Below are 57,438 nucleotides of genomic sequence, written 5' to 3'. Positions count from 1 at the left end.
GAGGTCGGCAGCCTGCCAGCCAAGGTGTCCGATGGCCCGCAGGAATGCAGGCCCGATGCGTTGGAAGCCTTCACCGGCAAGACCGCCGACGAAGCGACGATCAAGAAGCTGGTGGCAGACAGTGGCGCGCGCAACGCACGCGTGGTCAAACCGGGCATGGCGGTCACCATGGACTTCCGCCAGGACCGCGTGACCGTGCAGGTGGACGCGCAGAACCGCATCGAGCGCGCCAGCTGCGGTTGATCAACCGGGGTAGTGCCGGCCGCTGGCCGGCACCCCCACACTGCCGGCCAGCGGCCGGTACTACCGGTTCAGAGCCGCTCGGCCTTGCCGCTTTCCAGCGCACGCGCGATTACCTGCTCTGCCTGCTTCGCGGCCTGCACCTGCAGGCGTGCCTGACGCTCGCCCAGTGCCGCCTGCTTGCTGCCCAGCACGGCCTGCTGGCTTCCCAGCGCAGCCTGCTGACTGGCGAGACGGCTCATTTCGCGGCTGCGCTCGGACTGCAGCGCCTGGTTGCGGGCAACCTGTGACGCCCGCTGTGCTTCAACCGCGGCCTGCCGTGCAATCGCTGCATCATCCGCCGCGCCACGGGTGGCCCGCGCCGCTTCGGCTGCCGCTTCGCGGTTGATGTCGCGATCGTTGATCGCACTGCGTGCAGCCCGTGCGGCGGCAAGGGCGATCTCACGTGCCTCTTCACCCTGCAGCCTGCCCAGTTCACCCTGCTCGCGGCCGAGCTGGCCCTGCTGACGACCCAACGCACTCTGCTGGCGCCCCAGTTCGCTCTGCTGGCGGCCCAGATCGGCGGCGCCGGCATAGGCACGCTGCAATGACTGGATCAGCATCGGATCACGTACCACGTAGCGCTTGTCGCCTTGACGGAACCACAGTGCCGGGCCGTCACCAATCCGGCTGCGCGCCTGCATCACATCGTCCATGCCGGCATTGGCGAACGCCTGGCCATGATCGACCAGCACGAAGGCCTGCTGCGGTGGCGTGCCGAGATCGAGCTGGCCATGGGTGACGATGGTGGTTCCGGTGTGCGAATGGGTGCTCGTGTCCTGCTCCTCGTACTCGTCAGCATCGGCCGGTTCTTCCGGCTCAGCCGGCTCAGCCCAGTCGGCAGGCTCTGCAGGCACGGCGGCCGCTGGCGGTGCTGCGGGGGCCGCGGGGGCGGCAGGCGCGGCTGGCGGCGGCGGCGCAGGCACAGCGCGCGGCGGTGCCGGCGGCGCAGGCGGAACCGGCGCGGCCACGAGGCGCATCGGCGCCACACCCACGGCCAACACGACCAGGGTCAAGCCGACGGCCAGCAGGCGCGGGCACGCCCGGTGCGACTGCAGCGAGAGCAGGCGGCGCTTGAGGCTGGTGGTGCTGGGCGCTGCGCTGGCCACGCCGAGGTGCGGCTGCGGCGCCACACCCAGCTGCAGCAACAGGCGGCCATAGGCATGGCGGCTGGCGCCATGTTGGCCGACCACGGCCGCATCCACCGCTTCCTCGCGGGCCTGGGCGTATTCGCGCACGGCCAGTCGCAGCAGAGGATTGAAGAAGAACAGGTGCTGGGCCAGGGCCGGCAGCAGTCCCCATTGCAGGTCACGGCGCTGCAGGTGCTGCAGTTCGTGGGTCAGTGCCAGATCCAGCGCATCGCCCTGCAGTGCGTTCATTCCCGCCGGTAGCAGCAGCACCGGACGGAACGGCCCGACCAGCTGCGGCGCATCAACCTGGTCGCTCATCCAAAGGCGTGGTGCGCGGCGCAGGCCGTGCGCATCCGCGGCCAGCTGCAGCGCCTGCACCAGCGCCTGGTCCTCGCACGGATACGACGCAGCCAGCAGCGCGCGGCAACGGCGCCATTCGCCGAAGGTCCGCAACGCCATCAGCAGTACGCCGGACATCCACAGCGCGGCCAGTGCCAATGCCCACCAGGCCACCGGCGTGCTGCCGACATCGCCCATCGGCGTGTTCGCCAGCAGGTGCGCCGATGCCTCCGGTGCCATCGTATACATCGCGTCCGCGGCAAGATCCACGGTCGTCATTGCCACCGCATCGGATGCGGGCAGCCAGGCCAGCTGCAGCGGTTGGCTCCACAACAGGCCGACCACGGCCTGCAGCGAAACCAGCCACCACAAGCGGCAACGGGTGGCCGCCGACAGTGTCGGCAGCGCGCGGCACAGCAGGTACACCAGCGCCACCAGCAGCACGGTCTGCAGGCTCGTCCAGCCCAGCCGCTCCAGCATCGGAATCAACATCGAGGTATCCATGGCTCAGTCCTCCTGGCGACGCGATTGCAGTTCGGCCACCAGCGCTTCCAGTTCGGCCAGTTCGTTGTCGCTGACCTTCTGCCGCTGCGACAGGTACGCCACGAACGGCGACACCGAGCCCTGCAGGGTGTTGTCGACGAACTGGGCGACGGCACCCTGCAGCACGCTCTCCGGGCCGCGGGTGGGCTGGTAACGGTAGACGCCCTGCTGCTGCCGACGCTGCAGGTAACCCTTGGCGCGCAGGCGCTCCATCATCGTCAACACGGTGGACCGGGCCAGCCCGCGCGGTTCGCCATAGCCGCTGGCGACCTCGCCGACGCTGGCCGGCGCCTGCTCATCCACATACTGCAGCAGGGCCAGTTCCTGGTCCCCGATGGTCTTGCCACGCATGACAACACTCCCTTGACTACACGTGTCGCCACTGTTGCCGTGACGACACCTGTAGTCAACCCCCCGGAAGTCATGGGCCGACGAACGGTAGGGGACGCGGCCGGAGGCGAATCAGGGGTCAGATCCCTTTCGCATGCAGAAGGGATCTGACCCCGTCCTGCCCCGGTGCAGCTGCCGGCCAGCGGCCGGCACTACCACAGCGTCAGCCGCGCGGCCCACCCATCACCGGCAGGATCACCCCGCTGATGTAGCTGGCACACGCCGGTGAGGCCAGGAACACATACGCTGGCGACAGCTCTTCCGGCTGTGCCGGCCGGCCCATGTCGCTGTCCTTGCCGAACTCGGCCACGTCCTTCGCCTGCTTGTCGGCCGGATTCAACGGCGTCCACACCGGGCCCGGCGCCACGCAGTTGACCCGGATGCCGCGCGGCAGCAGCTGGCTGGCCAGCGCCTTGGTGAACGCATGGATCGCGCCCTTGGTGGCCGAGTAGTCGATCAGTGCCTTGCTGCCAAACAGGCCGGTTTCCGAACCGGTGTTGATGATGCTGGCGCCCTCGCCCAGATGCGGCAGCACCGCACGCGCCATCTGGATGTAGCCGCCGATGTTGGTCTGCAGGGTTTCCTGCAGGTGCGCGTCTTCCAGGTCTTCCAAGCGCTCGCAGTGCAGCTGGAACGCCGCGTTGTTGACCAGGATGTCGATGCCACCGAAGGCCTTGGCCACCTGTTTCACGGCCTTGTTGCAGAAGCGCGGATCGCGCACGTCGCCGGCGATCACCACGCAGCGGCCGCCCTCCTTCTCCACATGCTGGCGGGTCAGCTCGGCGTCCTTGGTTTCGTCCAGATGCAGTACGGCAACGTCGGCGCCTTCGCGGGCAAACAGCACCGCCACCGCGCGGCCGATGCCGGAATCGCCACCGGTGACGATCGCGCGCATGCCCTGCAGCTTGCCGCTGCCGACGTAGTCCGGTGCAAGGAAGCGCGGTGCCAGTTCCAGTGCATGCTCATGGCCGGGCTTGGCCAGATGCTGCGCCGGCATCGTCTCCGGCTGCCGGCGCGGGCCGGCTTGGGTAGCGGTCTTCTTTGTCGCCTTTTTCGTCGCCTTCTTCGCTACGCGTACATCCTTCGCCTTTTCCTGGTCCTGCAGACGCCGTTGCCGCGCGGCCACACGCGCCGCGCGCGGATCGGAAGCGGCGGCCTTGCGGGTCGCGGTCTTCACCACGCGTGGGCGCTCGGACGTGGTGGCTTCGGCGGCGGCTGGCGCGGTCTGTGTACCTTTGCGCACCTTCGGCGATGCCTTGCGGCGGGCGGGGGTCTTCCTGGTGGTGGCCATGCAGGTCTCCTCGGGGGATGGGGGTTGCCGGCCAGCGGCCGGCACTACCGGGGCGCGTGCGCCGCAGTACCGGGGGCGGCGTGCGCCGCTCGTGCAGTGTCTCCACGCAGGCTGTTGGCGGCAGTGAGCGCACCGTGTCCATCGCGTGCACGGCATTCATTCCGCCACCACGCCTGTCGTCGCACCCTGCAGGCCACAACACGAGGAACGTCCCCCATGAAACATGCCATTGCCACCGCCGCCGTCTGCTTCGCTCTCGCCGCCTGCAGCAGCAGCCCCGTCGCCCAGATCCAGCCGATCGATGGGGTGATTTCCGGCCAGTGCCATTCGGACATGGTGCGCGGTGCGGTCGGCCTGGCAGCATCGGATGCCACCGTTGAGCGCGCCCGCGTCGACAGCGACAGCCTGCACGTGCAGGTGCTGCGTCACGACGGTCCGCGCGTGCCGCCCGCCAGCGAAGGCGGTGAGCGCCTGACCATCGAAAAGGGCCGCACCAACAACATTACTGCCATCTACTGCGGCTGATCGTTACGACGCGCCGCCGCGCTTGGCCAGGCGGCGCGCCCGACGCAGCACTTTCAGCGTCGCCTGTTCCCACTGCCGCGGGCCGCGCAGGCCCGCCAGTGCAGTCAGCTCGCCGCGTTCCCACCCGGCGAACACGCACGGGTCGATATAGGCCTTGCGGCATACCGCAGGGGTATTGCCCAGCCGTGCCGCCACCTGGCACACCACTTCGCGCTGCGCCTTGGCCAGCGCGCGTTGGCTGGCCGGTTCGGGCAGCTCGGTGGCGGCGAAGGTCTGCACGGCGGCCAGAGTTCCGCCCCAGGTACGGAAGTCCTTGGCGGTGAAGTCTTCGCCCATCACTTCGCGCAGGTAGTCGTTCACCGCGCCTGAATCCACCGGCTGCACCTCGCCCGCGTCGTCACGATACTGGAACAGGGCCTGCCCCGGCAGTTGCTGCACGCTGCGCACCAGCGCGCCCAGCCGACGGTCGCCCACCGTCACCTCATGCAACTGGCCGGACTTGCCGCGGAAGCGCATGCGCACGCGGCCCCCCCGAAGCAGGTCCAGGTGACGGTTGCGCAGCGTTGTCAGGCCGTACGACTTGTTCTCCTGCGCATAGGTCTCGTTGCCCACGCGCACCAGCGTGTCTGCCAGCAGCGCCACCACCACCGCCAGCACCTTCTCACGGGGGAAGCCGCTGCGCTTGAGGTCGCGGCCGAGCCGCCGTCGCAGCGCCGGCAACGCTTGGCCGAAGGCGATGATGCGGTCGAACTTGCCGGCATCACGCACCGCCGCCCAATCGGCGTGGTAGCGGTACTGCTTGCGCCCGCGCGCGTCGCGGCCGGTGGCCTGCAGATGGCCGTTGGCATGGGCGCAGATCCACACCGCGGTGTAGGCCGGGGGCACGGCCAGCGAGCGGATGCGCTGCAGCGTGGCGGCATCGCGTATGGCATGACCGTCGGCATCGCGATAGGAGAAGCCTTTGCCAGCGCGGACGCGGCTGAAACCGGGCTGTGTGTCATCGACGTAGCGCAGGCCGGCGGCGCGCGCGGCCTGGCGTTCGGGTGTAGGGGGGGTGGGCATGCCGTCAGTCTGCCGAGCGGCGCGGCGTGGCCACGTCAATAACGCAAGACAAACACGTGAGGGTGGGTTCGCCGCTATGCTCGGCCTTTCACCGTCCCTTCCATTCCGGAGTCATGATGTCGTTCCCGATCCGCGCCCGTTCCCTCTCCGCCCTGCTGCTGCCGGCCGTGCTGGCCCTGACCGCCTGCCAGGCGCCGTCGCTGGATGAGCAGGACTCGGCCACCGCCCACGCACAGCAGGCCGCCGAGGCTGCCAAGGCGCCGGCCGACGAAGCCGGCAAGGCCACCGAAGCACCACCGGTCGGCAACTGCGACGCCAGCCAGGTGCAGAGCCTGGTCGGCCAGGCCTATACCGAAGCACTGGGCAAGCAGGCCCAGGAAGATGCAGCGGCCAAGCAGATCCGCGTACTGCACCCCAATGACGTCACCACGATGGAGTTCGTGGGCGACCGCCTGAACATCGAGGTGGACGCAAAGGACGTGGTCAGCGGCGTCCGCTGCGGCTGACCCATCCCGCGCCGGCAAGCGTTTGCCGGCGCTTTGGTTGCGGCTGCAACCGTGTATTGCGGCGTTGCAGCAACCTGTGATCTAGTCGAGGCATCCGGTGGCCTCACGATGCGCTCCAGGGATTGAGCGGGCAGGAGTGTCCCCGTTCATTTCAATCTGCATCGAGGTAGAGATGGCCCCCCGCAACCGCCAAGGGCTTTACGACCCGCGCTCCGAGCGCGATGCCTGTGGATTTGGCATGGTCGCCCAGCTCGACGACCAGCCTTCGCGCCTGCTGGTCGATACCGCCATCGCCGCGCTTTCGCGCATGACCCACCGGGGTGGTGTCGCCGCCGACGGCCTCACCGGTGATGGCTGCGGCCTGCTGCTGCGCCGCCCCGATGCCTTCCTGAAACTGCTGGCCAGTGAAGCGGGCATTGCCGTCGGCGCGCGCTTCACTGCCGGCCTGGTGTTCCTGCCGCACGATGCCGACGCCGCACAAGCCTGCCGCACACAGCTGCAGCAGCAGATCGAGGCGGTGGGTTGCAAGGTGGCCGGCTGGCGCGAGGTGCCGACCGACGACAGCGTCTGTGGGCAACTGGCGCGCGATACCCTGCCGCGCATCGAACAGGTGTTCGTCGATGCCGGCGTCGGCCAGGATGACGCCGGTTTCGGCCTGGCCCTGTTCCTGGCCCGTCGCCGCAGCGAGCAGCTGCTGCGCACGCATGCCGACTACTACGTCACCACGCTCAGCCCCAATGCCATCAGCTACAAGGGCATGGTGCTGCCGGACAAGCTCAGCCGCTTCTTCCCGGACCTGCAGCGCCGCGAACTGGCCTCCAGCGCCATCGTGTTCCACCAGCGCTTCTCCACCAATACGCTGCCGCGCTGGCCACTGGCACACCCCTTCCGGATGCTCGCCCACAACGGCGAGATCAACACCATCGAGGGCAACCGGCGCTGGGCGCAGGCGCGCAGCAAGGTGTGGAAGACGCCACGCTTCGACATCGGCGAATTCGACCCGGTCATCTCCATGCATGGCTCGGATTCGCAGAGCCTGGACAACATGCTGGAACTGATGGTGTCCGCTGGCATGGAGCTGATCCAGGCCCTGCGCATCCTGGTGCCGCCGGCCACGCAGTCGCTGGAATTCAAGGACCCGGACCTGGCTGCGTTCTACGAGTTCCACGGCCTCAACAGCGAGCCGTGGGACGGCCCGGCCGGCATCGTCGCCTGCGACAGCCGCTACGCAGTGTGCACCCTCGACCGCAACGGCCTGCGCCCGGCGCGCTGGATGCTGACCGCCGATCGCCACTTCCTGGTCGCCTCCGAAGCAGGTGTGTGGGAAGTGCCGACCGAGCGCGTGGTGCGCAAGGGCAAGCTCGGCCCGGGCGAGATGATCGCCATCGACCTCAAGCGCGGTGACCTGCTCGATTCGGAGGCCATCGATCGCATCAACCGCGGCCGTGCACCGTACAAGCAGTGGCTGCAGCAGGGCGTCACCTACCTGCAGACCGAACTGATCGACCCCTCGCTGGTGGAAGAGCCCTTCGACGAAAGCACCCTGCGCAGTTACCACAAGCTGTATCAGCTCAGCAGCGAGGAAGTGGAGCAGGTGCTGCGGCCGCTGGCCGAGACCGAACAGGAAGCCACCGGCTCGATGGGCGATGACACGCCGATGGCCGTGCTCAGCCAGCGCAGCCGTCCGCTGTACGACTACTTCCGCCAGGCCTTCGCGCAGGTCACCAACCCGCCGATCGACCCGCTGCGCGAAGACTGCGCGATGTCCCTGTCCACCCAGCTCGGCAAGGAGACCAACATCTTCCATGCCGGCCCGGAGACGGTGAACCACGTCATCCTCAATTCGCCGGTGCTGAGCCAGCGCAAGCTGCGGCAGCTGCTGAAGATGGACCAGTACGTGCAGGCCAACCGCCTGCTCGACCTGTCCTACAGCGAAGAGGAAGGCCTGCGTGCGGGCATCGAACGCATCTGCGCCGAAGCCGAACAGGCCGCGCGCGATGGCATGGTGATGCTGCTGCTGTCCGACCGCTACCCGGTGGCCGGGCGGCCGATGGTGCATGCGTTGCTGGCCACCAGTGCGGTCCACCACCACCTGTCGCGCCTCGGCCTGCGCTGCGACGTCAACCTGATCGTCGAGACCGGCAGCGCGCGCGATGCGCACCACATGGCCTGCCTGCTCGGCTTCGGTGCCACGGCGGTATACCCGTACCTGGCCTACCAGACCCTGTTCGACCTGGGTCGTCGCGGCATCCTCAAGCTCAGCAAGGGCGGCGAGCAGTCGCAGATCGGCCGCCGCTACCGCAAGGGCATCTACAAGGGCCTGTCGAAGATCATCTCGAAGATGGGCATCTGCACCGTGGCCAGCTATCGCGGTGCGCAGCTGTTCGAAATCATCGGGCTGGAACCGGAGGTCGTGGACCTGTGCTTCCCCGATACCGCCTCGCGCATCGGTGGCGCCGGTTTCGCACGCCTGGATGCCGATGCACGTGAACTGTGCGCGCAGGCCTGGGATGCACAGCAGGGCGTGGATGTCGGCGGCCTGCTGAAGTATGTGCACGGCGGCGAATACCACATGTACAACCCGGACGTGGTGACCACCCTGCAGCGCGCGGCGCGCAGCGGAGACCCGCGTGCGTGGCAACAGTACTGCGATGCCGTGCATGCGCGCCCGCCCTCGGCGTTGCGCGACCTGCTGCAGCTGGTGCCGGCGGCGACGCCGACGCCATTGGACGACGTCGCACCGGCCAGCGAGCTGTTCCCGCGCTTCGATACCGCGGCGATCAGTCTCGGCGCGCTCTCGCCCGAGGCGCATGAAGCGCTGGCGATTGCGATGAACCGCCTCGGCGGCCGCAGCAATTCCGGCGAAGGTGGCGAAGACCCGGCGCGCTATGGCACCGACAAGCGCAGCAAGATCAAGCAGGTGGCGTCCGGCCGCTTCGGCGTCACTGCCGAATACCTGGTCAATGCCGAAGTGCTGCAGATCAAGGTCGCCCAGGGCGCCAAGCCCGGCGAAGGCGGTCAGCTGCCCGGGCACAAGGTCAATGAACTGATCGCGCGGCTGCGCTATGCCAAGCCCGGCATCGGCCTGATCTCGCCGCCGCCACACCACGACATCTACTCCATCGAAGATCTGGCGCAGCTGATCTACGACCTCAAGCAGGTCAACCCGACCGCACTGGTGTCGGTGAAGCTGGTCAGCCATGCCGGTGTAGGCACGATCGCTGCCGGCGTGGTCAAGGCCGGTGCCGACCTCATCACCATTTCCGGCCACGACGGCGGCACCGGTGCTTCGCCGGTCAGCTCGATCCGCTATGCCGGCGTGCCGTGGGAACTGGGCATCGCCGAGGCGCACCAGGCATTGGTGGCCAACGACCTGCGTGGGCGCACCCTGCTGCAGACCGACGGCGGCCTGAAGACCGGCCTGGATGTGGTCAAAGCCGCGCTGCTGGGTGCGGACAGCTTCGGCTTCGGCACCGCGCCGATGATCGTGCTGGGCTGCAAGTACCTGCGCATCTGCCACCTCAACAACTGCGCCACCGGCGTGGCCACCCAGGACGAACGCCTGCGCGAGAACCACTTCACCGGCCAACCCGAGCGCGTGGAGAACTTCTTCCGCCTGCTGGCCGAGGAAGTGCGCGGCTGGCTGTCGGTGCTGGGCGCACGCTCGCTGCAGGAGATCGTCGGCCGTACCGACCTGCTGCGCCAGCTTGAGGTCTCGCCACGCGAGGACGTGCGCGTGGATCTCTCGCGGCTGCTGGCCGACGCCAGTTACCCGGGCAGCCACTGCGCCGCACAGCGCCTGTACGAATCGCCGGACAGCCTGGCCACGCAGATGGACGGCCTGCTGGCTGAGGCCATCGAGCACAAGCGCGGCGGCGAACATCGCTTCCTGATCCATAACACCGACCGCAGCATCGGCACCCGCTTGGCCGGCGCCGTCGCGCGCGCGCACGGCAACCAGGGCATGGCCGAATCGCCGCTGGAGCTGCGCTTCCGTGGCAGCGCCGGGCAGAGCTTCGGTGCTTTCAACGTCGGCGGCCTGCACCTGGAAGTGGAAGGTGAAGCCAATGACTACGTCGGCAAGGGCATGGCCGGTGGCCGCCTGGTAGTGCGTCCGCCGCGTGGCGCACGCTTCGAGGCACGCAGCACCGCGATCATCGGCAACACCTGCCTGTACGGCGCCACCGGTGGCGAGCTGTTCGCCGCCGGCCGTGCCGGTGAACGTTTCGCCGTGCGCAACTCCGGCGCACTGGCGGTGGTGGAAGGCGCAGGCGATCACTGCTGCGAGTACATGACCGACGGCGTGGTGCTGGTGCTGGGCAAGGTCGGCCTCAACTTCGGTGCCGGTTTCACCGGCGGCCTGGCGTACGTGCTGGACGTGGACCGCGATTTCGTCGACCGCTACAACCACGAGCTGATCGACATCCATCGCGTGTCCGCCGAAGGTTTCGAGAACTACCGCCAGCATCTGCACCGTCTGATCGGTCGTCATCGCGAGCTGACCGGCAGCATCTGGGCGCAGCAGATCATGGATGAGTTCCGCGATTACATCGGCAAGTTCTGGCTGGTCAAACCCAAGGCCGCCAGCATCGAGTCGCTGACCGAAACCCTGCGCCGCGCTGCATAACGGTAGTGCCGGTCGCTGGCCGGCAACCCAGGATCACGTAGTGCCGGCCGCTGGCCGGCATCCGGAAAACACCACAGAGCCCGCCATGAGCCGCAAGCACGCCTTCCAGTTCCTCGATCTGCCCCGGACCATGCCGCAGCGCATCCCGGTCGAACTGCGCACCTCCGGCGACTGGGGTGAGCTGTACGGAAAGTTCGGCAAGGAAGACGCGCAGTACCAGGCCGGACGTTGCCTGGACTGCGGCAACCCGTACTGCAGCTGGAAGTGCCCGGTGCACAACGCCATTCCGCAATGGCTGCAGCTGGTGCAGGAAAACCGCATCCATGAAGCGGCCACGCTGTGCCACAGCACCAACCCGCTGCCGGAAGTGTGCGGCCGGGTGTGTCCGCAGGACCGTCTGTGCGAAGGCAGCTGCACGCTGGAGGAATTTGGCGCGGTCACCATCGGCGCGGTGGAGAAGTACATCGTCGACACGGCACTGGCCACCGGCTGGCGGCCGGATATGACCGCGGTGCAGCCCACCGGCCACACGGTGGCCGTGATCGGTGCCGGCCCCGCAGGCCTGGCCTGTGCCGACCGCCTGGCGCATGCCGGCATCACCGCGGTGGTCTACGACCGCTACGAGCAGGCCGGTGGCCTGCTGCAGTTCGGCATCCCCAGCTTCAAGCTGGACAAGGACGTGATCCGCCGCCGCCGCGACGTGCTCGAAGGCATGGGCGTGCAGTTCCGCCTCGGTGTGGAGATCGGCCGCGACATCAGCCTGCAGCAACTGCTGGACACCCACGATGCAGTGTTCGTCGGTACCGGCGCCTACCGCTACACCGATGGTGGCCTCGACGGCCAGGACCTGAAGGGCGTGCTGCCGGCACTGCCGTTCCTGGTGCAGAACAGCCGCATCGTCGGCGGCGATGATCCGCAGGGCCGGCCGATCGCCGGCTGGGAAGACCAGATCGCCCTGCCCGACCTCAATGGGAAGCGCGTGGTGGTCCTCGGCGGTGGCGACACCGGCATGGACTGCGTGCGCAGTGCGGTGCGACTGGGTGCCGCCAAGGTCACCTGCGCCTACCGCCGCGACGAAGCCAACATGCCGGGCAGCGCGCGCGAAGTGGCCAATGCACGCGAGGAAGGCGTGCGCTTCCTGTTCAACCGCCAGCCGCTGTCGATCGAGGCCGGCGCCGACGATGAAGTGATCGGGGTGACGGTCATCGAGACGCGTCTGGGCGAACCCGATGCCAACGGCCGCCAGAACGCGGTGCAGATCGAGGGCAGCGAGTCGCTGCTGGAAGCGGACGTGGTGATCATCGCGTTCGGTTTCTCGCCCAGCGTGCCGTCGTGGCTGGCCGAGCATGGCGTGGAGGGCCAGGCCAATGGCCGCATCCTCGCCGGAGGCAAGGGCAAACTACCCTTCCAGACCGCCCATCCGCGCCTGTTCGCCGGTGGCGACGCGGTGCGCGGTGCCGACCTGGTGGTGACCGCGGTGGCCGAAGGTCGCGACGCCGCTGCCAGCATCGCGCGGCTACTGGCGCACTGACAGACCGAGCGGCATCAGCGCTGCGGCCAGGATGGCATGCAGTGCCTGGCGCTCAACCGGCTTGGCGATGAAACGATCGATGCCAGCGTCGAGGCAGGCCTGACGGGTACTGTCGAGCACGCTGGCGGTCAACGCGATGATCGGCACCCTTGCCGCATCGGCACGCGGATCGGCGCGGATCGCGCGGGCCAGGGCAAAGCCATCCATGCCCGGCATGTGGCAATCGGTGATGACCAGCGCGAACGGTTGCGTCTGCCACGCCTGCCAGGCCTGCTCGCCACTGGCGGTTGCATGCACCTGCAGGCCCAGCTCCCGCAGGCGCTGGACCAGCAGCTGCAGGTTGGTGGGATGGTCTTCGGCAACCAGTACCCGCACCGGCGGCAACGCTGGCAGGCCAGCCGCATCATCACGATGCTCCACCGACGGCGCCTCACAGGCCGGCAGGTACAGGTCCAGCCACACCGTGGTGCCCGCGCCCGGCGTGCTGCACAGGTGCAGCTGCCCGCCCATCGACGCCGCAAGCTCCCGGCATATCGCCAGGCCCAGGCCGCTGCCGCCGAAGCGCCGGGTGGTGGAGGCATCGGCCTGGGTAAACGCTGCGAACACCGCCCGCTGGCGCTCGCGGCTGATGCCCACGCCGGTGTCGGTCACCTGCAGCCGCAGCTGCTGGCCATGCTCACGCTGCTGCAGCACCCGCACCTGCAGGTCCACCCCGCCCTGCAGGGTGAATTTCAGCGCATTGCCCGCCAGGTTGAACAGGATCTGGCGCAGGCGCAGCGCATCGGCCAACGATCCCCGCTGCAGCGCGGGATCCACCTCGCAGCGCAGATGCAGCCCCTTGCTCGCCGCCACCGGTACCAGCAGACGCTGCACCGCCCGCAGCAGCTCGGCCAGGTCAGTGGGCAGGCACTGCGGTGGCTGTGGGCCGGACTGCAGGCGTTGGCTGTGCAGCACGTCATCGAGGATCTGTCGCAGCATCTGCGCGGCATCATCGATGGTCGCCAGTACCTGGCGCTGGCGCGCATCCAGTGCGCCGCTGCCGAAGCGCTCCAGCATTCCCAGCAGGGTGCTCATCGGCGTGCGGATCTCGTGGCTCATGGTGGCCAGGAAATGGGTCTTCGCGGCGGCATCCTGCTCCGCGTCACGCCGGGCATCGTTCAACGCCTGCGTACGTGCGCGCGCCTCGGTGACATCCATCCAGTACCCGCTCCATTCCACGCCTCTGTCGCTGCAGGCAATCGGTCGCCCGTGCGAACGTACCCAGCGCCAGCCGTTGGGGCCGCGCGTGCGGAAAGTGATGTCGATGGGCCCGCGCACCAGTGCGGCGGCGTCGACGCAGGCCAGCACCGAGCGGCGGTCCTGCGGATGGACTGCGGCCAGCAGACTGCCATGGTCGACCCGCGCGGTATCCACGCTGATCCCGAACAACGCGTGCACGTCGCCGGCAATGTGGGGAACGCTGTACTCGCCGGTGCTGCTGCGCCGCGCCCGGTACACCACCGCCGGCAGGTTGGCGGTGACGTCCTGCAGGCGCTGTTCCAGCGCCTGCCTGCGCAGGCCTTCGCGGTGCAGCCGCCAGTAGCCGAACGCATACACCAGGCTCATTGTCAGCAGCACCAGCAGCACAGCGATCGACCCGCGCAGGGGTGACACCGGCGCGTGGCCGCGACGAGGGGACGTCACGATCCAGTGTGCCCGCAATGCCTCGCGCTGCTCCTGTGTCATGCCTGCCTGCAGCTGGTTGAAGCGGGCTACCAGATGCGCGCACGCCGGCAGCGTGGCCAATACCAGTGCGTCGCTGAAGCCGGCCGGCGCTGCCACGTCCAGCGCGTCGCCCGGCTGATTGCGCAGCGTGGCTTCCACGTCCACCAGGTTGCCCACCACCGCATCGACCTGGCCGCTGATCAGCAGCCGCAGTGCCGTGTCCAGTGTCGCCACCTGCAGCAGCGGCACGGCCGCACCCGACTCCTCCAGCATCCTGGCAAGCGGCACGATGTCGAGGCTGGCCACGCCGCGGCCGTGCAATCCGTCGAGGCCGATGATCGGCGGCGCGTCGGGGCGTCGCACGATCACCTGCGGCACCTGCAGGTAGGGCACGCTGGCCATCCAGCCTTTCGGCTTCTGCGCACGCGGCCAGCCGAGCACGGCCTGGGTTCCGGCAGGCAGCGCGCCGGCGGCCAGCGCCGTCGCCGCGACCGGTGTGGCGCGCAGCGTGGGGTACTGCTCCTGCAGCAGCGCCAGGTAGACCGCCACCAGGCCCTGTGGCGTGTCGTCCAGACTGGATGACAACGGTGCACGGTCAGCGGGGTAGGCAAGCAGGATGGGGCCTTCGCACTGTCCGGCCCAGGCCTGTGCTGACAACAGCGACAGGGCGACGATGCGGGCCAACGGGCCAGCGACATTCACGGTGGACATCCTCATGTCGCAGGCAGGGGCATGGCCGCATCGCGGTACGACCTCCCATCACGCTAGCGACGCGCTTCCCAGCAACAATGAGGAAATGTGTAAAACCCTCCGAAACCGTCAATAGCGACATACACTGCCGCTTCTACCGATCCCGGAGCTTTCGATGCGCATCGGCCTGGCCGCCAACCGTCTCCATCACAACGACGCGCGCGCGGCACTGTTCCGCTGGCTGCGCGCCAGCGAACCCGGGCTGCGCGAACTGGGCGTGACGCTGTGTGCGGTCGGACGTACCCACGATGCGATCCAGCGCAACGGTTTCCTTGCCGGTTACGACGGCCTGCAGCGCTATCCGTACGGTCGCGAAGGCGGGTTGATGAAGCTGGTGGCCGAAGTGGTGGGCATGGGCGCCGAGCGTACGCTGGACGGTGCGGTCTATCTGATGGATCCGGTGGATCCTTCCTCGGTGTTCCCCGAGGCGACCGCGCTCAAGCGCCAGTGTGTAATCCACGGCAAGCCTTTCATTTCCACCGTGGCCACCGCCCGCGACTGGATCGAGGTGGAACGCATCCATGCTGGCCTGGCCGCCGATGCCGGCGCCGACGAGCTGCATGCGTTCGAAGGGCAGACGCTGGCGTTGATCGCGCACGATGCGATGAAGCCGGCGATGCTGGCGTTCGCCGACGAACACTTCGACGTACTGGCGCGCTTCGGCGAACGCGTAGCCACCGGTACCACCGGCCAGCGCTTGAACGAGCTGGCCTGGAGCCGCGGCTGGCCCGCGGATACGGCGTGGGTGACGCGTTACCAGAGCGGCCCGATGGGAGGCGATGCGCAGATTGCCGACCGCGTGCTGGAAGGTCGTTGCCAGCGCGCGATCTTCTTCGAGGATCCGCATGTGGCGCGCCAGCATGAAGCGGACATCCAGCTGCTGGAGCGGGCGGTGACCACGGTGACCGATCAGGCGGTGTGCATCACCGCTCCGCGGGTGGCGGCGCGATGGGCGGAGGCGGCCGCCAAGCGCGCGGGTCGATGAGGTTATCGGCCAACGGCTGAGCCCCTCGTGGTGGCCGTTCAAATCAAAAGCTGTGCTTGGCCGGACGGGTGGGCCATGCAGGGGACGCTGCAAGTACATCCATGTAAGCTCGATGGCGCCATCCATGGCGCCAACGCCCCTGCATGACCCACCCGCCCGACCTCAGACAGTTTCCGTGCCACCACGGAAGAGAAGAAGAGCAGGAGCAAAGCGGGTCGCGCGTTGTGCGCGCTTCTGTAGAGCCGAAGGTAGCGGCAGGAGCCGCTGCCAACGTCGCTTGCGACGGCCCGGAGGGTGCCGGTCAGGACGACCGGCATAGCCATGCTCGGCTGCTCTTGGTCGCGGTGGCTGAACATCCGCGCCGCGCGCGATAGCCGAGCATGGCTCGGCTCTACAAAATCACAGTGCTACAGCAGCTGCCGAAGCATTGCTTTCAATCTGCGCCCTTCCAGCTGGAAGTAGTCGCGCTGCGCTCGCCAGTCGGGGAAGCGTTGTTCTACTTCGTGCCAGAACGCCGGCGAGTGGTTGGCCTGGATCAGGTGGCAGAGTTCGTGCACCAGCACGTATTCGAATGCGGCGGGGCTGCCCAGTACCAGTGCCAGGTCCAACGCCATGCTGCCGTCGGGGGCCAGCGAGCCCCATTGCGAGGACATCACCTTCAAGCGCAGGCGGCTGGGCGCGCGTGGCAGGCCGGGCAGGTACTTCGGCAGCCAGCGGCCGACATCGGCGCGGGTCTGTGCTTCGTAGAACTCGCGCAGCAGGCGGCGCAGGGTCGCGTCGCCGCCACGGCTCGGCCATTGCACGCAGGCACCGTGTTCGTCGATTTCCAGTCGTGCGTAGCGGCCTTCCTGCCAGCGCAGCGGCAACAGTTCGCCGCGCAGCGGCAGCACACCGTCGACGCCAGGCTGCAACGCGGCGGGCAGTCCATGCCCCTGGTAAAGGCGCAGCTGCAGGCCCAGCCAGTCACGATGCTGTTCGAGGAAGCGCTCGCCCATCACCAGGCTGGCGCGCGGCGGCAACGTCAGTCGTGCACCGCGCTCATCGACGCTGAGCTTGATCCGGCGCGCGCGCGGATCACGCACGCGCAGTACCTCGATCTCGACATCCTCCAGCCGCAGGCGAACGGTGTCGCGCTGTACGGTGGCGGCAGGGACCGGCGAGATCAGGCGGCGCAGCAGACGGCTCATGGTCCCAGCATAGCGCCGTGCGGGGCCGCCGGATGACCGGCGGCCGACGGCCTGCCTGTTCAGTCAGCCTTGCTGAGCTTGAAGGCTTCTTCAAGCAGCAGGAACAGGCGACGGATCTCCGCGCTCTGCAGGGCGAAGCGGGCGTCGAACTCGGCGCGGCGGCCGTCTTCGTCAGCGTGCTCCAGCTGGTCCAGTGCGCCGTCCAGGAACTTCAGCTTGCGCACGATCAGGTCGTCGCCCAGCACGAAGGACAGGTTGTCCTCGAACACCAGGGCCAGCTTGGTCACCTGCTTGCCGGCGTCCAGGTGCTTGTCGATCTCGTCGCAGCGCAGTTCCTGGTGCTGGCACTTGACCACCGCGCCGCCTTCCACCGGGTCCTTCATCTCGCACTCCTCACCCAGGCTGAAGCCGGTGGGCAGGGGCTCGCCGGCGATCCAGCCGGTCAGGATCGAACGCGGCGCGACCTCAGCATTCAGCGGCATCGCCGGGAAGCTGCCGAGCAGGCCACGGATGTCGGACATGAAGTATTCGCCGGTCTTGCGGCTGGAGGTGTCCACCACCACGTAGCCGTGCAGCTGGTCGATGAAGGCATCGTTGCGCGAGGACTTCACAAAGGCGCGCGGCAGCAGTTCATGCAGCAGGTCGTCCTTCATGCGCTTGCGCTCGCGGCCACCGGGGCGGCGGCCTTCCTTCTCTTCGATCTCTTCCAGCTTGCGCTCGAGCAGGTCGTTGACCACCGCGCCGGGCAGGATCTTGTCCTCGCCACCGACGGTCAGCCACAGGTGTTCGGCAATGCGGTGCGAGAGAGCTTCCTTCTCTTCGCGGCCGAACGGCGAGATGAAACCACGCGAGTTCATTTCCAGCGCGCCGACCGGCTTGAGCAGGGCGTGCGGCAGCAGGGTGTCGACTTCGGAAAAATCAGTGGAGGTCGGGAAGCGGAAGAACGTCAGGTTGCGAAAGAACATGGAATTCCGGTGTCTGAAGAAGAAGGGCGCCCGACCTTAAGCGGCAGGCGTCTCGGGAACTGCGTCGGCCAGCCAGGCATCGGCATGCGCCGCATCGCCACGGCGGCCCAGGGCCATGAAATCGAACAGGGCGGCATCAGCCAGCTGCGCAGGTCGCACGTCGGCCATCGCACGTGCGATCTGTTCGATGCGCCCGGGATGGTCCTGGTCCCACTGCTTGAGCATCAGGCCGACCTGCCGACGCTGCAGGTTTTCCTGGCTGCCGCACAGGGTGCAGGGAATGATCGGGAAGCGGCGGGCCTGCGCGTACTGCGCGATGTCGTGCTCGCGCACGTACGCCAGCGGGCGGATCACCACGTGCTGTCCATCGTCGCTGAGCAGCTTCGGTGGCATGGCGGCCAGCTTGGCATGGTGGAACAGGTTCAGGAAAAACGTAGCCACCACGTCATCGCAATGATGGCCCAGGGCGATCTTGCTGAAGCCGTGCACCTTGGCGTGGTTGTACAGCGCGCCACGGCGCAGGCGCGAGCACAGCGAACACATCGTCCGGCCTTCCGGGATGACCCGGCTGACCACCGAATACGTGTCCTGTTCGATGATCTGGTACGGCACGCCCAGCCCGGCCAGGTACTCCGGCAGGACGTGCTCGGGGAAACCGGGCTGTTTCTGGTCCAGGTTCACCGCCACCAGCTCGAACGGCACCGGCGCCTTTTTCTGCAGCTGCAGCAGCAGGTCCAGCAGGGTGTAGCTGTCCTTGCCGCCGGACAGGCAGACCATGACCTTGTCGCCCGCTTCGATCATGCCGAAGTCGGCGATTGCCTGGCCGACCTGGCGGCGCAGGCGCTTGCCCAGCTTGTCCGCCCCGTGCCCGGCCACGCGCGGGTCGCGCGAAATGCGCTGCGGGGGATCGGGCAGGGAGATCACGGCGGACATGGCGCCATTCTACCGGCTTGCGGCAGCCTGGACCCGGGGTGGGGATTCCCCTCTCCCGGCAGTCATCGTCGCTGTGTATGCTCGGAGACCGTGGACACCTACAACCCCGCCGAAATCGTCGAACACCTCGTCGCCCTGCGTGCCGAGCACCGGTCGCTGGATGAACAGATCGCGCGCATGGCCGCCAACGGCGAAGATGAGCTGGAGTTCAAACGCCTGAAGCGGCGCAAGCTGCAGTTGAAGGACTGCATCACCAAGCTGGAAAGCCTGCAGATTCCGGACGAACCAGCATAACCGGTGGCCCATCCACGCATGGCGTGGATCTACTGCAACCCCACGCCCGCCCCGAAGTCCGGTAACGACCCGGCAACATATGGTTCCACGCCATGCCGGGATGTCCCAGTAGATCCACGCCATGCGTGGATGGGGCCCTGCATCAACGCGGCAGCACCAGCTCCGCACTCCAGGCCGCCTCGCCGTCCACGGTCAGGTCGCAGCGGCGCACGTTATCGGCACCGGTGCAGCGCAGCCCCAGCGGATGGCCGTACCAGTCACCGGCAAGGCCCTGCCGAGCGGCGGGTTCATCACCGCTGATACGCACCTCGCCAGCCAGCCACAGACGGTACCGCGCCGGTTGCCCGGCCTTTGCCTCGATACACAGGCGCACCGGCGCATCGGCCAGGCGCCCCGGCAGGGTATCGTCCACGCAGGCCTCTGCAGCCTGCACCGAAGCCGCCGCAAGGCCTCCGACCGCGATCAACGCGGCCAGGCCCGACAGGCGCCGCAGGTTCAATCCTGCGGTGCCGGTTCGTCCGGGCGCGCTGCTTCCGGGCTGACCCGTTCGATGGTGTGGCGCAGCTCGCGGCCGAGGATGAACTTGGCATCCTTGGCCCAGGCATCCAGGCGCTCGTCGAACAGCAGCTTGCTGTTCTCGTCCGGCCACACCAGGCGCAGCTCGCGCAGCTTCTGGATGAAGCCGCGGAACAGCGACTTGTCGAAGAACTCCGGCGCGGCCGGCGCATAGAGCAGGCTCAGGCGCTGCGCGGCCTGCTGACACAGGCTTTCCAGTTCGGCGGCACCGAGCGTACCCGGGCCGTTTTTCACCAGTACCGAAATGGCGATGTAATACCGCTCGAACGCCTGCTGCAGCGAATGCCCGATCGCCCGCAGGCGGAACACTTCGTCGGTCTGCCCGGTGTTGCGCGCCAGGATGCCGCCGTCGTCTTCGTTGACGTTCTGCAGCAGGCCCTCACGCACGAACACGTCGATGGTCTGGTCGATGCGCTGGGCGAACTCGTCCTCGGTCCACGGCAGGAACAGTTCGGCCTGCAGGAACGGGTACACCGTGCGGCCCAGCTGGACCAGGCCGGTGCGGCTCATGCGGCGGTTGTTCTGGAAGCAGCAGGCCACCCACGACGACGCGGTGAACAGGTGCACCACGTTGTTGCGGAAGTAGCTCAGCAGCACTGCGGTATCGCCGCTGACGCTGAGCACGTCGCCCAGCGGGTGCTTGATGCGGGTAAGGACGTTGATCTCTTCGGCGTGGGCGATGATCCGCTCCGGCGAGTGCGGGGTCACCGTCACCCGGCCCGAATACGGCATCTCCACCAGCAGGGTCTTGCACAGCTCGATCTGCGCGATCAGGTCGGCCTCGCCCATCGCATGCTTGGGCGTGGACAGCAGGGCCAGCGCCAGCAGGTTGATCGGATTGACGTCGGCCGCGCCGTTGATGCGCACCTGGATGCGCTCGGCCAGGGTGTCGACGGTGGTCGACAGCCACGAGGGCTTCTCGTCCTCGGACACCGCCTCGCCACCCCACTCCGGGGCCTTCTCGGCCAATACATCGTTCAGCGCGATCGGCTCACCGAAGTTCACCACCACCTGGCCGTAGTTCTGCTTGAGCACCTTGGGGATGCCCCACAGCAGCTGCCAGATCGATTCCTTTTCCTTCGGCCGCCCGGACAGTTCATCCAGGTAGCTGCCGCCCTCCATCAGCTTCTCGTAGCCGATGTAGATGGGCTGGAACAGCACCGGTTTGCGTGGCTGGCGCAGGAACGCGCGCAGGGTCATCGAGATCATGCCGCCCTTGGGCTGCAGCAGGCGACCGGTACGCGAGCGCCCACCCTCGACGAAGTACTCGATGGAGTAGCCGCCTGCGACCAGCTGCGCGACGTATTCGCTGAGCACCGCCGAGTACAGCGCGTTGCCGCGGATCGAGCGGCGGATGAAGAACGCACCGCCCTTGCGCAGCAGGGTGCCGACCACCGGCAGGTTCAGGTTGATGCCGGCCACGATGTGCGGCGGCACGATACCGCGGTCGTACAGCAGGTAGGACAGCAGCAGGTAGTCCATGTGGCTGCGGTGGCTGGGCACGTAGACCACTTCGTGGCCCGGTGCAGCAGCCTTGAACTTGTCCAGGTGGTGCACCAGCACGCCGGCGTAGATGCGGTTCCACACGTGACTGAGCATGAAGCTGGCCGAGCGCACCACCGGGCTGGAATAGTCCGCGGCGATTTCCCAGGCGTAGGCGTGCGCCTTCTTCCAGGCATCGCTGGTTTTGCTGTTGTCGCGCTTGGCCTGGGAGGCGATCGCCTCACGCACCGTCTCGGCAGCCAGCACCTGGTCCACCAGCAGGCGCCGGGTCGACAGGTCAGGACCGATCACCGACTCGCGGATGCGGCGGAAATGGGTACGCAGCACGCGCTGCAGCTTGCGCACCGTACGCTCGGGCTCCAGGCCCTCGTCGATGGTCGAGCGCAGCGAGATCGGCGGTGCGAAGCGGACGATGGTGTTGCGGCCGTTCAGCAGCAGGCCGAGCAGGCGGCGGAAACGGCCGACCAGCGCCCAGTTTTCCGAGAACAGCACGGCGAACCAGCCGCTCTGCTTGTCCGGGGCGCGGCCGACGAAGATCGATACCGGCACCAGGTGCACATCCAGGTCGTCGCGCACGCGATGGGCCTGCAGGACCTTGGCCAGCGAATCGGAATGGGTCTTGGCACCGCGCTGCTCGGGAATCAGCGAGTTGCTGGAGCTGCGGCGCGACAGGGCCAGGTAGGCGCGCTTGCGGCCGGTGGGGTCACCGGCCAGCGGCACCAGCGGCGACGGCAGGCCGGCCTGGCGGCAGGCCTTGTCCAGGATCAGCGCGTTGGACAGGCCGTAGTCTTCCAGCACGTACATGACCGGGCGGCCATCGTTGTACTGGCCCGGGTCTTCCGGCTCGATCTTCAGCGACAGCCAGGGTTCCACCAGGCGCCCGAGCAGACGCGCCCACAGCGGGCGGCGGCCAGCAGGACGCGCGTGCACGGGCGTCGCCGCCGGCGGCGTGCCAGCGTCGGTCGAGGGGGACGCCGGCGCCGTGTCGGCGGGCGTCGGCTGGGATTCTTCGCCGGGGAACGGCAGCGGGTTCTGTTTCGACATCGACGTCATTATGGCTTAGCCGATGGCGTTGCCGCTTCCCCATCGGTTGCGGGGGCGGGTGCAGGCTCTGGCGCGGCGGCGGCGCGGGCGGCATCGGCCTGGCGCAACAGGGCGTCGGTATCGGCCAGGGTGCGGGTCAGGTACCAATGGCCCTCGCGCCGGCTCAGCGGTACCTGCACGGTCATCGCGCGGCCGGCAAGCTCGTACTGCAGGCGCACCAGGGCGTTGTCGCCCTCCACCGACAGCAGCTCACCACGCACGCTGCGCAGCGCCTCGTCCACGCCCAGGCCATAGCTGGCCAGCACGGCCTTGACGGTGTGGATGAACGGCGCCAGCTGCTGCAGGCTGCCTTCCATGCCCGCGGCCTGCAGGCCGGCGTCGTCCTGGAAACCGACCTTGGCTGCGGCACCGACGAGGGCGGCGATGCTGCTGCGGGCCCTGGCGCGGTCGCTGATGGGCGCGTCCTGGGCCCAGGCCGCCAGGGTCTGCACCAGCTGGATGTAATGCGCCTGCTGGCCAGGCGTGTAGCCCTTCTGGTGCCGCAGGTACTGCACGCCGAAGTTGCCCATCGACTGCGCCGCCTGGCGTACGGCGCGGGCCTGTCCGGCCAGCTGACGGTCGAAACTGCGCTGCAGTTGCGTGCTGGCGCCGGGCTCACGCAGCGCCGCCAGCATCGGCAGCAACTGGTCGCCGAGCGGCAGTCCCGTCAGCGGCCACTGGCTGTGGCCATCGGCCCAGGCCTGCTGCAGGCGCTGATACTGGCTGGGCGGCACCGACAGCTTTGCGTAGCCGATCAGATCGTCCTCGGCCAGCCGTTGCGCCATCGCCTGTACCGCGGCGACAGGTTCGGCCGGCGCGGCGGCCGGATCGCTGCCGGATTCACGGCACGCGGCGATGGCCAGCAGCAGCATGGCCGCCAGCCCCCATCCCCGCGCAGACCTTCCTCGCACTACAACGCTCATGCAATCGGACTCCCCGGACCGGTCCGCATCTTGCGGCCTGCGACGTGACAGCGGCAAGCCGGGGCGTCACGGTTTCCGCCATGGCACGTACTGCATGGTGGCTCCATGCCGCGAGCCGACGGGCCTCCCCGCACCGGGCAGACAAAAAAAAGAGCCCGGATCACAGGGATCGCAGACTCTTCAAACCGGCGCAAGGCCGGTGGACAGTGTTGTGGCGCATGTCCGGCCCGAAGACCGGATGGCGGCGATCCTACGCTGCCCGCAAAGTTAATGCAACACATGACAAAATATCATTCAACTCATTGATTTTATTGAATCAATCGCGTTGCCAGACCGCTTCTATGAAATCTACGGCATGTTTTTCGGCGATTCGGGCATAAACGCCGGGGTAGCCGGCCAGCGCGCAGCCTTCGCCCCAGCTGACGACACCGAACTGGGTCCAGCCCTCGCGCAGGCGCAGCAGCAGCGGACCACCGGAATCGCCCTGGCAGCTGTCGATCCCCTCGCGGCCGGCGCAGATGACCTTGCCGCGTGCCAGCTCACCCGCGTACGCCTGCTGGCACTCGGCGAAGGGCACGAACGGGGTCTGCACCGTCTGCAGCTGGGTGGGATAGAGGCGCCCTTCGCCGATGTCGGCATCGCCCCAGCCGATCACCGTGAACTGCCTGCCTGGCTTGAGATAGCTGGCATCGGGCCGCAACCGCAGCGCCACCGGCTGCGCATCGGCCAACGGCGCACTCAGGTGGATCAAGGCGACGTCATGCTCCAGCGAATTGCCGCTGTTGAACGCCGGATGCACGTGGATGGCCTTGACGTTGGATGCGCGTGCCGATGGCTCGGTGGACAACGCGGTGACGCCGCCCAGCACGGCCAGATCACCGGGGCGATCGCCCTCCACGCAGTGCGAGGCCGTCAGCACCCATGAGGGGGAAATCAGTGTGGCACCACACCATTGGCGACCATGGTCACTGTCGCCGTACGACAGGCGCTGGATGCTGACCATGAACGGGTAGTCACCGGGCCTGGCGGCCTCGCCGCCGATGATGCGCGGCGCTTCGCGGGGCTGGGGTGCCGCCGCAGCGGGAAAGACGATGGCGGCGGCCAACAGGCTGCCGAACAGCAAAGAGGTGCTGCGATACATATCCGTGTATTCCTCTATCGATGGTTGGAACCGGCACGGCCGCGGTCCGTGCTGGTGCATCGATTGATAGAGGTCGCTCCACCCGCGCAGCGCGATGTGGCGCACAGTTTCCCGGGCTGGGGTCGGGTGCGTCAGGGCAACAGACACAAATGCGAACGCCACCCCGCATTCGGCGGGATGGCGTTCGTGGTGCCGGCGTGACCGCCGTCGGAGCGGGGCTCAGCGCGCGGCCAGAGCCGTCGCGATTTCCTGCTGGATCGCCCGTGCTGCGGCCTGCGGATCAGATGCCAGGCGGATCGGACGGCCGACCACGATGGCATCGGCGCCATCGGCAAAGGCCTGCGCCACGCCCACAGTGCGCTTCTGGTCATCGCCGACCGGGCCACCGGGGCGGATGCCCGGGCAGACGATCGAGAAACCGGCCCCGGTCGCGGCACGGATCGGACCCGCTTCCTGACCGGAGGCGATCACGCCGTCGATGCCAGCAGCCTGTGCGGCCAGCGCGCGTTCGACCACGACCTCCACCGGCTCGCGGTCGATGCCCATCTGCGCCAGATCCGCGCGGCCCATCGAGGTCAGCACGGTCACTGCCAGCAGGCGCATGTCGCCGCTGTTGGCGGCCGCACAGGCCTCCATCATCGCCGGGTGCCAGCCGTGGATGGTGGCGTAGCTGACCGGCCACTGCGCCAGGCGCTTGATCACCGCGGCGGCGGTGGCCGGGATATCGAAGAACTTCAGATCGACGAACACCCGCTTGTCGCGACGTGCCAGTTCGTCCAGCACCTGGAAGTACTCGCCGGAGGCGAGCAGTTCCATGCCGATCTTGTAGAACGCCACGCTGTCGCCAAGGCGGTCGACCCACTCCAGCGCCTGCACGCGGTCAGGCACGTCCAGCGCGAAAATCAGACGCTCGTCGTCACGCAGCGGCAGCGGGGCGCGGCTCACGGCGCGTAGTCCAGCGCGGCACGCTTGGCGTCATGGCGGGCCTGGCGCGACTGCGAGTAATCGTTGTTGAACTGCGCCGGCTCGAAGCCGCCGTAGGTCGGGTTCGGCAGCATCCACCAGCGCTCGCCGAACCAGTCGTGGTACTGCTGCAGCAGCGCGTCGCGGCCATCATTGGTGTTGGCGGTCACTTCCACGAAGTCACCCAGCTGGTCGCCGAACTGCATCAGCACGCGGTACTTCTGGCCGGCCAGGCGGCGGCGGCAGTTCTTCTCGCTGCCGGCCTGCTCGCAGCCTTCGACCACGGTGCCCAGACCGAGGAACACGCTGTCATCGGCCACCGGCAGGCCCTGCTCGCGCAGGTTGGCCAGGGTCGCGTCCTTCAGGTGCACGGCGCGGTTGGAGATGTACAGCAGGGTGACGCCCTTGGCGTTGGCGGCCTTGGCGAAGTCGACCACGCCGGGAATGGCCTTGGCCTTCTTTTCGGCGACCCACTGGTCCCAGCTGAGTTCGTCGTATTCCTTGCCGTCACGCACCAGGCGCGCCTGGTAGGGCGAGTTGTCCAGCACGGTCTCATCCACGTCCAGCACCACGGCCGGCTTCAGGCCCTTGGCCTCGTTGCCGCGCTCTTCCGGCACCAGCGCATCCCAGTGGGCTTCCTTCAGCGCGACGTCCAGGTGGTCGGCGGCGGCACGGTAGGTCTGCTCGGTGATCGCCTTGTATTCCTGAGCGCGCTGCATCCACAGCACGGCATTGAGGTTGTCGTTGGCGGTCGCGTCGAGCGCACCGTCTGCCTTGGCGGCAGCGGCCGGCGCTTGCGGGGTGGCGGCTTCGGCAGGCGCTTCCACGCGCTTGCAGGCGGACAGGCCCAGCGCCGCGGTGGCGAGCAGGGTCAAAGACAGGGACACAGGACGACGCATGGATTCACCGGCAATCAGATATACCGGCCCATTTTACCGGCAAAGGCGCCGCCGGGACGGCTATGCTTGGTGGTTGACCTGTTGTCTTCCGGAAGCCGCCATGACCGATCCTGCCCAGACCCCCGACGTTCCGCTGCTGGATGCCGTACAGGCCCGCCTGCTGGGCTGCCTGGTGGAGAAGGAAGCCACCACCCCGGACACCTACCCACTGACGGTCAACGCCGCGCAATCGGCCGCCAACCAGAAGACCGCCCGCGAGCCGGTGATGAACGTGAGCGCCGGCAGCGTGGAGCATGCGCTGCGCCAGCTGGAGACCCTGGGCCTGGCCCGCCAGCATTTCTCCTCGCGCGCCGACCGCTACGAGCACCGCCTGCAGAGCGCGCTGGACCTGACCCGGCAGCAGACCGTGCTGCTGGCCCTGCTGCTGCTGCGCGGGCCGCAGACGCTTGGCGAACTGGTCACCCGTGCCGAGCGCCTGCACCGCTTCGCGGATGCCGACGAAGCCCGCCACGCCATCGAGCGCCTGCAGCAGCGTGCCCTGCTGGTAGTGCTGCCGCGCGCCAGCGGCCAGCGCGAAGACCGCTACATGCACCTGCTGTGCGGTGAAGTGGACGGCGCGGCGTTGGCAGCGAAGTACGCCAGCAGTGGCGGCGGTGCCGAGTCGGCCGACCCCGGCCTGGCGGAGCGCGTGGCCCAGCTGGAAGCGGCCGTGGCCGAGTTGCAGGCACAGCTGGCGGAGCTGCGCGGCGGCTGAGGCGGTGGGTGCCGACCAACGGTCGGCACCCACCACGATCAAACCTCGGCCGCGCCGAGCGTGGCGTATAGGCGGCTGGGGCTGTCGATACCCGGCAGCTGAATGACCCCGCGCTCGTGCATGCCCAGACCCAGCAGGATCTTTCCGGACACCACGTGGTCCAGATCGGTGATGCCGTAGAGATCCTGCAGGCCCAGCACCGTGCGTGCGTGATTGAACACCGCCCGCGCCGCCTCGCCGGCATAGCCCTGCCCGGCGAATTCCGACAGCACCGCATAACCGACGTCCGGTCCCGGCAACCCCTCACGGCGCACCAGCCCGGCGTTGCCCAGCCACGCGCCATCGGACAGCCGCTCGATCGCATACATGCCGAAGCCATTCAACGCATAGCTGTGCAGCACCCGCAGGGCGATGTACTCGCGCGCCTGTTCCTCATCGCGCACGTTGCGATCACCGATGAAACGCACGAAACCCGGATCGTTGAGCAGCGCCAGCATCGGCACCGCATCGCGGTCCGGTTCAATGGCCCGCAGCCGCAGGCGTTCGCTTTCAATGGGATGCACGCGCAGACCTCCAGCCGAAACCCCGATTCTGCCTCAACGCCCGGCTGTTGATTTTGATTTTCTTTGCATTGCCGTGACAGGACGCGCCCGGAATCTGTCAGAGGCCGGTCGGGGTGGGTTCGCGGGGGTATCCGCGCCATGGATGGCGCGGCTAAGCCCCCAGGGACGGGTTCACGGCGTCCCCCGCGGCCCCACCCCGACCGGCCACACCGCGGAGCCAGCGCGCGCTCCACCACGGAGGGGCGGCGCCGTTGGAGCGCCTTAGTCGAACAACGCCTCGATCGCCGCCAACCCCGCTGTCGCCCTTTCCTTCTTCCGCGCCGCATCCGCCACCGGATCAGCGCCATCGCGCTGGATCTCCTCGGCCGGAATCTCCTCGAAGAAACGGCTCGGCTTCAACCGCACGTGCTCACCGAACTTGCGGGTCAGCTTGCTGTAGCTCATCCACAGCTGGATCTTGGCGCGGGTGATGCCCACGTACAGCAGGCGCCGCTCTTCCTGCAGGTTGCCCTCGTCAAGGCTGACCTGGTGCGGCAGCACGCCATCCTCGCAGCCGACGATGAACACGTAGGGGAATTCCAGACCCTTGGAACCATGCATGGTCATCATCCGCACCTGGTTGCCGCCCTCATCCTTGTCGCTGCGCGACAGCAGCGCCAGCTGGCCAGCGAGATCGGCAGCGGTAGCGCCGCGCGGGCCGCCCTCGAACCACTGCGCCAGTTCTTCGATGTTGTTGGCGCGACGCTGGTAGCTGGCTTCTTCCTTGGCTTGCTGCCGCAGTTCGCTGAGCAGGCCCGATTCCTTGGCGACCTTGCGGATCATGTCGCCGGAGCTGATCTGCCGCGTCTGCGCGCGCAGGTCACGCAGGATGTCGGTGAAGCGCGCCAGGCTGTTGGCCGCGCGCGGTGGCAACTGCTGCAGCGCGCCGATCGCCTCGGCGGCCTGTGCCATCGGCATGTCTTTTTCCGAGGCCAGTTCAGCCAGTTTGGCGAGGGTGCCGGCACCGACTTCACGCTTGGGCGATTGCACCGCACGCAGGAACGCGGTGTCGTCGTCCGGGTTCACCAGCAACCGCAGCCACGCCAGCGTGTCCTTCACTTCCTGGCGCTCCAGGAACATGGTGCCGCCGCTCAGGTGGTAGGGAATGCGCAGCAGCTGCATCGCCTTTTCCAGCGGGCGCGATTGGAAATTGCCACGGAACAGGATGCAGAAATCGCTCCACGGTACGTTGCGGGTCTGCGCCACGAACGCGATCTCGGCGGCGACCTTCTCGGCCTCGTGCTCGCTGTTGCGGCACTCCCACACGCGGATACGCTCGCCGTCAGCCTGGTCGCTCCACAGCTTCTTCAGATGCTCATGCGGGTTGTTGGCGATCAACGCGTTGGCTGCGCGCAGCACGCGGTTGGAACACCGGTAGTTCTGCTCCAGCTTGATGATTTCCAGCGCCGGGTAATCGCGCCCCATCTGCTGCAGGTTTTCCGGGTTGGCGCCACGCCAGGCGTAGATCGACTGGTCGTCATCACCCACGCAGGTGAAGTTGCCCTTGTCACCGGCCAGCTGCTTGAGCAGGCGGTACTGTGCATCGTTGGTGTCCTGGCATTCGTCGACCAGCAGATAGCCGATGCGCTCGCGCCAGGCCAGCGCGATGTCCGGGTTCTCTTCCAGGATCTGCACCGGCAGCCGGATCAGGTCGTCGAAGTCCACTGCGTTGAACGCGCTCAGGCGCAGCTGGTAACGCTCGTAGATGCCGGCCGCTTCCTTTTCACGGTTGCTGCGCGCAGCGGCCATCGCCTGCTCCGGCGACAGGCCGGCGTTCTTGGCGCGCGACACCAGGTTCTTCATGTCCTCGATGTCGTCTGGCTTGGCGCCGTACATCAGGTCCTTGATCTGCGCGGCCGCGTCATCGGCATCGAAGATCGAGAAACCGCGCTTGAGCCCGACCGCGGCATGCTCGATCTGCAGGAACTTCAGGCCCAGCGCATGGAAGGTGCAGATGGTCACTTCATCGGCATCCTGCTCGCGCAGGCGTTTGGCCACGCGCTCGCGCATTTCCTTGGCCGACTTGTTGGTGAAGGTGATCGCGGCGATGCGCTTGGCCGGGTAGCGGCCACAGCCGATCAGGTGGGCGATCTTTTCCACGATCACACGCGTCTTGCCACTGCCGGCGCCGGCGAGCACCAGCAGCGGTCCTTCGATGTGGAGGACGGCGGCAGCTTGGGGGGGATTGAGACCGTGCATTGGGGTGGGATTGTAGCGGGCGTTGGTGGCGGCCACAGCCGCCGGCCGGTGGGCTTGCTGAACAGCTTCGGCCGGTGCCGGGTGGCGTCGTACAATCGGCCGATGGCCAAGCTCTATTTCTACTATTCGGCGATGAACGCCGGCAAGACCACCACCCTGCTGCAGAGCGCGCACAACTACCGCGAGCGCGGCATGCGCGTGGCGATCCTGACCCCGCGCCTGGACGACCGTGCCGGCGCGGGCGTGGTCGCCTCGCGGATCGGCCTGCGCGCCGACGGCATGGCCTTCGAACGCGACACCGACCTGCAGCAGTGGGTCACGCAGGATCTGCAGGCCAACGGGCCGCTGGGTTGCGTGCTGGTGGACGAGGCGCAGTTCCTCAGCCGCAGCCAGGTCTGGCAGCTCAGCGAGGTGGTCGACCAGTTGCGCATCCCGGTGCTGTGCTATGGCCTGCGCACCGATTTCCGCGGCGAGTTGTTCGAGGGCAGCCAATACCTGCTGGCCTGGGCCGACGAGATGCAGGAGATCAAGACGATCTGCCACAGCGGCAAGAAGGCGACCATGACCGTGCGCGTGGACGAACACGGCCATGCCGTGCAGGACGGCCCGCAGGTGGAGATCGGCGGCAACGAGCGCTATGTGTCGGTCAGCCGCGCCGAGTTCAAGAAGATCACTCGTGGCGAGGGTCGGATCGATCCGGCGCAGGCACCGCTGCCGTTGTAAGGGTTTTTCGGCAGGGCTGCGCCCTGCACCTGCCGACGCGGTAGTGCCGGCCGCTGGCCGGCAACCTCAGAAGCAACAGCAACAGCAACAGCTGGCATTCGGTGGGATGGCGGGGCGGTGTCGGATAGCGGGGACGCCGCAAGTACGTCCCTGTAGGCTTGGCAGCCGCATCCATGCGGCTGACACCCCGCAATCCGACACCGCCCCACCTCTGACAGTTTCCCGGTGTCTGGTAGATCCACGCCATGCGTGGATGAATCTCCATCGAAATCGAATATTTCGAATATTTCGAATTGGGATCGAAGAGCATCCACGCATGGCGTGGATCTACGTGTCGACCAAGGTCGACACCCACCAACAGCAGCGTGGTCGACACCCACCAAGAGCAGGCCATGCCATCCCGACAGATCGCGGAAATCTGTCGAAGGCGGGGTGGGTCCGGTTGCGGGGGTGTCCGCGGCATGGGCCCGAGGCATGCCTCGGGCGGGTTGGGCAGGATGCCCAACCCCGGTCTTGCCGTGTGCGCAGGACAGCGCACACGTGCAAGCCGCGGCCAAGCCCCCAGGGATGGGTTCACGGCGTCCCCCGCAACCGGACCCACCCCGCCATCCCACCGAATGCCAGCTGTTGCTGTTGCTGTTGCTGTTGCTTCTGAGGTTGCCGGCCAGCGGCCGGCACTACAGCGGGTGCAGGGCGCAGCCCTGCCGATAGACCCGTCAGTACAGCGTGCGCTCCGGCGCACCGGCCGGTGGCGGGGTGTACTGGTACAGCCAGGTTTCGGTGAGGGTCTTGCCGCCACTGCGCAGGTACAGGCGGATGTCGATCTGCTCGGTGCTGCCCTCCGGCGGCACCAGGTCGAACATCGCACGGTAGCCCTTGATCTCGCGCAACGGCCGCGCCGAGACGATCTCCACCCGGCCACGGCTGGTTTCGACAACCGCTTCGACGTCGGCCTTGTCGATCAGGCTGGCCAGTTCGCCGCCTTCGAAGTCCACCGCGAAACGCCACGAGAAATACTCCCGCTTCTTGCCGATCACCCCACCCAGGCCGGTGCGGCTGGCCACGCAGTGGGCCAGCGGCGTATGCGCCGGCGGCTGTGCGCCCCAGTACAGCCGGTAGCCGACCAGCAGTTCCTGGCCCGGCTGCGGCTTTTCCTTCGGGTTCCAGAAGGCCACGATGTTGTCGAAGGTTTCATCGACGGTGGGAATCTCCACCAGCTGCACCGAGCCCTCGCCCCAGTCACCCTTCGGCTCCACCCACAGGCACGGGCGCTTCTCGTAGAACACGCCGTCGTCCTGGTAGTGATCGAAGTTGCGGTCACGCTGCAGCAGGCCGAAGCCACGCGGATTGCGGTCGACGAACATGTTGAAGCGCAGGTTGCGCGGGTTCAGCAGCGGCCGCCAGATCCATTCGCCAGCGCCGGTCCACAGCGACAGGCCGTCGGTATCGTGGATCTCCGGCCGCCAGTCCCAGCCCATGCGGCGGTCGTTCTCGCCCACCTGGTACATGCTGGTGCAGGGCGCGATGCCCAGCCGCTCGATGGTCTTGCGCGGGTACAGCGCGCTGTCGATGTCCATCAGCAGCACATCGCCGTTGGTGACGGCGAAACGGTAGGCACCGGCCACGCTGGGCGAATCCAGCAGCGCGTAGACGATGATCGTGTCCGAGTCGGCCGCAGGCTGTTCCAGGTAATAGGCGATGAAGTCCGGGAATTCCTCGGGCTTGCCCATGCCGGTGTCGATGGCCAGGCCACGCGCGGACTGGCCGTACTGGCCTTCCTTGCCCACTGCGCGGAAGTAGCTGGCCCCCAGGAACGCGGCGAAATCGCGGTCGGTGTCCTTGCGCGTGTTCAACCGGAACCCGGCAAAGCCGAGGTCGGCCGGCAGCTCACCGTTCTTCAACCCGCTCTTGCCGTAGTTGAACGCGGCGCCGTCATAGGCCAGTTCCTGCGCCTTGCCGTCGACCACGTCGTACATGCGCACGGGCGAATGGAAGTACAGGCCCAGATGGAAGAACTTGGCCTGGAATTTTCCCGGCTGGTCGGCCCACAAAGCATGGTCCTGGCGGTAGCCGATCGACTGGTACTGATCCCAGTCCAGCGCTTCCAGCTTGCCCGGCAGTACCCGCTTGTGGCTCTGGTACGGCGCCTGTGCCAGCGCGCGCGCCTGACCCTTCAGAGTGGCGAAATCGAACGGCTGCGGCTGGCCAAGCCGGCGCAGCCCGAGCTGGCCACTCTTGCTGGCCGCACAGGCCGGCAGTGACGGCAGGCCGAAGGCGGCCAGGGCCAGGGAGGCATTGCGGATGAAGTCGCGTCGTTGCATGCAGGCGCGGGAGCAAAGGGAAGGTCGGCCATCATAGGCAGACAAACGTTAACGGGCAGCGGTGGAATCGATGCGCTGTTCAGCCTGCGCCAATGCCGCGATGCGTGCGTCGAGCTCCTGCAGGGCCGGCGCCTGTGGCCCGCGCTGGGCCAGCAGCAGCTGTCGTGCCTCGGCCAGCACGCTGCGGGCCTGCGCGGTCTGGCCGGCCTCCTGCAGGGCCTGCCCCTGTGCCAGCAGCGCCTGCGGCAGCAATGCGATGTGATCGGGCTGGCGCCAGATCGCCACCGCACGGGCATAGTGCGCCGCCGCTGCCGAGGGGTCGTCGCTGGCGCTGGCCCATTTCCCCAGGGCGAACTCGCCGTAGCCGATCTCACGATGATCCGGGCCCAGCGCGCCGAGCAGCTGTGCCTGCACCTGCCGCAGTTCCTGGCCGGCCGATGCGTGCTGGCCACGCTGCAGGGCCAGCAGCGCGCGTGCGCGGCGTACCACCAGCGCCTCCGGGTGGCGAGGGCCCCATGCATCCTGCGCGGCCTGCCAGGCCTGCTCCAGCTCGGCCGCTGCCGCCTTCGTGTCGCCCTGGCGGGCCAGCACATCGCCCAGTTGCCGATGCAGGCTGATCACCTGCGGGCTGCTGGCATCGGCGCGCTGGCCGAGCAGGGCCAGCGCCTGCCGGTAGCCGGCCAGCGCGGCCGGCAGGCGTCCGGCGGTGGCGTCCAGCGCAGCGAGGTCGGCCAGTGATTCAGCACGCCCGAAGCGCTCGACGAGCCCTTGGTGGCGCAGCGCCAGCGCCTGCTGGAACGACCGGCGCGCCGCATCGGTGTCACCCAGCTGGGCCTGGCACCGTCCGAGCTGGCTGTGGAATTCGGCTACGGCCGCCGGCAGGGCCGCCGCCTCGCTGGCCGCCAGCGGTTGCAGCGGCTGCAGGTGCGCCAGGCACTCGCGCCCGCGGCCGAGCATGCGCAACGCGCGCCCGCGCTGGGTCACTGCCTCGATCTGCAGCGCCGGCGGCACCTCACCCACCTCCTGCAGCAGGCGGCGCTGCTGGTCCAGGGTCTGCAGCGCCAGCTGGTAGTCGCCCAGGCCGATGCGCAGGCGGCCGATCACCCCTTGCAGCTCGGCCAGCGCCAGCGGCTGGTCAGCCAGTTCGGCTTCGCCCCGTTGCTGACCGGTGGCCAGCAGCTGTGGCACGTCGAAATGGCCGTGGCGCTGGCTGGCCGCCTTGTCGAACAGGCCAACGGTGAAATCCTGCATGGCCTGCGCACGCGCCATTTCCACCCGCGCCTGGCGCGCCTGCCACAGGGCGATGGACGTGGTCAGCAGCAGCGCCAGCACCGACAGCGTCGCCAAGGCCACGCCCCAGCGATGGCGGCCAATGTACTTGCGCACCCGGTAACCCACGCCCGGTGGTCGCGCCTGGATCGGCTGCCCCTGCAGGTAGCGGCGCAGGTCGCCGGCCAGCGCCTCGGCCGAGCTGTAGCGCTGCTGCGGGTCCTTCTGCAGGGCTTTTTCCAACAGTACGTCCAGATCGCCACGCAATCGCCTCGCCTGCCGCTGCAGGGCCCGTTTCGGCGCTCCGGGCTCGGCGGCCAACCGTTGCAGCAGCGCCGACGCGCGCGGTGCCTGCACCTCCAGGATCGAGCGCTCCCATTCCGCGTCGCTGTGCCGGCGCAGGCGATAGGGCTTGTGCCCGGTGACCACCTCGAACAGCACCACGCCCAGCGAATAGACGTCGGTCAAGGTCGTCACCGCCTCGCCACGCACCTGCTCCGGCGCGGCGTAGTGCAGGGTGAAAGCGCGGATTTCGGTGGCCGGATGGGCAGCGTTCGGATCGTCGTGGTCGAGCAGCTTGGCGATGCCGAAGTCGAGCAGTTTCACCGTGCCATCGGCGCGTACCAGGATGTTGGAGGGCTTCAGGTCGCGGTGCACCACCAGGTTGGCATGCGCATGGCTGACCACCGCGCAGACCTGCAGCATCAGCTGCAGACGCGTTTCCAGCGGCGGTTGCAGGCGCCGGCAGTAGTCGCTGATCGGCTCGCCTTCCACGTAATCCAGCGCCAGGTAAGGCTGCCCGTGCTGGTCCACCCCGGCGTCCAGCAGTTGCGCCAGATGCGGGTGCTGCAGGCGGGCCAGGATCTGCCGCTCGCGGCCGAAGCGCTGGCGCAGGCCGGGATCGGCGACGCCGCTGCGCAGCAGCTTCAGTGCGACCTGACGCTGGTACAGGCCATCGCAGCGCTCGGCCAACCAGACCTCGCCCATGCCACCTTCGCCGAGCGGGTGCAGCAACCTGTAGGGACCGACCTCGCTGCCGGCCCGGCCCGGCGGTGTGGCGGTCCACAGCGGCTGTGCCATGAACTCGTGGCTGTCGGCCTCCTGCTGCAGCAGGTGTTCCAGCTCGCGTCCCAGCGTCGGGTCCTGCGCGCTCAAGCGCTGCAGGCGCAGCTGGCGGGCGGCGGGTGCCAGCTCCAGCAGCTGGTCCAGCCAGGACGACAATTGCTGCCAGCGGGCGGTATCCATGATGTGGGTCGCGGCGACTCAGTCGCTGCGCATCGCGGCCAGCAGGAACAGCCGCGCTTTCTGCCAGTCGCGGCGGATGCTGCGTTCCGAGCGCTGGCTCAGCTCGGCGATCTCCAGCTCGGACAGGCCCGCGAAGTAGCGCAGCTCCACGACCTTGGCCAGATGCGCATCGACGGCCTGCAGGCGTTCCAACGCAACATCGAGGGCCAGCAGGTCCTCGTCCAGGCGCACGCCGCTGCTGCTGTTCTCGGGAATCTCGGCCACCCGCTTGAGGTCGCCACCGCGCTTGCGCGCCAAGCGGTTGCGCGCGTAGTCGACAACCACGCTGCGCATCGCCGAGGCTGCATAGGCGAAGAAGTGCGCACGGTCCTCGAAGCGCGCCGCACCGCGGCTGCCCAGCAGCTTCAGGTAGGACTCGTGGACCAGCGAGGTGGCATCCAGGGTGCGCCCCTGCTGCCCGGCCAGCTGCCGCCGGGCCATGCTGTGCAGCTCCTGGTACAGGGTGGTCAGCACGCGGTCGAGCGCGGCGCGATCGCCGCCGCGCGCAGCATCCAGCCAGACGGTGATATCCGGTCCTTCATCCATCGCCAACGCCCCCGCAGCGGATGCTGGCTGGACTATAGCGCTGCGCGTGTGCAGCGCATGAAGACGTTCAGCGCTGGCAGCGGCTGCACCACACGCTGGCCCGCTGGCCGATCATCGCGTGCTTGAGTGGGCGGCCGCAGCTGGGGCACGGCAGGCCATCGCGGCCGTACACCAGCAGCTCCTGCTCGAAGTAGCCCGGCGCGCCGTCGGGGCTGATGAAATCACGCAGGGTGGTGCCACCACGGGTGATCGCGTAGTCCAGCGTTTCCTTCACTGCCGTGGCCAGCCGCCGGTAGCGCTCGCGGGTGACCTTGCCAGCTTCGCGCAGCGGGCTGATGCCGGCCTTGAACAGGCTTTCGGCCGCGTAGATGTTGCCCACGCCGACCACTACCGCCTGGTCCATCAGGAAGGTCTTCACTGGCGCGCTGCGGCCCCGGCTGCGGGCGAACAGGTAGTCGCCGTCGAAGGCTTCATCCAGCGGTTCCGGGCCCAGCCCCTGCAGCAACGGATGGATCTCGCCGGCGGGCTGCCAGAGCAGGCTGCCGAAGCGGCGCGGGTCGTTGAAACGCAGCAGGCGACCGTTGTCCAGGCTGATGTCCACATGGTCGTGGGCGCGCAGCGGGGTGTCGCCGGGCAGCACGCGCAGGCTGCCGGACATGCCCAGGTGCAGTACGGCACTGCCGATGGCGGTATCCAGCAGCAGGTACTTGGCGCGGCGGCGCACGTCTTCGATGCGCTGGCCGGGCAGCAGCTCGGCCACTTCCGGCGGGATCGGCCAACGCAGGTCGGCACGGCGCAGGATCACCCCATGCACGCGGCGGCCCTGCAGGTGCGGCGCCAGGCCGCGGCGGGTGGTTTCTACTTCGGGCAGTTCGGGCATGGGACGATTCTATGCCCGCTCAGCGTGGTGGTGCAGCCAGTTCCCGCGCATCCAGGAACCCATCACCGTTGGCGTCCTGTTTGTGGAAGCGCTGCACGATCGTCTGCCGCTGCTGTTCGCGGCTGATGGCCCTGCCCTTGCCGCCGGGCAGCTCATCGGCGGTCAGCACGCCATCGCCGTTGCGGTCCATGCGATCGAACGCGTACAGCATCCACTGCAGGTACTCGGCTTCACTGACCTTGCCGTCGCCGTCGCTGTCCATGCGCTGCAGGTAGCTGGCGGTGTCGCTGACCTGGGCCTGCACGGCAGGCGCCCACACTGCGACCAGCAACAACACCGTCAGCGCAGCCTTCATCCGCCCACCAGGGTGTAACCCTTCAGTCGCGCGGCATAGGCCTGCAGCGCGGCAATGCCGCTTTCCTCGGCCTCGCGGCACCAGGCCTGCAGTTGACGCAGGCGCTCGGCGGCATCGTGACCACGCGCTTCCAGCAGCGTTGCCAGGCGCGCGCGATATTCCACCAGGGTACGGATGCGCGGGCGCTGGGCGACCCATTCGCTGAGCTGCGCGCGGCTGTCCGGCTTCAACCAGCGGCCGTCGTTGACCAGGCCACGACGCAGCCTGCGCGGCAGCAACCGCCGCAGCTTGGCACCGGCGTGTCGTGCTTCCTCGCGCAATGCCGGCATGAACACGTTGCGCTGGTAGTCGGTCATCGCCTGGAAGCGATGCGACAACAGGGCTTTCAGGGTGTCGGCGTCGGGCACGGCGATGTTCGGGCGCACGTCCATGGCCGGCGCCACCCGCAATACCTTGGCCAGGCGCAGGGCCTGCAGCAGGCGGATCGCGCTCCAGCCGATGTCGAACTCCCAGCGCCGCATCGCAAAGCGCGCCGAGCTGGGGAACGCATGGTGGTTGTTGTGCAGTTCCTCGCCACCAATCCAGAACGCCCACGGCGTCAGGTTGGTGGAGGTGTCGGCCGACTCGTAGTTGCGGTAGCCCCACCAGTGGCCCAGGCCATTGACCACGCCGGCGGCCCAGAACGGAATCCACGCCATCTGGATCGCCCACAGGGCGATGCCCGGCAGGCCGAACAGCACCGTGTTGATCGCAAACAGCAGCACCGGGCCGAAGGTGGCATAGGGGGTGTACAGGCGGCGCTCGATGGCGTCGTCCGGCGTGCCGCGACCGTACTGTTCGATGTCCGCGCGCATGCCGCGTGCTTCGCGGTAGAGCTCCACGCCGCGCCAGAACACCTGGCCGATGCCACGGGTGACCGGGCTGTGCGGGTCGTCCTCGGTTTCCACCTTGGCGTGGTGCTTGCGATGGATCGCCACCCATTCCTTGGTGATCATCGAGGTGGTCAGCCAGGTCCAGAAGCGGAAGAAGTGCGCGACCACCGGGTGGACGTCCACGCCCCTGTGCGCCTGGCTGCGGTGCAGGTAGAGGGTGACCGAGAAGATCGTGAGCTGGGTGAAGACCAGCAGCACCAGGGCCAGCTGCCACCAGCCCAGGCCCAGCACGCCACCGGTCAGCAGGGACATCAGGGCATCAGGCATGGCGGCTCTCCAGAGCGACACAGGTATGGAAGACATCATGGGCGCTTGCGTTGCAAACTGCACCTTGCACCGCTGGATTGGCAGCGCCATTCCGTGGCTTCGTTCACAGTTGGGGACCCGTGTTGTCGAGCCTTGATCCGCGCATCCGCGCCGTAGACCCTGCCCCATCCGCCGGGGACCTGCCGCCCTTGATCGAACTGGACCGCGCCAGCGTGATGCGCGGCCAGGTGAAGGTCCTGCACGGGCTGAGCCTGCGCATCGCGCAGGGCCAGCACACCGCCCTGCTCGGCCCCAATGGCTGTGGCAAGTCCACCTTCATCAAGCTGATCACCCGCGAGCTGTACCCGCTGGCGCAGGCCGACGGCACGGTGGCGGTGAAGGTGCTGGGGCAGAACCGCTGGCAGGTCGACCGGCTGCGCTCGCAGCTGGGCATCGTCACCGGCGACCTCAGCAGCAACCTGGCCGACATGCCGGGGCTGACGGTGGAGCAGGCAGTGCTGTCGGGGTTCTTCGCCAGTTACATGGTGCCGGCGTTCCGCGAGGTCACCGCCGACATGCGCGTGCGGGTGGGCGAGACCCTGGCGATGACCGGCGCATCGGGCCTGCGTGAGCGTGCCTACGCCGAACTGTCGGCCGGCGAGACCCGCCGCGTGCTGATCGCCCGTGCGCTGGTCAACCGGCCGCAGGCGCTGCTGCTGGATGAACCCTCCACCGGGCTGGACCTGGTGGCCCGCCAGCAGTTGATCGCCACCATGCGCGTGCTCGCCCAGCAGGGCATCACCCTGGTGCTGGTCACCCACCACATCGAGGAAGTGATTCCCGAGATCGAGCGGGTGGTGCTGCTGCGCGACGGCCGCGTGCTGGCCGATGGCGCGCGCGCCGAGCTGCTGCGCGACGAACCGCTGTCGGCCGTGTTCGGCGGTGCGATCACGGTGGTGGAACAGGAAGGACGGCTGACCGCCTACGCGGGGTGATCGACATGCCACTGTAGAGCCGAGCCTATGCTCGGCTGCTCTTGGCCGCGGGAACGGCAGCCGAGCATAGGCTCGGCTCTACAGAAGACGGTGCAGCGGGCCGGACATCCGGCCCGCCACGCCTTGCTTCAGAACCGCAACGCCAGCGCGCGCGACTCGATCGGTGCCATCCGGCTCTGGTCCTGCAGCTGCAGGTCGCGCAGTTCATAGGGCGCACCGAAGCCGGCAGGCAACGCGGCCTGGTCGAAGGGCAGCACCAGCGCGCCGCGGCCCGGGCCATCGAACCACGCTGCCGCATGGGCCTGCGCCACAGGCTGCAGCTGGCCGTTGGCTGCGGTGGCATACAGCGTGCCGCGCGCCTCGTAGCGGCCAGCGGCGGCCACCTGCAGCGGCAGGCTGACCTGGCGGCTGCCCGGATCGGGCATGGCCTGGCCGACGAAGCGGGCGGTCGGCCTGGCCACCGCGAAGGCAACCTTGCCATCGCGCAGCACGCCGTCGGCCTGGGCAAACACCTGCAGCTCCCACAGGCCCTGTGCGTTGCTGGCCTCGGCCGGAATCCTCACCTGTGCCCGCAGGCTGCCATCGGTGGTGCGCAGCAGCCGCTGCGGCCAGCTGCGGCCATCGGGTGCAACCAGCAGCGCTTCACCGCCAAGGCTGCCGCGCCGTGTGCGCAACGTCGCCGCGCTGGCCCCGTCTTCCAGCAGACGCGCCTGCAGCTGCACGTTGCCACCGGCCAGCACCTGCGCCTGGCTGGCCTGCACTTCCAACCGCAGCGGGCTGTTGGGCTCCAGCACCTGCACCACGTAGCGGCCCTGCGCCTGCGCGCTCTGCAGCCGGTAAGCGCCAGCTGCGCTGGTGGTACGGGTGCGCAGCATGCTGCTGCCATCGCTGACCGGCATGCCCGCATCCTGCAGCTGGCGTGCATCGACACTGCGCGCAACGCTGCTGCGCCCCGCCGGATCACGCACCTGCAGCGCGCTGGCCGGCAGCGCGCGGGCACCCGGCGCCGGGCTGAGCTGGATCACCGCATCGGGTGCGCTCAGTGGCAGTTCCAGGCCGCGCTGCAGCTCGGCACCGTCGACCTGCTGCCAGTAGCTGCGGCTGATCGCGGCCTGGGGGCCGGGGGCCTGCAGTGGTTGCGCCGGGTCCAGTGCCCAGGCGAACGCCAGCGGCGCGTGCTCGCTTTCATCGGCCGGCAGCGGCGCGGCTACGAGGCCAGCGGGAATCTGGTCGCCAGCAGCGACGCGCAGCGGCTGCGCGGCCTGCGCCGATGCGGTGGAAAGGACCGCAAACACGGCGGTAGCCAGCAAGGTGGAATGGATCGTCATGGTCATCTCCCTCACTGGGTCAGGTCGTTGCGCAGGATGCCGCCGAGGCCGAAGCACTCGCGGCGGCTCTGGTTGTGGCTGAGCGGCTCGGCGCCTTGGGTGCGCGCCTTGTCGGTGAACCACAGGGTGCCGGCCGCCTTCTGGCTGCTGCATTCCAGGAAACCGTCCGAGCACGACGACAGCCAGTTCTGGGTGAACTCCAGGCCGACGTTGGCGGCATAGCCACCGCAGTAGCTGTTGCTGTCCCACACCGCCGATTCGACATCGCTGCCGACCACGGCGCGGAATGGCTTGGGCAGGGCCGGGCGGCCGGCGGTGCCGTACAGGTTCTGCGCGTTGTAGGTGGCCATGTGTCCCACCTGCTGCATGCGCACGGCATCGCTCTTGTAGCCCAGCAGCCAACCCAGCGAGGTTTCGAAGGTATTGCCGTTGAGCACGGCGTCGGCCAGCGGCGTACCTGCCGACGAGGGCGCCAGCGCAGTGACCTTGCGCACCCGGTTGATGATCTTCGGGTAGCGGCTGTCGTAGGTGGGGTTGGACAGGATCCAGCGCATCACGTTGCCGCCGTTGGAGTGGGTGATCACCACCAGCTGGGTGATGCCACGGCTGTCGATGAAGCCGGTGAGCTGGTTGGCCAGGCAGCCGGCCGCTTCCGGCTTCCACATGTACTGGGTGAAGTCGCAGTTGATGACCACGTAATTGCTGCTGTTCGGCAGGCCCTGGCGGACGGTGTCGATGATCGCCGGCTGCCAGTAGTCCTGCGTGGCATTGGTCTGCGCGCCGGTGCCATGCACGAAGGCCACGCCGTAGACGTCGGCGGCCTGCGCCGGGGCGGCGGCCAACCCCAGGACCAGGGCCAGAACGGTACTTCCTGTTGCGGTGCTGCGCATCGCTTCTCTCCCTTTCAGCGGATCCCCCCGGCCCGGCTGTGACCTGATGCTCATGGCGGCAGCGCGTGAAAGTCCGTGCGCTGCGCCCGGATTCAGGAGATTGCCGACAATTGATGACTGTTTTCATCGCCCAGCGTCTGACCATGCCGGGTCTGGCCGTATGACTGATGGACGCTGCGGCCGGCAATCGAGGCTGCGATCATGGCCAGCGAGTTCCCAGCCCGAGTCTGCCCATGTCGTCGATCCTCCCCCCTGCCCGTCCGTTGCTCGGCCTGGCCATCGCGCTGTCGCTGGCCGGCTGTGCCGCCACCGCCAGCAAGCCGACCGCGGTCGAAGCCAACATCACCACCAAGGCCGTGGGCTACCTGGACAAGACCGCAGTGCCGGCCAGCATCGATCTGGTGCCTGCGCCACCGGCCGCCGGCTCGGCCGCCTTCGCGCTGGATGAGCAGGTCAGCCGCGAGGCACGTGCGCTGCGCGGCAGCCCGCGTTTCGCCCAGGCAAGTGTCGATGCCGAATTGGGCTTCCCGGAAGGCGCCAACCACTTTTCCTGCGCCGCCGACATCGACGTCGATGCAGTGAAGACCCCGGCCCTGTACCGCCTGCTGGAGCGCAGCCGCATCGACGCCAGTGCTGCCACCAAGGCCGCCAAGAACAAGTACCAGCGCCCGCGTCCGTTCATGGTCAACGGCGAGCCGACCTGCTCGCCGAAGGATGAGGAGGGTCTGCGCAGCAACGGTTCCTACCCGTCCGGCCACACCTCGATCGGCTGGGCATGGGCATTGATCCTGTCGGAGATCGCACCGGACCGCGCCGATGCCATCCAGGCACGTGGCCGCAACTACGGCGAGAGCCGCCTGGTGTGCAACGTGCACTGGCAGAGCGACATCCTCGAAGGCCGCTTCATGGGCGCAACCGCTGTTGCCCGCCTGCATGACAACGCTGCGTTCAACAAGGATCTGCTGGCCGCACGCAGGGAAATCGCTGCCGCGCGCAAGGCCGGCCTGCATTCCAGCCGTGACTGCGCCACCGAGAACGCGGTGCTGAAGGTTCGCCCGCAGAGCGCGCTGTAAGCCATGCCTCTGTAGAGCCGAGCCATGCTCGGCTCAGAGCAGCCGAGCGCAGGCTCGGCTCTACAGGAAGCAAAAAACAGAAGGGCCGGCGTTGCGCCGGCCCTTCTTCATTGCATTACCGCAGCAACCGCATCAGAACTTCGCGGTGAACTCCACGCCCCAGGTACGCGGCTCATTGAGGAAGCCGGTCAGGTTGTTGAAGTCGATCGCGCCGACCACGCGGGTCTGGTTGGTCAGGTTGCGGCCGAACACGGCCACGTCGTACTGGCCGTAATCCCAGTTGTAGCCCAGGCGCAGGCCACCTTCCAGCGAGCTGCGGCCACGGAACTCCGGCGACTCGTAGATGAAGAAGTTGACCGCACTGCGGTAGGCCCAGTCGGTGTAGGCATACAGCTCGCTGCCATCGCTGAGCGGGAAGCCCACGCGCAGGGTCGCGTTGTGGATCCACTTCGGCGCCTGCGGCAGCGGATTGCCGTTGACCAGGGCGTAGGTGCCGCCATTGATGATCGTGGTCGGGTCGGTGATGGTGCAGCCGCCACCGCAGACCGCCACCGCCAGGTTCTTGTCCTTGATCTCGGTGTCGTTGTAGCTGCTGCCGAAGGTCAGCAGGACGTTGTCGGCCAGATAGGCTTCCAGGTCCAGCTCCACGCCCTGGCCGATGGTCTTGTCGGCATTGAGCAGAGTGGCGGTGTTGTTGGTGCCACCCACGGCGATCAGCTGCTGTCCGTCCACGTCGTAGCGGAACACGCTGAAGCCCAGGCGCGCGCGACGCTCGAACAGGTCGGCCTTGATGCCCGCTTCGTACGAAATCACCTTCTCCGAATCGGCCTGCGACAGACCCGGCGCGAACGCCAGGCGACCCTGGATCGACGGTGCGCGGAAGCCCTTGGCCACGCGTGCATAGGCATTGACGTTGTCGGTCAGCTTGTACACGCCGCTGACATCCCAGCTGACGTCGTTGACGTCGGTGTTGGCCAGGTACGGGCCACTGACCGGGGTACCGAACGGCACGGCCTGCAGCACGCTGGCGCTGAAGTCCTTCTTGTCCTGCGTGTAGCGCACACCGGCACGCAGCTTGAAGCGGTCGGTGACATCGAAGTCGCCCGAAGCGAACACCGCCCACGCCTTGTTGCGCTGCTGCTGCACCACGTGGCCGGTCTGCGGATTGCCCGGCGTCAGCGAGTCATAGTTGAAGTTGTTGATGGTGACGTCTTCATCGAAGTAGAAGACGCCGGCCTGCCAGTCGAAGCGGCCCCATTCGTTGGATTCCACGCGGAATTCCTGGGTCCACTGGCGGTGGTGCGGCAGGCCGTCGGCCGACTCGGACGAGAACGGAATCAGGCCCGGGCCGGAGTTGCCCGCGCCGAGGAACGCTGCGCCGTAGCCACCGTCGATGTCGCCACGGTTGAGCGATTCGGCGGTCTCATAGCCGGTGATCGAATGCAGGGTCACCGAACCGAGGTTCCACTGCAGGCGCGCGCTGCCGCCCCAGGTTTCCAGGTCGGAGAAATTGACGCCGTCGTTGGCGACCTTGTCGCGGTCGAAATTCTCGACCAGCGCGTTGCCGCCCTTCTCGATGATGTTGGCGCGGAACAGGCGGGCGGTGCCGTTGAGCTTGCGCTTGTGCAGGTTGAACAGCGCTTCGAAATCATCGCCTTCGTACAGGAACTGCACGCGGCCGGCGGCTTCGTCATAGCCTTCGAAGCCGCTGTTGGGCGCACCGGCACGGGTGTTGTCGACCCAGTCGTCGCGACGCTGGTAGATGGCCGACACGCGTGCGGACCAGCGGTCGGTCAGCGGGCCGCCGTAGGCGCCCTGCACATTCCAGCTGTTGTAGGTGCCATAGCCCACGCGCACGTAGCCATCGGCATCCTGCGACGGACGCGCCGAATCGAACTTGACCACGCCGGCCGGGGTGTTGCGCCCGAACAGGGTGCCCTGCGGACCGCGCAGCACTTCCACACCGGCCAGGTCGAACAGCGGGAAGCCCTTCAGCAGCGGGCTTTCCTGCACCACATCGTCGTACACCAGCGAGACCGGCTGCGAAGCGTTGAGGTCGAAATCGGTGTTGCCCAGGCCGCGGATGTAGAAGCGCGGGAAGGCACGGCCGTAGGAAGACTCGATGTTGAGGCTCGGCACGCGCGCAGCAAGGAAGCGGATGTCATCGCCCGCCGAACCGAGCACGTCGAGCTTTTCGCCCTGGATCGCGCTGATCGCAACCGGTACGTCCTTGGCGTTCTCGACGCGACGCTGTGCAGTCACCTGCAGCGCATCGAGGGCGACCGGATCCTTGGCGGCGGGGGTTTCCTGGGCGGCTGCTACCAGCGGCAGCAGGGCGGAAAGAGCGACAACGAGCGGGCGCGCGACCGGAGAGCGGCCACGGGAAGTACGGGTCGGAGACATGGCGGTAGGCTGTGTTTGGAGGGGTGGTAAAACGGCGCTACCAGATAATTGTTGCAATACAGCACCTCCCCCGCAAATGCCGATCGTTCATGGCCGCCTCCCGCGCCGCCGGAAGCTGCCGCTAGACTCGGGGTTTTCCCCCGCAACGGACCTGCTGCGATGACCCAGTGGTACTTCCATGCTCCCGGCCAGGCCGACCGTGTCGGTCCGTTCGACGAGGAGGCCGCGCGCCGCTTCGCACAGGCCAATCCACGCGCGTTGGCCTGGTGCCAGGGCATGACAGGGTGGACACCGGTGTCCGAAATCGTCGGCCTGCAGCAGGCCGGCGCCGCGACGGCAGCGCCGCCGCCGATGCCCGCAGCCATGCCCGCAGCCGCAACAGCATCAACCGGCGGCCGTGCCGACCGCATCGATTTCCGCATCGTCGGCCATGAAATGCAGTTCGTGGAAATCGAACTGGACCCTGGCGAAGGTGCGGTGGCCGAGGCCGGCGCGCTGATGTTCAAGGACGCTTCGGTGCAGATGGATACCGTCTTCGGCGGCGGCGCACGCGGTGGCCAGGGCAGCGGTTTCATGGACAAGGTGATGGCCGCCGGCAAGCGCGTGCTGACCGGTGAGAGCCTGTTTGCCACCGTCTACACGCAGACCGGCCAGGGCCGCGGCAAGGTCGCCTTCGCCGCGCCCTATCCCGGCACGGTGCTGGCGATGAAGCTGGACCAGCACGGCGGTCGCCTGATCTGCCAGAAGGACAGCTTCCTGGCGGGTGCGCGCGGCGTGCAGATCGGCGTGCAGTTCCAGCGCAAGATCATGACCGGCCTGTTCGGCGGCGAAGGTTTCATCATGCAGAAGCTGGAAGGCGACGGCTGGGTGTTCATCCATGCTGGCGGCTGCGTGGTCGAGCGTGAGCTGGCCGCCGGCGAACGCCTGGATGTCGATACCGGCTGCATCGTCGCCTATCACCCGACCGTGGACATGGACGTGCGCCGGGTCAAAGGCATCCGAAGCGTGCTGTTCGGTGGCGAAGGCGTGTTCCTGGCCACCCTGACCGGGCCGGGCAAGGTCTGGCTGCAGTCGCTGCCGTTCTCGCGCCTGGCCGGGCGCATGTGGATGGCCGCGCCGCAGGGCGGCGGCAAGAGCCGCGGCGAGAGTTCGCTGCTGGGCTGAGCGGGCCGGAGGCTGGACACCGCGCCGGTTCTGACCGCGGGATATCGGTAGGTGCCGACCTTGGTCGGCACTGGATTGTGCAAGCGCCGGCCAAGGTCGGCATCTACCGCCCGCATTTCATGAATGGGGAGTCGCCCCACCCTGCCCGCTCCGCCACGCCTTCGGTATGCTGGCGCCCTTTCCTGAATCCGGCGCCGCGAGCGCACTGCCGATGAGCCTGTTCCGCCCCCGTGTGCTGCTGTCCGTCGCCCTGCTCGGCCTGCTGGCCGGCTGCGGTGGTGAAGAGGTCCGCCCCACCCCGCCCGCGCAGCCCACCCTGGTGCCGCAGGCCAAGCCGGTGAAGATCGGCATCGCGCTCGGCGGCGGCGCGGCCAAGGGTTTTGCGCATATCGGCGTGATCAAGATGCTCGAGGCCAACGGCTTCGAACCGGTGGTGGTGTCCGGCACCAGTGCCGGCAGCGTGGTCGGCGCCCTGTATGCCAGCGGCATGGACGCCTTCCAGATGCAGAGCAAGGCGGTGGCGCTGGATGAAGCCAGCATCCGCGACGTACGCCTGTTCTCCGGTGGCCTGGTGCAGGGCCAGAAGCTGCAGGACTACGTCAACGAACAGGTGGCCAACCGCCCGGCCGAGCGCCTGAAGAAGCCGTTCGCTGCCGTCGCCACCCAGCTGGAAACCGGCGAGCGTTCGATCTTCGTGCGCGGCAACGTCGGTCAGGCGGTGCGCGCGTCCAGCAGCATCCCGGGCGTGTTCGAGCCGGTGAAGATCGGTGGCCGCAACTACATCGACGGCGGCGTGGTCAGCCCGGTGCCGGTGGATGCCGCGCGCCAGCTCGGCGCCGAATTCGTGATCGCCGTGGACATCTCCAGCAAGGCCAGCGGCAAGGCGCCGACCGGCATGCTCGGCATCGTCAACCAGTCGATCTCGATCATGGGCCAGCGCCTGGGCGAGCAGGAACTGGCACGCGCCGACATCGTGATCCGGCCGAAGGTGCTGGACATCGGCGCTGCCGATTTCAGCCAGCGTGGCACTGCCATCCTGGAGGGCGAGAAGGCCGCGATGGCGGCGATGCCGCAGATCCGCGCCAAGATCCAGCAGCTGCAGAAGGCCCGCGCCGCCGCATTGGCGCCGGCACCGGTGGCTGCGCCGAAGTGCGACGAACCTTCGCGCCTGGGCAAGCTGATGGGCCGCAAGGAAAAGTGCTGAAGCACGCGGATTGATCGACCGTGGCGCTCAGCGCCGCGGCGGTGGGTAGCCACTGGCCAGGCGTCGCTGCCGGCGCCGCTCATCGACCGCCCGGTCATGCCGCTGTGCGCTCAGCTGCAACTGCTCCATCGCGTCCCCCGGCAGCCACAGCTGCTGCTGGGCACGGGTGATCGCCACGTAGGCTGCGCGCACCGGGCTGTGCAGCGCGCGCGCATCATGGCCGCTGTCGAAGCAGCACGGCGCCATGGACACCGTGGCGAACTGCAGGTTCTTGGCATGCTGGGCCAGGCACAGCACGATGCTGGCCTCGTCCGCATCGACCAGCTGCCCGAGCAGGCGCTGCAACGCCGCAGCATCGAAGCCACCGGCAAACAGCGCGGGGATATCCGCCTGTCCACGCTTGGCGCAGACCTGCACGAAGCTTTCCCAGCGTTGCCCCGGGCCGCCACCGGCGGCGCTGCGCCATGCATCGATCGGACCATCCACCTCTTTCAACAGCGCCTGCCGCGATGCCGGGTGCAGATGCACGCGCGCGCCGCGGGCGACCAGCGCGTTGGCTTCCAGCAGCATCCGCCACAGGCTGCCGTACACGCGGGCGCCGGTGCTGGGTACCACCGACCAGTCGTCATAGCGGCGCAGGCCGGTGGCGCGGTCGCTGGCCCCCATGAACGGTGCCGGCTCGCCGAGGTCGTCCAGCACCAGCGACTGGTTGACCAGCGCATCGACCTGGCGTCCCTGGCGCACCGACTGGTGCATCTCCAGCGTTTTCGCCGATGACCAGCGCTGTACACGTCCGCTCAACCGCTGATGCGGATCGCCCAGGCTGACCACGCCGGGCGCGTGGGTAGCCAGCAGCTGTTTCCATGCCGGGCTGAGATCGTGCGCCTCATCGACCAGCACCATTCCCAGCGACACCGGCAGCGGCACGCCACGCAGCGCCAGCCATTTGCCGATATGCCCGGCATCCAGCCGCAGGCAGCCGCCCTTCTGAACGACCGCATCGAACATGCAGCGCCAGACGAACTCCGTGGCCGCAATGAACGGCGTGGCTTCCAGCTGCGCTGCGGCCAGCGAACGCTGGAAATGCCAGGCCTGCAGGTTCGGCGCTGACGATGCGCACCAGCGGTTGATGGCGTCCAGGGCGATCATCAGCACCTGGTCCGGCCGGCGCGCGCCGATGGCTGGGAGACCGAGGCGGGCAGCCGCTTCGCGCAGGGTCAGCGTGCTCTGCCGGTAGGTGGGTACGAAGCCGCCGGTCAGGCCGTTGGCGGCGGCGTGGCGGGCGATCGTGTTGGCGAACTCGATCTGGGTCAGCAGGCGCGTGCCGGCGTCAGCCGGCAGCCGCGCGCGGAATGCCTCCACCTGGCCACGCGTAGGCGCCACGTAGGTGTAGCGGCCCGGGCGCGCCTGCAGCAGCGCCAGCACCAGATGGCCCTTGCCGGTGCCGGCGTAGGCCTGCAGGTCGATCAGCTCATCGGGATTGGCCGCGATCGCGCGCAGCACGCGTGCCTGTTCGGAGGTGAACAGGCCGTTGTGCTGGATCGCGTGCGCTGTCTGTCCGTCATCGCCGGCGTCTTCGTCATCGCCTTCGGACAGCGATGTCGCCGGGAAATGGATCGTGTGTTCTTCGAGGGTGATCCTGCAGGCCGCCTGGAAGTCCGCGCCGGGATACGCGTGCGGCGACGCTGCCAGCACTGTCTCCATCACTTCGTCCGGTGCCAGCAGCACGTCCTGCGCGGCCAGCACGCCCAGCCACGCTTCCAGCGCCCGCGCATCCTGTCCAGCGCTGGCCGCCAGCTGCGCCTGCGCAGCATGGCCATCATCCGCAGCGAACAACGCACAGGCATCGTGCAGCACGCGCTGCAGCTGGGCGGCCGGTTGCTTCTGCCGGCGGCACAGCATGGCCACCAGCAGGCCGGCCTGCTCCAGCGGGGTGTCCGGCGGCGTGCCGTCGGTCAGGTGCCGCAGCAGGCTCTGCTCGCGCAGCGGAAGGAACACCAGGGAAGACGTCGAGGATGGGGTATCAGACATGCCGGAGCCAGAAGGAATCACTGCGCTGCCTGCATGTTGACGGCCGCCGCGGGGCACGATGCTCGGCCAGTGCGTGCGCGCCGTCAAACATCACGGCGCCCCGCTCATTCAAGCTGCGACAACGGCAATGCCTGGAAACCCTTCACCGTGCGCAGCACGAAGCTGGAATTGGCATCGGCCACACCGCCGGCGTTGAGCAGCCTGTCCAGCAGGAAGCGCGAGAAGTGCTCCAGATCGCGCACATAGACGTGCAGCAGGTAGTCCATGTCGCCGGTCAGGGCGTGGCAGGCCACCACCTCGTCCCAGCCTTTCACGCTGTCGACGAAATGCGCGATCGCGGCCTGGTCATGCTTTTCCAGCTGCACGCGCACGAAGGCCTGCAGTCCCAGCCCCAGCTGGCGCGGCTCCAGCCGTGCGCCATAGCCGGTGATCACACCCTCGCTTTCCAGCCGCTGCATGCGCCGCAGGCAGGCCGAGGGCGACAGGTTCACCCGGGCCGCCAGCTCGGCGTTGGTGACGCGTCCATCGCGCTGGATTTCGTCCAGCAGGCGTATATCCGTGCGATCGAAGTGGACTTCTCCAGCCATTGCTGCCCCGCAACATGGTGAGTACGCAATGATATTGCGCCAATGGCACTGAATCACGCAACTTTTGCAACCCTGTTGCGCGCCCCCTGCCCTAGCATCGTGGGTATCCCGTCAAGGAGTCTTCCATGGACCTCGCCCAGCCCCGCCGCGTCGAACACCAGCAGACCGACAAGGGCTACGTGCCGGTGTACACCACCGCGCTCGTCGAGCAGCCGTGGGACACCTATACCGCCGACGACCACGCCACCTGGAGCACGCTGTACCAGCGCCAGCGCGAACTGCTGGTCGGCCGCGCCTGCCAGGAGTTCCTGGATGCGCAGGACGAAATGGGCATGAGCGCGCACATGATCCCGCGCTTCGACCAGCTCAACGAGGTGCTCGGTGCGGCCACGGGCTGGACCCTGGTGGGCGTGGAAGGCCTGCTGCCAGAGCTGGATTTCTTCGATCACCTGGCCAACCGCCGTTTCCCGGTCACCTGGTGGATCCGCCGTCCCGACCAGATCGACTACATCGCCGAACCGGATCTGTTCCACGACCTGTTCGGTCACGTGCCGCTGCTGATGAACCCGGTGTTCGCCAACTACATGGAGGCGTACGGCCGTGGTGGCGTCAAAGCGCACGCGATCGGCCCCGAGGCGCTGCAGAACCTGACCCGCCTGTACTGGTACACGGTGGAGTTCGGCCTGATCGACACGCCCGACGGCATGCGCATCTACGGTGCCGGCATCGTCTCGTCGAAGGGCGAATCGCTGTACTCGCTGGAGTCGGGCGCACCGAACCGCATCGGTTTCGACCTGCAGCGGATCATGCGCACGCGCTACCGCATCGACACTTTCCAGAAGACCTACTTCGTCATCGACAGCTTCGAACAGCTGATGCAGGCGACATCGCCGGACTTCACCCCGATCTACGCCGCACTGGCCGACCAGGCGCACCTGCCGGCGGGCGATGTGCAGGCTGAGGACCGCGTGTTCCAGGCCGGTACGGGCGAAGGCTGGGCTGATGGTGGGGATGTGTGAGTAGGCAGCAGAGGTCCGGCTGAACTTCAAAAGCGTCTGCAGCTTTTGAAGTTTAAGGGGCCTGGTTCAGGCCTCCGGTATCCTGCAGGCCATGACCGATGTGTTTACCGACCTGCGGGTTACCGACGTTGCCTTCAACGACGACTTCGTCCTGTTGACCCTGGCCGATGGCCGCCACACCCGGCAGCCGCTGCGCTGGGCGCCAGCCCTGTTCGAAGCCAATGCCGAACAACGTGCGCAGTGGGTCACCACCGCCGACGGACTGGGCGTGAACTGGCCGGCGCTGCTGCCGGCGCAGGAGCGCGGCGTGGTCGATGTTCCGAACCAGGTGTGGGATGACCGCTATGAAGCCGCCCTCGCCCGCCTGCAATCGCATGCCTGGTCGCTCGATGCGCTGTCTGACGAAGACCAGCAGCTGGTCGCGCTGTGGCGCATGGAAGCAGACATCAACAACGGCGGCTTCATGCAGTTCCTGTGCAACTGGGGCGACCCCACCTGCCAGCTGGCGCTGCGCGCATTGCAGGCGATGGGCGCAACACAGACGCACACGATCCTGGCGGGCATGCGCGGGCTGCTGGATCGTCTGGAAGACGACCCGGCGATCAAGGAACTGACCGACCTGTACGGCGCGATGAGCGAAGACGAGCAGCAGGCGCTGGAGGCGTTCGAGGACGACTACTACGCCCGCCCGGAAGACCTTGCGCGATTGGGCCTGAAGCATTTCGGCGCGGAACCGTTGTAGAGCCAAGCCGAGCATGGGCTCGGCTCTACAGATAAGCGCAGACCCGTGTAGAGCCGAGCCCACGCTCGGCTGCTTTTCAGCTACCGCGGATACGCCAGCAGCACCACCAGATCCTCTTCGCCCACCTGTTGCAGCGCATGCGTGCTGCCCGTGCGGGTCAGCAGCGCATGGCCGGCTTGCACATCATGCTGCTTCCCATCCAGCACGTAACTGCCCCGCCCGCTCACGATGTAATAGATCTCGTCCTTGTGCTGCGGGTGCAGGCCGATGCCCGCGCCCTTGTGCAGCACACGCTTGCGCAGCACGAATGGCAGGCCCTGCGCATCGGCGAAGAACGGATACGCCGTGGTCGGCCCGGCGCCGCCGTGCGGGCCCGCTTGCGCGCGCGCCAGCGTGTCTTCGTGCACCACCTGCGAGCGTCGCGCAGGATCGCCGCCCTGCCCTGCACCCATCACATCGCAGTCGATGTCGCGTACCAGCGCCGGTTGCAGCGTCGGTAACACCTGCACCGCCTCGCGCAGCACCAGGCACGCCACCGCAGTGGCACCGGCCGCGCTGAAGTGCGTGCCATCGGCCTTGTTCTGCTCCGGCACGAACAGGAAGTACGGGCGTGCGCCCTGCTCGCCCAGCGCGCGGATCCATCGTGTGCTGCGGTCGTTGAGGTCGATCAGCGCGACGTGTTCGCGTGCGGCCAGCTGCTGCATCGCCAGCGTGTAGCGTGCGTGCGTATCCAGCAGCGAACCGAAGTCGTACAGCAGCCGCGCCACCGGCGTGACCAGCACCGGTGTGGCGCCCTTGTCACGCGCCACCTGCACGTAACGCATCAGCAGCTGTGGATAGTCGCTGTCCGGGTCGGTGTAGCGCGTGGGATCTTCAAACTTCGCGTCGTTGTGGCCGAACTGGATCAGCAACACATCGCCACGACGTAGTTCGGCGGCAATCGCATCCAGGCGCCCTTCGTCGATGAAGCTGCGCGTGCTGCGCCCGCCCTTGGCGTGGTTGTGCACTTCGAAACGCGCCGGGTCCAGATAGCTCTGCAGCATCTGTCCCCAGCCGGCCTGCGGCGCGCGATCGGGGCCGTATTCGGCAGCGGTGGAATCACCGGCAATGAACAGCCGCACCGGCGCCGCATGCACGGCGCTGCACGACAGCAACAGCAGCAACAACAGCCTTCGCATCGCCAGCCCCCTGTAGAGCCGAGCCACGCTCGGCTGTTTTTTGATCAGAGCGCGACAGCCGAGCATGGGCTCGGCTCTACAGATCCGTGCGCGTCAGCGCGCCAACCAGCCACCATCGACCGGCAGCACTGCGCCGTTGACGTAGTCCGACGCCGACGAGGCCAGGAACACCGCCGCACCGGCCAGATCTTCCGGGTTGCCCCAGCGACCGGCCGGAATGCGCTCCAGAATCGCCTTGTTGCGGTCTGCATCGGCGCGCAGCGCGGCGGTGTTGTCAGTAGCCATGTAGCCCGGCGCGATCGCGTTGATGTTCACGCCCTTGCCAGCCCACTCGTTGGCCAGCAAGCGGGTGATGCCGGCGATGCCGCTCTTGCTGGCGGTGTACGACGGCACGCGGACGCCGCCCTGGAACGACAGCATCGAGGCGATGTTGATGATCTTGCCGCTGCCCTGGGCGATGAAATGGCGGCCGGCGGCCTGCGAGATGAAGAAGGCGGACTTGATGTTGACGTTCATCACGTCGTCCCAGTCCTGCTCGCTGAAGTCCACTGCATCGGCGCGACGGATCAGGCCGGCGTTGTTGACCAGGATGTCCAGCCTGCCGAGGCCCTCGATGGTTTCGCGCACCACGCGCTCGACCGGCTCGATGCTGATCAGGTTGGCTTCGATGGCCAGGCAGCGGCGGCCCAGCGCGGTGATCTTCTCGATGGTTTCAGTGGGCGGGGCGATGCCGGCCACCGCGACATTGGCGCCGGCGGCAGCCAGTGCCACCGCGATACCCTGGCCCAGGCCGGTATTGCCACCGGTTACCAGAGCGACTTTTCCTTCCAGGCTGAAGGGATTGGTCATTGCGTATGCGTTCCTTGGTAGAGGCGTGCGTGATGCAGGCAAGCAGCCACCGCACAGCGTGCGCGGCGGCCTGTCAGTGCTTACTTGAGCTGGCAGATGTCCAGCACGTGCATGTCGGTGTAATCCAGGTTCTCGCCACCCATCGCCCAGATGAAGGCGTAGTTGCTGGTACCGGCACCCATGTGGATCGACCACGGCGGCGATACCACCGCTTCGTTGTTCTGGATGACGATGTGGCGCTGTGCGTCCGGCTCGCCCATGAAGTGGTAGACGCGGTCGCTGTCGCCCAGGTCGAAGTAGAAGTAGACCTCGCTGCGGCGGTCGTGCAGGTGCGGCGGCATGGTGTTCCACACGCTGCCCGGCTTGAGCACGGTCAGGCCCAGCAGCAGCTGCGAGGACTGGCAGGTGGCCGGCACGATGTACTGGTAGATGGTGCGCTCGTTGCTGGTTTCCAGCGCGCCGCGATCGAGTGCAACCGCGTCCTTGATCGACAGCTGCTTGGTTTCAAAGCGCGCATGGGCCGGGGTCGAGGCCAGGTAGAACTGCGCCGGGTTGGCGGCATCCTGCGAAGCGAAGACGACGTCCTTGCTGCCCATCGCCACGTACAGGCCATCCTTCGGCCCCAGCGTGTACACGGTGCCATCGACGGTGACCGTACCGGTGCCGCTGCCGACGTTGATGATGCCCAGCTCGCGGCGCTCCAGGAACGGATGGCCGGCGGCGGAGGCCGGTTCGGTCTGCGCGGGCAGGGCCAGCGGGCCGTTGACCGGCGCGGCGCCGCCTAGCACGAAGCGCTCGTAGTGGGTGTACTTCAGGGTCACCGCATCGGCGTTGAACAGGCCATCGAGCAGGTACAGCTCGCGCAGCTGATCGTTGCTGGCGCCCTTGATGGCATCGGGATGGGTGGCGTAATGGGTCTTGCAGTACATGGCTTCTCCAGAGCAGGGGGCGGGCCGATGGTTCGGCCCCGGCACGGTTCACGGTCGATTCTAGCCAGACAGGAAACCGGTGTCATTTTGCGCCGCACGATACCGGTCAGACGGCATCGGCGGGGTGGGGCGGGTTGAAAGGTGTCGCGAGCAAGCTGGCGACCTACCGGACTGATTCTTCTGGACGCGTCGCAAGCAAGCTGGCGACCTACAGGATTGATCCCTGCGGGATCAATCCTCTGGCGGTTGGCAGGAATCGCGCACGATCAGGTGCGGACGCACGCTGGCGATCTGCAGCGCAGGCTGGCCATCGGGCTGGATCAGCATCGCCGCGGCGGTGCGGCCGGTATCGCGGGTATGCCGGCGCACCGAGGTCAGCGACGGCCACAGGCGCGAGGCCAGCGGGCTGTCGTCGTAGCCGACGATGGACAGCTGGCGCGGAATGTTGATGCCGGCGCGCAGCGCGACCTTGTAGACACCGGCCGCCATTTCATCGTTGCCGGTGAAGATGGCGGTCGGCCGACGCTTGCCCAGCAGCAGTTTCTCGGCGGCGGCCACACCGGATTCGAAGGTGTAGCCGGCCTCGATGATGCGATCCTTCGGCAGCTCGATGCCACGCTGCGACAGCGCCTCGATGAAGCCGGCGGTGCGTTCGTGCGCCGAGCGGTAGGCACTCGGGCCGGTTACCAGGGCGATATCGCGGTGGCCCAGCGAAAGCAGGTAATCGGCTGCTTCGGCAGCACCATCGCGGTCGTGGGTGACCACCATCTGCGAGGTTTCATCCAGTGGCAGCGCGGCCACGCGGGTGAAGCGGCAGCCGATCTCGTCCAGCATGTCCGCCAGCGCCTGGTCTTCGGACGCACGCGGCACCAGGATCACCCCATGCAGCTTCTGCTGCTGGGCGAAGCGGCGCACGCCGTCGATGTAACCCGGGCTGCGGCTGTCGCAGGGGTGCACCACCAGTTCGAAGCTGGAGCCACGCAGCGCATCCAGCGCGCCGTACTGCATGTCCACGATGTACTGCGCGGTGGGATTGTCGTAGACCATGCCGATCAGGAACGAGCGGCGGAAGGCCAGGCCACGGGCCAGCGGGTCGGGGGTGTAACCGACCTCGCGCATCAACGCTTCCACCTTGTCGCGCGTGTCCTTGCGCACCAGCGGCGAGTTGTTGATGATCCTTGAAACCGTTTTCTTGGATACACCCGACAGTCGCGCGATGTCATTGATCGTGGCTGCCTTGCCCTTTGCCAATGCCGGCGTAGCGGCATCGTTCTTGTTGCGCACTGACATGTAGTGAACCCGATAAGCCTGGGGATTCCAGCGCGCGCTCAGTCCAGCGCGCGATAGCGGAAGCTGCGGAAGGTTACCGCACCGTTGCCGGCCGCATACAGCGCCGGTTTCAGTGCCAGGAACTTGCCGGCCACATTGTGATGGTAACCGGACACTTCCATCTGAACCGGATACTTCTGCCAGCGCTGGCCATCGGCGCTGGAGTGGATGGTGACGATGTGGCGGTTGTTGGTCACCCGCAGCCAGAGCCGGCCGCCCTTGGCACTGGCCGCCAGCCGGGTGGGGCGCTCCTCGCCGTAGCGGTGCATGACGAACTGCTCGCCATTGCTGCCCACGCCCACGTACAGGCGGTCGCTGTAGAACAGCAGGGCACCGCCGACCGCGCCGGGGGCGATCTCCATCTCCACCTCGAACTGGTACGCCGGGTCGCCGGCGATGGTGGTCAGTGGCGAGGCATCGCGCGGCGTGCTGCCCTTGCCCTGCAGCACCAGGCCGTCGCCGCTGAAGCGCAGGCGCCGGTATTCATCCACCGCCGGGTTGAAGAACGCCCACTGCGGGCCGAGCGTGCGGCCGGTGAAATCATCGGACAGGGCCATCCCGTGCGGCGTCAGCGCGCTGCCCGATGGCTTGCGCAGCGGCTGCCCAAGATCACCGCCCTTGGCCACGAACCAGCCATCGGCGGTCCACTCGATCGGCTCCAGCAGGGCTTGTCGACCCAGCGTCCAGAAGCCGTTCTCGTAGCCGTGGTACATCATCCACCAGCGGCCGTCGGTGCCTTCGATCACCGTGGCGTGGCCGCGCGACCACCACGGTTCGGCAGCCGACTGCGTGCGCATGATCGGGTTGTTCGGCGCGTTCACCCACGGGCCGTGGATCGAGCGCGAGCGCGCGGTGATCACCATGTGCCCGGTCGGCGGGCCGGCGGTGCCACCCACCGCAGTGGTCATGTAGTACCAGCCATCGCGGAAGTGGATCTTCGGCCCTTCCTGCGCATAGGCCTCCACGTCCCAGCTTTCCGGGTAACGCCAGCCGTCGTACACGTGTTTCGGCGTACCCACCACGCTCAGGCCATCATCGGCCAGCTGCACGTAGTCGCCACCGCTGAGGAACAGGTAACGCTTGCCGTCTTCACCGACCGCGTGGCCGGGGTCGATGTAGCCGCCCAGGCCGATGTCGATCGGCGCGCTCCAAGGGCCCGTGATGTCATCGGCCCAGACCACGAAGTTGCTGCGGCGCTCACCAGTGCGCGCCGGGAAGTAGATGAAGTAGCGGCCCTGGTGCTTGACGATGTCCGGCGCCCAGATCGCGCCCACGTTCTGCGTGATCGCATGACCGAGCGGCTGCCAGTTCACCAGGTCGCGCGAGTGCCAGATCGGCAGGCCGGGGTAGGCATCGAACGAGGACAGGGTGAGGTAGTAGTCCTCGCCGTCCTTCAGCACCGACGGATCGGGCCTGTCGCCGGCCAGCACCGGATTCAGGAAGGTGCCATTGCCAAGGTCAGCCTGGCGCTGCTGCT

Annotated in this window: 47 protein-coding genes (2 of these 47 only partly in view); 15 read left to right on the top strand and 32 right to left on the bottom strand. The window is 67.7% G+C overall.

The window, feature by feature from the left end:
* A protein-coding gene (locus CR156_RS20265) for an I78 family peptidase inhibitor (RefSeq protein WP_099819484.1) crosses the window boundary here: on the top strand, positions 1-243 show its 3' portion. It extends 81 nt beyond the left edge of the window; 243 of the gene's 324 nt are visible here — the last part of the coding sequence; the start codon falls outside the window, past its left edge; it ends in the stop codon at positions 241-243.
* Between the two features lie 68 nt (positions 244-311).
* On the opposite strand, the gene CR156_RS20260 is transcribed toward CR156_RS20265, so the two are convergent.
* From CR156_RS20260 to CR156_RS20250, 3 genes are all read right to left on the bottom strand, one after another.
* Positions 312-2,252 carry a M56 family metallopeptidase gene (locus CR156_RS20260; protein ID WP_100554328.1) on the bottom strand — a complete coding sequence of 647 codons (1,941 nt, stop codon included), beginning with the start codon at positions 2,250-2,252 and terminating at the stop codon, positions 312-314.
* A 3-nt stretch (positions 2,253-2,255) separates the two neighbouring features.
* Positions 2,256-2,642, bottom strand: a complete 387-nt coding sequence (locus CR156_RS20255) for a BlaI/MecI/CopY family transcriptional regulator (RefSeq protein ID WP_025876036.1) — start codon at positions 2,640-2,642, stop codon at positions 2,256-2,258.
* Between the two features lie 202 nt (positions 2,643-2,844).
* On the bottom strand, positions 2,845-3,972 hold the full coding sequence (locus CR156_RS20250; RefSeq protein WP_100554327.1) for an SDR family oxidoreductase: 1,128 nt from the start codon (positions 3,970-3,972) through the stop codon (positions 2,845-2,847).
* Between the two features lie 216 nt (positions 3,973-4,188).
* On the opposite strand from CR156_RS20250, the gene CR156_RS20245 reads away from it, so the two are divergent.
* Positions 4,189-4,497, top strand: a complete 309-nt coding sequence (locus CR156_RS20245; protein WP_100461762.1) for a putative periplasmic lipoprotein — start codon at positions 4,189-4,191, stop codon at positions 4,495-4,497.
* 3 nt (positions 4,498-4,500) lie between these two features.
* On the opposite strand, the gene CR156_RS20240 is transcribed toward CR156_RS20245, so the two are convergent.
* Positions 4,501-5,559, bottom strand: a complete 1,059-nt coding sequence (locus tag CR156_RS20240) for a DNA topoisomerase IB (RefSeq protein WP_100554326.1) — start codon at positions 5,557-5,559, stop codon at positions 4,501-4,503.
* A 116-nt stretch (positions 5,560-5,675) separates the two neighbouring features.
* Between CR156_RS20240 and CR156_RS20235 the strand changes: the two genes are divergently transcribed.
* From CR156_RS20235 to CR156_RS20225, 3 genes are all read left to right on the top strand, one after another.
* Positions 5,676-6,065 (top strand): I78 family peptidase inhibitor, encoded by a 390-nt coding sequence (locus tag CR156_RS20235; protein WP_100554325.1) that lies wholly within the window; start codon positions 5,676-5,678, stop codon positions 6,063-6,065.
* Between the two features lie 172 nt (positions 6,066-6,237).
* Positions 6,238-10,692, top strand: coding sequence for a glutamate synthase large subunit (gltB, locus tag CR156_RS20230; RefSeq protein WP_100554324.1), 4,455 nt, complete (start codon positions 6,238-6,240; stop codon positions 10,690-10,692).
* Positions 10,693-10,777: 85 nt separating this feature from the next.
* Positions 10,778-12,223, top strand: a complete 1,446-nt coding sequence (locus CR156_RS20225) for an FAD-dependent oxidoreductase (protein ID WP_100554323.1) — start codon at positions 10,778-10,780, stop codon at positions 12,221-12,223.
* Here the strand turns inward: CR156_RS20225 and CR156_RS20220 are convergent.
* On the bottom strand, positions 12,209-14,638 hold the full coding sequence (locus CR156_RS20220) for an ATP-binding protein (protein WP_223880264.1): 2,430 nt from the start codon (positions 14,636-14,638) through the stop codon (positions 12,209-12,211). The two genes, CR156_RS20225 and CR156_RS20220, sit on opposite strands and share 15 nt — an antisense overlap.
* Positions 14,639-14,792: 154 nt before the next feature.
* On the opposite strand from CR156_RS20220, the gene CR156_RS20215 reads away from it, so the two are divergent.
* The gene (locus CR156_RS20215) at positions 14,793-15,662 is read left to right on the top strand and encodes a methylglyoxal synthase (protein ID WP_100554322.1); all 870 of its coding nucleotides are present in this window, start codon (positions 14,793-14,795) and stop codon (positions 15,660-15,662) included.
* Positions 15,663-16,069: 407 nt separating this feature from the next.
* On the opposite strand, the gene CR156_RS20210 is transcribed toward CR156_RS20215, so the two are convergent.
* From CR156_RS20210 to ttcA, 3 genes are read right to left on the bottom strand one after another with little or no spacing between them, the layout of a single operon-like run.
* Positions 16,070-16,849: a M48 family metallopeptidase gene (locus tag CR156_RS20210; protein WP_100554321.1), complete on the bottom strand. Its 780-nt coding sequence runs from the start codon at positions 16,847-16,849 to the stop codon at positions 16,070-16,072.
* A gap of 59 nt (positions 16,850-16,908) precedes the next feature.
* Positions 16,909-17,814 (bottom strand): recombination-associated protein RdgC, encoded by a 906-nt coding sequence (locus CR156_RS20205; protein WP_089241793.1) that lies wholly within the window; start codon positions 17,812-17,814, stop codon positions 16,909-16,911.
* A 36-nt stretch (positions 17,815-17,850) separates the two neighbouring features.
* Positions 17,851-18,747 carry a tRNA 2-thiocytidine(32) synthetase TtcA gene (ttcA, locus tag CR156_RS20200; protein WP_100554320.1) on the bottom strand — a complete coding sequence of 299 codons (897 nt, stop codon included), beginning with the start codon at positions 18,745-18,747 and terminating at the stop codon, positions 17,851-17,853.
* 90 nt (positions 18,748-18,837) lie between these two features.
* Here ttcA and CR156_RS20195 point away from each other — a divergent pair, with 90 nt between their 5' ends.
* Entirely contained in the window at positions 18,838-19,041 is a 204-nt protein-coding gene (locus CR156_RS20195; RefSeq protein ID WP_032978412.1) for a YdcH family protein, read from the top strand.
* A gap of 142 nt (positions 19,042-19,183) precedes the next feature.
* On the opposite strand, the gene CR156_RS20190 is transcribed toward CR156_RS20195, so the two are convergent.
* The 6 genes from CR156_RS20190 to CR156_RS20165 form a co-directional block, all read right to left on the bottom strand.
* Entirely contained in the window at positions 19,184-19,540 is a 357-nt protein-coding gene (locus CR156_RS20190) for a hypothetical protein (protein WP_100554319.1), read from the bottom strand.
* The gene (gene plsB, locus CR156_RS20185; RefSeq protein ID WP_099819471.1) at positions 19,537-22,173 is read right to left on the bottom strand and encodes a glycerol-3-phosphate 1-O-acyltransferase PlsB; all 2,637 of its coding nucleotides are present in this window, start codon (positions 22,171-22,173) and stop codon (positions 19,537-19,539) included. Before plsB ends, CR156_RS20190 begins: the two co-directional genes overlap by 4 nt.
* Positions 22,173-23,126: a hypothetical protein gene (locus tag CR156_RS20180; protein WP_100554318.1), complete on the bottom strand. Its 954-nt coding sequence runs from the start codon at positions 23,124-23,126 to the stop codon at positions 22,173-22,175. The genes plsB and CR156_RS20180 overlap by 1 nt, the downstream gene beginning before the upstream one ends.
* Positions 23,127-23,442: 316 nt before the next feature.
* Positions 23,443-24,267 (bottom strand): S1 family peptidase, encoded by an 825-nt coding sequence (locus CR156_RS20175; RefSeq protein WP_100554317.1) that lies wholly within the window; start codon positions 24,265-24,267, stop codon positions 23,443-23,445.
* Between the two features lie 219 nt (positions 24,268-24,486).
* Positions 24,487-25,212, bottom strand: coding sequence for an orotidine-5'-phosphate decarboxylase (gene pyrF / locus CR156_RS20170; RefSeq protein WP_100554316.1), 726 nt, complete (start codon positions 25,210-25,212; stop codon positions 24,487-24,489).
* Positions 25,209-26,129, bottom strand: coding sequence for a 5'-nucleotidase, lipoprotein e(P4) family (locus CR156_RS20165; protein WP_100554315.1), 921 nt, complete (start codon positions 26,127-26,129; stop codon positions 25,209-25,211). Before CR156_RS20165 ends, pyrF begins: the two co-directional genes overlap by 4 nt.
* Positions 26,130-26,229: 100 nt before the next feature.
* On the opposite strand from CR156_RS20165, the gene CR156_RS20160 reads away from it, so the two are divergent.
* Positions 26,230-26,883, top strand: coding sequence for a YceH family protein (locus tag CR156_RS20160; protein ID WP_100554314.1), 654 nt, complete (start codon positions 26,230-26,232; stop codon positions 26,881-26,883).
* Positions 26,884-26,921: 38 nt separating this feature from the next.
* On the opposite strand, the gene CR156_RS20155 is transcribed toward CR156_RS20160, so the two are convergent.
* Positions 26,922-27,446, bottom strand: coding sequence for a GNAT family N-acetyltransferase (locus CR156_RS20155; protein ID WP_100554313.1), 525 nt, complete (start codon positions 27,444-27,446; stop codon positions 26,922-26,924).
* Between the two features lie 261 nt (positions 27,447-27,707).
* On the bottom strand, positions 27,708-29,684 hold the full coding sequence (locus CR156_RS20150; RefSeq protein ID WP_100554511.1) for a UvrD-helicase domain-containing protein: 1,977 nt from the start codon (positions 29,682-29,684) through the stop codon (positions 27,708-27,710).
* Between the two features lie 102 nt (positions 29,685-29,786).
* On the opposite strand from CR156_RS20150, the gene CR156_RS20145 reads away from it, so the two are divergent.
* Positions 29,787-30,407, top strand: coding sequence for a thymidine kinase (locus CR156_RS20145; protein WP_099819678.1), 621 nt, complete (start codon positions 29,787-29,789; stop codon positions 30,405-30,407).
* Positions 30,408-31,123: 716 nt separating this feature from the next.
* On the opposite strand, the gene CR156_RS20135 is transcribed toward CR156_RS20145, so the two are convergent.
* The 6 genes from CR156_RS20135 to CR156_RS20110 all read right to left on the bottom strand — a co-directional run bounded on the left by CR156_RS20135 (position 31,124) and on the right by CR156_RS20110 (position 38,261).
* Positions 31,124-32,728, bottom strand: coding sequence for a glucan biosynthesis protein (locus CR156_RS20135; protein WP_100461745.1), 1,605 nt, complete (start codon positions 32,726-32,728; stop codon positions 31,124-31,126).
* A 48-nt stretch (positions 32,729-32,776) separates the two neighbouring features.
* Positions 32,777-35,242, bottom strand: coding sequence for a serine/threonine-protein kinase (locus CR156_RS20130; protein ID WP_100554312.1), 2,466 nt, complete (start codon positions 35,240-35,242; stop codon positions 32,777-32,779).
* Positions 35,243-35,260: 18 nt separating this feature from the next.
* Positions 35,261-35,827 (bottom strand): ECF-type sigma factor, encoded by a 567-nt coding sequence (locus tag CR156_RS20125; protein ID WP_025875449.1) that lies wholly within the window; start codon positions 35,825-35,827, stop codon positions 35,261-35,263.
* A gap of 67 nt (positions 35,828-35,894) precedes the next feature.
* Entirely contained in the window at positions 35,895-36,707 is an 813-nt protein-coding gene (gene mutM / locus CR156_RS20120) for a bifunctional DNA-formamidopyrimidine glycosylase/DNA-(apurinic or apyrimidinic site) lyase (RefSeq protein WP_100554311.1), read from the bottom strand.
* 19 nt (positions 36,708-36,726) lie between these two features.
* Entirely contained in the window at positions 36,727-37,062 is a 336-nt protein-coding gene (locus tag CR156_RS20115) for an EF-hand domain-containing protein (RefSeq protein ID WP_100554310.1), read from the bottom strand.
* Entirely contained in the window at positions 37,059-38,261 is a 1,203-nt protein-coding gene (locus CR156_RS20110) for a DesA family fatty acid desaturase (RefSeq protein ID WP_100554309.1), read from the bottom strand. Before CR156_RS20110 ends, CR156_RS20115 begins: the two co-directional genes overlap by 4 nt.
* 215 nt (positions 38,262-38,476) lie before the next feature.
* On the opposite strand from CR156_RS20110, the gene CR156_RS20105 reads away from it, so the two are divergent.
* Positions 38,477-39,235: an ABC transporter ATP-binding protein gene (locus CR156_RS20105; protein WP_223880226.1), complete on the top strand. Its 759-nt coding sequence runs from the start codon at positions 38,477-38,479 to the stop codon at positions 39,233-39,235.
* Positions 39,236-39,363: 128 nt separating this feature from the next.
* On the opposite strand, the gene CR156_RS20100 is transcribed toward CR156_RS20105, so the two are convergent.
* A complete protein-coding gene (locus tag CR156_RS20100; protein WP_100554510.1) occupies positions 39,364-40,563 on the bottom strand; it encodes a DUF4785 domain-containing protein in 1,200 nt (399 codons plus the stop codon).
* Positions 40,564-40,574: 11 nt separating this feature from the next.
* The gene (locus CR156_RS20095) at positions 40,575-41,453 is read right to left on the bottom strand and encodes a hypothetical protein (RefSeq protein WP_100554307.1); all 879 of its coding nucleotides are present in this window, start codon (positions 41,451-41,453) and stop codon (positions 40,575-40,577) included.
* Positions 41,454-41,686: 233 nt separating this feature from the next.
* On the opposite strand from CR156_RS20095, the gene CR156_RS20090 reads away from it, so the two are divergent.
* The gene (locus CR156_RS20090; protein WP_100554306.1) at positions 41,687-42,526 is read left to right on the top strand and encodes an acid phosphatase; all 840 of its coding nucleotides are present in this window, start codon (positions 41,687-41,689) and stop codon (positions 42,524-42,526) included.
* A gap of 132 nt (positions 42,527-42,658) precedes the next feature.
* Here CR156_RS20090 and CR156_RS20085 read toward each other — a convergent pair whose 3' ends face one another.
* Complete coding sequence (locus tag CR156_RS20085; protein ID WP_100554305.1) at positions 42,659-44,929, bottom strand: TonB-dependent receptor; 2,271 nt, start codon at positions 44,927-44,929, stop codon at positions 42,659-42,661.
* A gap of 159 nt (positions 44,930-45,088) precedes the next feature.
* Between CR156_RS20085 and CR156_RS20080 the strand changes: the two genes are divergently transcribed.
* Both CR156_RS20080 and CR156_RS20075 read left to right on the top strand, forming a co-directional pair.
* The gene (locus CR156_RS20080) at positions 45,089-46,093 is read left to right on the top strand and encodes a TIGR00266 family protein (protein WP_100554304.1); all 1,005 of its coding nucleotides are present in this window, start codon (positions 45,089-45,091) and stop codon (positions 46,091-46,093) included.
* A 211-nt stretch (positions 46,094-46,304) separates the two neighbouring features.
* Positions 46,305-47,297, top strand: coding sequence for a patatin-like phospholipase family protein (locus CR156_RS20075; protein WP_100554303.1), 993 nt, complete (start codon positions 46,305-46,307; stop codon positions 47,295-47,297).
* Positions 47,298-47,324: 27 nt separating this feature from the next.
* On the opposite strand, the gene CR156_RS20070 is transcribed toward CR156_RS20075, so the two are convergent.
* Both CR156_RS20070 and CR156_RS20065 read right to left on the bottom strand, forming a co-directional pair.
* The gene (locus CR156_RS20070; RefSeq protein WP_100554302.1) at positions 47,325-49,328 is read right to left on the bottom strand and encodes a hypothetical protein; all 2,004 of its coding nucleotides are present in this window, start codon (positions 49,326-49,328) and stop codon (positions 47,325-47,327) included.
* Between the two features lie 104 nt (positions 49,329-49,432).
* Positions 49,433-49,915, bottom strand: coding sequence for an Lrp/AsnC family transcriptional regulator (locus CR156_RS20065; protein ID WP_089241843.1), 483 nt, complete (start codon positions 49,913-49,915; stop codon positions 49,433-49,435).
* Positions 49,916-50,040: 125 nt separating this feature from the next.
* Between CR156_RS20065 and phhA the strand changes: the two genes are divergently transcribed.
* Both phhA and CR156_RS20055 read left to right on the top strand, forming a co-directional pair.
* A complete protein-coding gene (gene phhA / locus CR156_RS20060; protein WP_100554301.1) occupies positions 50,041-50,934 on the top strand; it encodes a phenylalanine 4-monooxygenase in 894 nt (297 codons plus the stop codon).
* 91 nt (positions 50,935-51,025) lie between these two features.
* Positions 51,026-51,676, top strand: coding sequence for a DMP19 family protein (locus CR156_RS20055; RefSeq protein WP_100554300.1), 651 nt, complete (start codon positions 51,026-51,028; stop codon positions 51,674-51,676).
* Positions 51,677-51,756: 80 nt separating this feature from the next.
* On the opposite strand, the gene CR156_RS20050 is transcribed toward CR156_RS20055, so the two are convergent.
* The 5 genes from CR156_RS20050 to CR156_RS20030 form a co-directional block, all read right to left on the bottom strand.
* A complete protein-coding gene (locus tag CR156_RS20050; protein ID WP_100554299.1) occupies positions 51,757-52,854 on the bottom strand; it encodes a GDSL-type esterase/lipase family protein in 1,098 nt (365 codons plus the stop codon).
* 93 nt (positions 52,855-52,947) lie between these two features.
* On the bottom strand, positions 52,948-53,703 hold the full coding sequence (gene kduD / locus CR156_RS20045; RefSeq protein ID WP_100554298.1) for a 2-dehydro-3-deoxy-D-gluconate 5-dehydrogenase KduD: 756 nt from the start codon (positions 53,701-53,703) through the stop codon (positions 52,948-52,950).
* A gap of 80 nt (positions 53,704-53,783) precedes the next feature.
* On the bottom strand, positions 53,784-54,632 hold the full coding sequence (kduI, locus tag CR156_RS20040) for a 5-dehydro-4-deoxy-D-glucuronate isomerase (RefSeq protein WP_089241851.1): 849 nt from the start codon (positions 54,630-54,632) through the stop codon (positions 53,784-53,786).
* A gap of 231 nt (positions 54,633-54,863) precedes the next feature.
* Positions 54,864-55,922, bottom strand: coding sequence for a LacI family DNA-binding transcriptional regulator (locus CR156_RS20035; RefSeq protein WP_089241853.1), 1,059 nt, complete (start codon positions 55,920-55,922; stop codon positions 54,864-54,866).
* Positions 55,923-55,960: 38 nt separating this feature from the next.
* On the bottom strand, positions 55,961-57,438 hold the 3' portion of the coding sequence (locus CR156_RS20030) for a family 43 glycosylhydrolase (protein ID WP_100554297.1). 112 nt of this gene lie beyond the right edge of the window; the window shows 1,478 of its 1,590 coding nt (coding positions 113-1,590); the start codon falls outside the window, past its right edge; it ends in the stop codon at positions 55,961-55,963.

The sequence above is a fragment of the Stenotrophomonas lactitubi genome (assembly GCF_002803515.1).
GTDB lineage: Bacteria > Pseudomonadota > Gammaproteobacteria > Xanthomonadales > Xanthomonadaceae > Stenotrophomonas > Stenotrophomonas lactitubi.
The sequence above is the reverse complement of the archived record's forward strand: the minus strand, read 5'-3'. Positions and strand labels throughout refer to the sequence as shown.

Bases quoted from the DNA above. Each gene is read 5' to 3' on its own strand.
- CR156_RS20260 (WP_100554328.1), bottom strand. From the start codon at position 2,252: ATGGATACCTCGATGTTGATTCCGATGCTGGAGCGGCTGGGCTGGACG.
- CR156_RS20255 (WP_025876036.1), bottom strand. From the start codon at position 2,642: ATGCGTGGCAAGACCATCGGGGACCAGGAACTGGCCCTGCTGCAGTAT.
- CR156_RS20250 (WP_100554327.1), bottom strand. From the start codon at position 3,972: ATGGCCACCACCAGGAAGACCCCCGCCCGCCGCAAGGCATCGCCGAAG.
- CR156_RS20245 (WP_100461762.1), top strand. From the start codon at position 4,189: ATGAAACATGCCATTGCCACCGCCGCCGTCTGCTTCGCTCTCGCCGCC.
- CR156_RS20240 (WP_100554326.1), bottom strand. From the start codon at position 5,559: ATGCCCACCCCCCCTACACCCGAACGCCAGGCCGCGCGCGCCGCCGGC.
- CR156_RS20235 (WP_100554325.1), top strand. From the start codon at position 5,676: ATGTCGTTCCCGATCCGCGCCCGTTCCCTCTCCGCCCTGCTGCTGCCG.
- gltB (WP_100554324.1), top strand. From the start codon at position 6,238: ATGGCCCCCCGCAACCGCCAAGGGCTTTACGACCCGCGCTCCGAGCGC.
- CR156_RS20225 (WP_100554323.1), top strand. From the start codon at position 10,778: ATGAGCCGCAAGCACGCCTTCCAGTTCCTCGATCTGCCCCGGACCATG.
- CR156_RS20220 (WP_223880264.1), bottom strand. From the start codon at position 14,638: ATGTCCACCGTGAATGTCGCTGGCCCGTTGGCCCGCATCGTCGCCCTG.
- CR156_RS20215 (WP_100554322.1), top strand. From the start codon at position 14,793: ATGCGCATCGGCCTGGCCGCCAACCGTCTCCATCACAACGACGCGCGC.
- CR156_RS20210 (WP_100554321.1), bottom strand. From the start codon at position 16,849: ATGAGCCGTCTGCTGCGCCGCCTGATCTCGCCGGTCCCTGCCGCCACC.
- CR156_RS20205 (WP_089241793.1), bottom strand. From the start codon at position 17,814: ATGTTCTTTCGCAACCTGACGTTCTTCCGCTTCCCGACCTCCACTGAT.
- ttcA (WP_100554320.1), bottom strand. From the start codon at position 18,747: ATGTCCGCCGTGATCTCCCTGCCCGATCCCCCGCAGCGCATTTCGCGC.
- plsB (WP_099819471.1), bottom strand. From the start codon at position 22,173: ATGACGTCGATGTCGAAACAGAACCCGCTGCCGTTCCCCGGCGAAGAA.
- CR156_RS20180 (WP_100554318.1), bottom strand. From the start codon at position 23,126: ATGAGCGTTGTAGTGCGAGGAAGGTCTGCGCGGGGATGGGGGCTGGCG.
- CR156_RS20175 (WP_100554317.1), bottom strand. From the start codon at position 24,267: ATGTATCGCAGCACCTCTTTGCTGTTCGGCAGCCTGTTGGCCGCCGCC.
- CR156_RS20165 (WP_100554315.1), bottom strand. From the start codon at position 26,129: ATGCGTCGTCCTGTGTCCCTGTCTTTGACCCTGCTCGCCACCGCGGCG.
- CR156_RS20160 (WP_100554314.1), top strand. From the start codon at position 26,230: ATGACCGATCCTGCCCAGACCCCCGACGTTCCGCTGCTGGATGCCGTA.
- CR156_RS20150 (WP_100554511.1), bottom strand. From the start codon at position 29,684: ATGCACGGTCTCAATCCCCCCCAAGCTGCCGCCGTCCTCCACATCGAA.
- CR156_RS20145 (WP_099819678.1), top strand. From the start codon at position 29,787: ATGGCCAAGCTCTATTTCTACTATTCGGCGATGAACGCCGGCAAGACC.
- CR156_RS20135 (WP_100461745.1), bottom strand. From the start codon at position 32,728: ATGCAACGACGCGACTTCATCCGCAATGCCTCCCTGGCCCTGGCCGCC.
- CR156_RS20130 (WP_100554312.1), bottom strand. From the start codon at position 35,242: ATGGATACCGCCCGCTGGCAGCAATTGTCGTCCTGGCTGGACCAGCTG.
- CR156_RS20125 (WP_025875449.1), bottom strand. From the start codon at position 35,827: ATGGATGAAGGACCGGATATCACCGTCTGGCTGGATGCTGCGCGCGGC.
- mutM (WP_100554311.1), bottom strand. From the start codon at position 36,707: ATGCCCGAACTGCCCGAAGTAGAAACCACCCGCCGCGGCCTGGCGCCG.
- CR156_RS20115 (WP_100554310.1), bottom strand. From the start codon at position 37,062: ATGAAGGCTGCGCTGACGGTGTTGTTGCTGGTCGCAGTGTGGGCGCCT.
- CR156_RS20110 (WP_100554309.1), bottom strand. From the start codon at position 38,261: ATGCCTGATGCCCTGATGTCCCTGCTGACCGGTGGCGTGCTGGGCCTG.
- CR156_RS20105 (WP_223880226.1), top strand. From the start codon at position 38,477: ATGCGCGGCCAGGTGAAGGTCCTGCACGGGCTGAGCCTGCGCATCGCG.
- CR156_RS20100 (WP_100554510.1), bottom strand. From the start codon at position 40,563: ATGACGATCCATTCCACCTTGCTGGCTACCGCCGTGTTTGCGGTCCTT.
- CR156_RS20095 (WP_100554307.1), bottom strand. From the start codon at position 41,453: ATGCGCAGCACCGCAACAGGAAGTACCGTTCTGGCCCTGGTCCTGGGG.
- CR156_RS20090 (WP_100554306.1), top strand. From the start codon at position 41,687: ATGTCGTCGATCCTCCCCCCTGCCCGTCCGTTGCTCGGCCTGGCCATC.
- CR156_RS20085 (WP_100554305.1), bottom strand. From the start codon at position 44,929: ATGTCTCCGACCCGTACTTCCCGTGGCCGCTCTCCGGTCGCGCGCCCG.
- CR156_RS20080 (WP_100554304.1), top strand. From the start codon at position 45,089: ATGACCCAGTGGTACTTCCATGCTCCCGGCCAGGCCGACCGTGTCGGT.
- CR156_RS20075 (WP_100554303.1), top strand. From the start codon at position 46,305: ATGAGCCTGTTCCGCCCCCGTGTGCTGCTGTCCGTCGCCCTGCTCGGC.
- CR156_RS20070 (WP_100554302.1), bottom strand. From the start codon at position 49,328: ATGTCTGATACCCCATCCTCGACGTCTTCCCTGGTGTTCCTTCCGCTG.
- CR156_RS20065 (WP_089241843.1), bottom strand. From the start codon at position 49,915: ATGGCTGGAGAAGTCCACTTCGATCGCACGGATATACGCCTGCTGGAC.
- phhA (WP_100554301.1), top strand. From the start codon at position 50,041: ATGGACCTCGCCCAGCCCCGCCGCGTCGAACACCAGCAGACCGACAAG.
- CR156_RS20055 (WP_100554300.1), top strand. From the start codon at position 51,026: ATGACCGATGTGTTTACCGACCTGCGGGTTACCGACGTTGCCTTCAAC.
- CR156_RS20050 (WP_100554299.1), bottom strand. From the start codon at position 52,854: ATGCGAAGGCTGTTGTTGCTGCTGTTGCTGTCGTGCAGCGCCGTGCAT.
- kduD (WP_100554298.1), bottom strand. From the start codon at position 53,703: ATGACCAATCCCTTCAGCCTGGAAGGAAAAGTCGCTCTGGTAACCGGT.
- kduI (WP_089241851.1), bottom strand. From the start codon at position 54,632: ATGTACTGCAAGACCCATTACGCCACCCATCCCGATGCCATCAAGGGC.
- CR156_RS20035 (WP_089241853.1), bottom strand. From the start codon at position 55,922: ATGTCAGTGCGCAACAAGAACGATGCCGCTACGCCGGCATTGGCAAAG.